Annotated in this window: 53 protein-coding genes (1 of these 53 only partly in view); 42 read left to right on the forward strand and 11 right to left on the reverse strand. The window is 49.7% G+C overall.

Features of this window, described 5'->3' with window-relative positions:
- Positions 1-844: 844 nt before the first annotated feature.
- The 3 genes from SHK35_RS05765 (at position 845) to SHK35_RS05775 (ending at position 3,031) form a co-directional block, all read left to right on the forward strand.
- Positions 845-1,564: a tocopherol cyclase family protein gene (locus SHK35_RS05765; RefSeq protein WP_318709031.1), complete on the forward strand. Its 720-nt coding sequence runs from the start codon at positions 845-847 to the stop codon at positions 1,562-1,564.
- 64 nt (positions 1,565-1,628) lie between these two features.
- Positions 1,629-2,273, forward strand: coding sequence for a TetR/AcrR family transcriptional regulator (locus SHK35_RS05770; RefSeq protein WP_318709032.1), 645 nt, complete (start codon positions 1,629-1,631; stop codon positions 2,271-2,273).
- 134 nt (positions 2,274-2,407) lie between these two features.
- The gene (locus tag SHK35_RS05775) at positions 2,408-3,031 is read left to right on the forward strand and encodes an alpha/beta fold hydrolase (protein WP_318709033.1); all 624 of its coding nucleotides are present in this window, start codon (positions 2,408-2,410) and stop codon (positions 3,029-3,031) included.
- A gap of 18 nt (positions 3,032-3,049) precedes the next feature.
- On the opposite strand, the gene SHK35_RS05780 is transcribed toward SHK35_RS05775, so the two are convergent.
- Positions 3,050-4,159 carry a GGDEF domain-containing protein gene (locus SHK35_RS05780; protein ID WP_318705225.1) on the reverse strand — a complete coding sequence of 370 codons (1,110 nt, stop codon included), beginning with the start codon at positions 4,157-4,159 and terminating at the stop codon, positions 3,050-3,052.
- 199 nt (positions 4,160-4,358) lie between these two features.
- On the opposite strand from SHK35_RS05780, the gene eno reads away from it, so the two are divergent.
- Genes eno through SHK35_RS05795 form a run of 3 tightly spaced genes read left to right on the forward strand, consistent with a single transcriptional unit; the run spans position 4,359 to position 8,123 of the window.
- On the forward strand, positions 4,359-5,654 hold the full coding sequence (gene eno / locus SHK35_RS05785) for a phosphopyruvate hydratase (RefSeq protein ID WP_318709034.1): 1,296 nt from the start codon (positions 4,359-4,361) through the stop codon (positions 5,652-5,654).
- A gap of 55 nt (positions 5,655-5,709) precedes the next feature.
- Positions 5,710-6,006, forward strand: a complete 297-nt coding sequence (locus SHK35_RS05790; RefSeq protein WP_318705634.1) for a DUF6110 family protein — start codon at positions 5,710-5,712, stop codon at positions 6,004-6,006.
- Positions 6,003-8,123: a heavy metal translocating P-type ATPase gene (locus SHK35_RS05795; protein ID WP_318709036.1), complete on the forward strand. Its 2,121-nt coding sequence runs from the start codon at positions 6,003-6,005 to the stop codon at positions 8,121-8,123. The genes SHK35_RS05790 and SHK35_RS05795 overlap by 4 nt, the downstream gene beginning before the upstream one ends.
- Here the strand turns inward: SHK35_RS05795 and SHK35_RS05800 are convergent.
- Positions 8,120-9,460 (reverse strand): glycosyltransferase, encoded by a 1,341-nt coding sequence (locus SHK35_RS05800; RefSeq protein ID WP_318709038.1) that lies wholly within the window; start codon positions 9,458-9,460, stop codon positions 8,120-8,122. The two genes, SHK35_RS05795 and SHK35_RS05800, sit on opposite strands and share 4 nt — an antisense overlap.
- A gap of 142 nt (positions 9,461-9,602) precedes the next feature.
- Between SHK35_RS05800 and SHK35_RS05805 the strand changes: the two genes are divergently transcribed.
- The 6 genes from SHK35_RS05805 (at position 9,603) to SHK35_RS05830 (ending at position 15,044) form a co-directional block, all read left to right on the forward strand.
- A complete protein-coding gene (locus tag SHK35_RS05805; RefSeq protein WP_318709039.1) occupies positions 9,603-10,724 on the forward strand; it encodes an MGDG synthase family glycosyltransferase in 1,122 nt (373 codons plus the stop codon).
- Positions 10,725-10,731: 7 nt separating this feature from the next.
- The gene (locus tag SHK35_RS05810; protein WP_318709040.1) at positions 10,732-11,343 is read left to right on the forward strand and encodes a glycerol-3-phosphate acyltransferase; all 612 of its coding nucleotides are present in this window, start codon (positions 10,732-10,734) and stop codon (positions 11,341-11,343) included.
- 171 nt (positions 11,344-11,514) lie between these two features.
- Positions 11,515-12,963 carry an LCP family protein gene (locus SHK35_RS05815; RefSeq protein WP_318709042.1) on the forward strand — a complete coding sequence of 483 codons (1,449 nt, stop codon included), beginning with the start codon at positions 11,515-11,517 and terminating at the stop codon, positions 12,961-12,963.
- 15 nt (positions 12,964-12,978) lie between these two features.
- Positions 12,979-13,287 (forward strand): hypothetical protein, encoded by a 309-nt coding sequence (locus tag SHK35_RS05820; RefSeq protein WP_318705627.1) that lies wholly within the window; start codon positions 12,979-12,981, stop codon positions 13,285-13,287.
- A 166-nt stretch (positions 13,288-13,453) separates the two neighbouring features.
- Positions 13,454-13,795 carry a PadR family transcriptional regulator gene (locus SHK35_RS05825; protein ID WP_318709044.1) on the forward strand — a complete coding sequence of 114 codons (342 nt, stop codon included), beginning with the start codon at positions 13,454-13,456 and terminating at the stop codon, positions 13,793-13,795.
- Complete coding sequence (locus tag SHK35_RS05830) at positions 13,782-15,044, forward strand: permease prefix domain 1-containing protein (protein ID WP_318709046.1); 1,263 nt, start codon at positions 13,782-13,784, stop codon at positions 15,042-15,044. The genes SHK35_RS05825 and SHK35_RS05830 overlap by 14 nt, the downstream gene beginning before the upstream one ends.
- A 62-nt stretch (positions 15,045-15,106) precedes the next feature.
- Here the strand turns inward: SHK35_RS05830 and SHK35_RS05835 are convergent, their stop codons facing one another.
- The 3 genes from SHK35_RS05835 to SHK35_RS05845 all read right to left on the reverse strand — a co-directional run bounded on the left by SHK35_RS05835 (position 15,107) and on the right by SHK35_RS05845 (position 17,270).
- Positions 15,107-15,436 (reverse strand): hypothetical protein, encoded by a 330-nt coding sequence (locus SHK35_RS05835; protein WP_318705576.1) that lies wholly within the window; start codon positions 15,434-15,436, stop codon positions 15,107-15,109.
- Between the two features lie 81 nt (positions 15,437-15,517).
- Positions 15,518-16,567 carry a sensor histidine kinase gene (locus SHK35_RS05840; protein ID WP_318709048.1) on the reverse strand — a complete coding sequence of 350 codons (1,050 nt, stop codon included), beginning with the start codon at positions 16,565-16,567 and terminating at the stop codon, positions 15,518-15,520.
- A complete protein-coding gene (locus SHK35_RS05845; protein WP_318709050.1) occupies positions 16,557-17,270 on the reverse strand; it encodes a response regulator transcription factor in 714 nt (237 codons plus the stop codon). Before SHK35_RS05845 ends, SHK35_RS05840 begins: the two co-directional genes overlap by 11 nt.
- A gap of 230 nt (positions 17,271-17,500) precedes the next feature.
- On the opposite strand from SHK35_RS05845, the gene SHK35_RS05850 reads away from it, so the two are divergent.
- The 14 genes from SHK35_RS05850 (at position 17,501) to SHK35_RS05915 (ending at position 33,532) form a co-directional block, all read left to right on the forward strand.
- A complete protein-coding gene (locus SHK35_RS05850; RefSeq protein WP_318709051.1) occupies positions 17,501-18,757 on the forward strand; it encodes a CapA family protein in 1,257 nt (418 codons plus the stop codon).
- On the forward strand, positions 18,754-19,725 hold the full coding sequence (locus SHK35_RS05855) for an MDR/zinc-dependent alcohol dehydrogenase-like family protein (protein ID WP_318709053.1): 972 nt from the start codon (positions 18,754-18,756) through the stop codon (positions 19,723-19,725). Before SHK35_RS05850 ends, SHK35_RS05855 begins: the two co-directional genes overlap by 4 nt.
- Positions 19,725-20,861, forward strand: coding sequence for an aldo/keto reductase (locus SHK35_RS05860; protein WP_318709081.1), 1,137 nt, complete (start codon positions 19,725-19,727; stop codon positions 20,859-20,861). Before SHK35_RS05855 ends, SHK35_RS05860 begins: the two co-directional genes overlap by 1 nt.
- Positions 20,861-21,751, forward strand: coding sequence for an AraC family transcriptional regulator (locus tag SHK35_RS05865; RefSeq protein WP_318705582.1), 891 nt, complete (start codon positions 20,861-20,863; stop codon positions 21,749-21,751). The genes SHK35_RS05860 and SHK35_RS05865 overlap by 1 nt, the downstream gene beginning before the upstream one ends.
- A gap of 144 nt (positions 21,752-21,895) precedes the next feature.
- Positions 21,896-23,059 (forward strand): galactokinase, encoded by a 1,164-nt coding sequence (locus tag SHK35_RS05870; protein ID WP_318705584.1) that lies wholly within the window; start codon positions 21,896-21,898, stop codon positions 23,057-23,059.
- Positions 23,060-23,124: 65 nt separating this feature from the next.
- Positions 23,125-24,630, forward strand: a complete 1,506-nt coding sequence (gene galT, locus SHK35_RS05875) for a UDP-glucose--hexose-1-phosphate uridylyltransferase (RefSeq protein ID WP_318709054.1) — start codon at positions 23,125-23,127, stop codon at positions 24,628-24,630.
- A gap of 384 nt (positions 24,631-25,014) precedes the next feature.
- Positions 25,015-25,890 (forward strand): BglG family transcription antiterminator LicT, encoded by an 876-nt coding sequence (gene licT, locus SHK35_RS05880; RefSeq protein ID WP_318709055.1) that lies wholly within the window; start codon positions 25,015-25,017, stop codon positions 25,888-25,890.
- Positions 25,877-26,359 carry a PTS sugar transporter subunit IIA gene (locus SHK35_RS05885; protein WP_318704316.1) on the forward strand — a complete coding sequence of 161 codons (483 nt, stop codon included), beginning with the start codon at positions 25,877-25,879 and terminating at the stop codon, positions 26,357-26,359. Before licT ends, SHK35_RS05885 begins: the two co-directional genes overlap by 14 nt.
- A gap of 34 nt (positions 26,360-26,393) precedes the next feature.
- Entirely contained in the window at positions 26,394-28,007 is a 1,614-nt protein-coding gene (ptsP, locus tag SHK35_RS05890) for a phosphoenolpyruvate--protein phosphotransferase (RefSeq protein ID WP_318709056.1), read from the forward strand.
- 36 nt (positions 28,008-28,043) lie between these two features.
- On the forward strand, positions 28,044-28,301 hold the full coding sequence (locus SHK35_RS05895; RefSeq protein ID WP_318709057.1) for an HPr family phosphocarrier protein: 258 nt from the start codon (positions 28,044-28,046) through the stop codon (positions 28,299-28,301).
- A gap of 104 nt (positions 28,302-28,405) precedes the next feature.
- Positions 28,406-29,875: a PTS transporter subunit EIIC gene (locus SHK35_RS05900; protein ID WP_318704379.1), complete on the forward strand. Its 1,470-nt coding sequence runs from the start codon at positions 28,406-28,408 to the stop codon at positions 29,873-29,875.
- Positions 29,876-30,177: 302 nt separating this feature from the next.
- Positions 30,178-31,074 (forward strand): metallophosphoesterase family protein, encoded by an 897-nt coding sequence (locus SHK35_RS05905; RefSeq protein WP_318709058.1) that lies wholly within the window; start codon positions 30,178-30,180, stop codon positions 31,072-31,074.
- A 3-nt stretch (positions 31,075-31,077) separates the two neighbouring features.
- On the forward strand, positions 31,078-32,856 hold the full coding sequence (locus SHK35_RS05910) for a B12-binding domain-containing radical SAM protein (protein WP_318709059.1): 1,779 nt from the start codon (positions 31,078-31,080) through the stop codon (positions 32,854-32,856).
- Positions 32,831-33,532, forward strand: a complete 702-nt coding sequence (locus SHK35_RS05915; protein WP_318704321.1) for a 3'-5' exonuclease — start codon at positions 32,831-32,833, stop codon at positions 33,530-33,532. Before SHK35_RS05910 ends, SHK35_RS05915 begins: the two co-directional genes overlap by 26 nt.
- Here SHK35_RS05915 and SHK35_RS05920 read toward each other — a convergent pair.
- A complete protein-coding gene (locus SHK35_RS05920) occupies positions 33,498-34,106 on the reverse strand; it encodes a hypothetical protein (protein WP_318704322.1) in 609 nt (202 codons plus the stop codon). The two genes, SHK35_RS05915 and SHK35_RS05920, sit on opposite strands and share 35 nt — an antisense overlap.
- A gap of 222 nt (positions 34,107-34,328) precedes the next feature.
- Here SHK35_RS05920 and SHK35_RS05925 point away from each other — a divergent pair, with 222 nt between their 5' ends.
- From SHK35_RS05925 to SHK35_RS05960, 8 genes are all read left to right on the forward strand, one after another.
- The gene (locus SHK35_RS05925) at positions 34,329-35,804 is read left to right on the forward strand and encodes a VanW family protein (protein ID WP_318709060.1); all 1,476 of its coding nucleotides are present in this window, start codon (positions 34,329-34,331) and stop codon (positions 35,802-35,804) included.
- 40 nt (positions 35,805-35,844) lie between these two features.
- A complete protein-coding gene (locus tag SHK35_RS05930) occupies positions 35,845-36,873 on the forward strand; it encodes an AIR synthase-related protein (protein WP_318709061.1) in 1,029 nt (342 codons plus the stop codon).
- 24 nt (positions 36,874-36,897) lie between these two features.
- On the forward strand, positions 36,898-37,380 hold the full coding sequence (locus tag SHK35_RS05935; RefSeq protein ID WP_318704325.1) for an Lrp/AsnC family transcriptional regulator: 483 nt from the start codon (positions 36,898-36,900) through the stop codon (positions 37,378-37,380).
- Positions 37,377-38,561, forward strand: coding sequence for an aminotransferase class I/II-fold pyridoxal phosphate-dependent enzyme (locus SHK35_RS05940; protein WP_318709062.1), 1,185 nt, complete (start codon positions 37,377-37,379; stop codon positions 38,559-38,561). The genes SHK35_RS05935 and SHK35_RS05940 overlap by 4 nt, the downstream gene beginning before the upstream one ends.
- A 16-nt stretch (positions 38,562-38,577) precedes the next feature.
- Positions 38,578-39,075, forward strand: a complete 498-nt coding sequence (locus tag SHK35_RS05945) for a tRNA (cytidine(34)-2'-O)-methyltransferase (protein WP_318704327.1) — start codon at positions 38,578-38,580, stop codon at positions 39,073-39,075.
- A 197-nt stretch (positions 39,076-39,272) separates the two neighbouring features.
- On the forward strand, positions 39,273-39,752 hold the full coding sequence (locus tag SHK35_RS05950) for a gamma carbonic anhydrase family protein (protein WP_318709063.1): 480 nt from the start codon (positions 39,273-39,275) through the stop codon (positions 39,750-39,752).
- Positions 39,753-39,779: 27 nt separating this feature from the next.
- Positions 39,780-43,112, forward strand: a complete 3,333-nt coding sequence (locus tag SHK35_RS05955; RefSeq protein WP_318709064.1) for an SNF2 helicase associated domain-containing protein — start codon at positions 39,780-39,782, stop codon at positions 43,110-43,112.
- Positions 43,113-43,145: 33 nt separating this feature from the next.
- Entirely contained in the window at positions 43,146-44,543 is a 1,398-nt protein-coding gene (locus SHK35_RS05960; RefSeq protein ID WP_318709065.1) for a glycoside hydrolase family 2 TIM barrel-domain containing protein, read from the forward strand.
- Between the two features lie 41 nt (positions 44,544-44,584).
- On the opposite strand, the gene SHK35_RS05965 is transcribed toward SHK35_RS05960, so the two are convergent.
- The gene (locus tag SHK35_RS05965) at positions 44,585-44,950 is read right to left on the reverse strand and encodes a VOC family protein (protein WP_318709066.1); all 366 of its coding nucleotides are present in this window, start codon (positions 44,948-44,950) and stop codon (positions 44,585-44,587) included.
- Complete coding sequence (locus SHK35_RS05970) at positions 44,940-45,641, reverse strand: MBL fold metallo-hydrolase (RefSeq protein WP_318709067.1); 702 nt, start codon at positions 45,639-45,641, stop codon at positions 44,940-44,942. The genes SHK35_RS05965 and SHK35_RS05970 overlap by 11 nt, the downstream gene beginning before the upstream one ends.
- Positions 45,642-45,812: 171 nt before the next feature.
- Between SHK35_RS05970 and SHK35_RS05975 the strand changes: the two genes are divergently transcribed.
- The 6 genes from SHK35_RS05975 (at position 45,813) to SHK35_RS06000 (ending at position 53,562) form a co-directional block, all read left to right on the forward strand.
- A complete protein-coding gene (locus SHK35_RS05975; RefSeq protein ID WP_318709068.1) occupies positions 45,813-47,369 on the forward strand; it encodes an HlyD family efflux transporter periplasmic adaptor subunit in 1,557 nt (518 codons plus the stop codon).
- A gap of 5 nt (positions 47,370-47,374) precedes the next feature.
- Complete coding sequence (locus tag SHK35_RS05980) at positions 47,375-49,207, forward strand: HlyD family efflux transporter periplasmic adaptor subunit (protein WP_318709069.1); 1,833 nt, start codon at positions 47,375-47,377, stop codon at positions 49,205-49,207.
- Entirely contained in the window at positions 49,204-50,907 is a 1,704-nt protein-coding gene (locus SHK35_RS05985; RefSeq protein WP_318709070.1) for an efflux RND transporter periplasmic adaptor subunit, read from the forward strand. The genes SHK35_RS05980 and SHK35_RS05985 overlap by 4 nt, the downstream gene beginning before the upstream one ends.
- Positions 50,904-52,226 carry an ABC transporter permease gene (locus SHK35_RS05990; RefSeq protein WP_318709071.1) on the forward strand — a complete coding sequence of 441 codons (1,323 nt, stop codon included), beginning with the start codon at positions 50,904-50,906 and terminating at the stop codon, positions 52,224-52,226. The genes SHK35_RS05985 and SHK35_RS05990 overlap by 4 nt, the downstream gene beginning before the upstream one ends.
- A 155-nt stretch (positions 52,227-52,381) precedes the next feature.
- Positions 52,382-52,834, forward strand: coding sequence for a hypothetical protein (locus SHK35_RS05995; protein ID WP_318704339.1), 453 nt, complete (start codon positions 52,382-52,384; stop codon positions 52,832-52,834).
- 65 nt (positions 52,835-52,899) lie between these two features.
- Positions 52,900-53,562, forward strand: a complete 663-nt coding sequence (locus SHK35_RS06000; RefSeq protein WP_318709082.1) for an ABC transporter ATP-binding protein — start codon at positions 52,900-52,902, stop codon at positions 53,560-53,562.
- Between the two features lie 5 nt (positions 53,563-53,567).
- Here SHK35_RS06000 and SHK35_RS06005 read toward each other — a convergent pair whose 3' ends face one another.
- The 3 genes from SHK35_RS06005 to SHK35_RS06015 are packed head-to-tail and all read right to left on the reverse strand — an operon-like array spanning position 53,568 to position 55,455.
- On the reverse strand, positions 53,568-54,233 hold the full coding sequence (locus tag SHK35_RS06005; RefSeq protein ID WP_318709072.1) for an ABC-2 transporter permease: 666 nt from the start codon (positions 54,231-54,233) through the stop codon (positions 53,568-53,570).
- A complete protein-coding gene (locus SHK35_RS06010; protein ID WP_318704341.1) occupies positions 54,230-55,078 on the reverse strand; it encodes an ABC transporter ATP-binding protein in 849 nt (282 codons plus the stop codon). Before SHK35_RS06010 ends, SHK35_RS06005 begins: the two co-directional genes overlap by 4 nt.
- Positions 55,075-55,455 carry a GntR family transcriptional regulator gene (locus SHK35_RS06015; protein WP_318704342.1) on the reverse strand — a complete coding sequence of 127 codons (381 nt, stop codon included), beginning with the start codon at positions 55,453-55,455 and terminating at the stop codon, positions 55,075-55,077. Before SHK35_RS06015 ends, SHK35_RS06010 begins: the two co-directional genes overlap by 4 nt.
- A gap of 148 nt (positions 55,456-55,603) precedes the next feature.
- Between SHK35_RS06015 and SHK35_RS06020 the strand changes: the two genes are divergently transcribed.
- Both SHK35_RS06020 and SHK35_RS06025 read left to right on the forward strand, forming a co-directional pair.
- On the forward strand, positions 55,604-56,998 hold the full coding sequence (locus SHK35_RS06020; RefSeq protein ID WP_318709073.1) for an MFS transporter: 1,395 nt from the start codon (positions 55,604-55,606) through the stop codon (positions 56,996-56,998).
- Between the two features lie 18 nt (positions 56,999-57,016).
- Positions 57,017-57,117 carry the 5' end (the start) of a hypothetical protein gene (locus SHK35_RS06025; RefSeq protein ID WP_318709074.1) on the forward strand. Its footprint extends 826 nt past the window's final position, so 101 of the gene's 927 nt are visible here — the first part of the coding sequence; it begins with the start codon at positions 57,017-57,019; the stop codon falls past the right edge of the window.

The raw sequence follows: 57,117 nt of genomic DNA on the forward strand, positions 1-57,117 counted from the left end.
TGGGTTGAAATTTAACTGAAAATAGCACTCTCTCGGATATGCACTGTCGCTCCCCTCGCGGGGGCGTGGGTTGAAATCTCAAAATTTGTTTTATCGGATGGTAATGTACTGTGTCGCTCCCCTGGCGGGAGCGTGGGTTGAAATATCACCCCAGTCCAGCTTCTGGCCGCAGTCACAGGTCGCTCCCCCGGCGGGAGCGTGGGTTGAAATATGATCTCTGCCTCTGGGACATTCAGGGCGCTCATTGTCGCTCCCCTCGCGGGAGCGTGGGTTGAAATACTATACTGTGGTGTATGACGTTGATTTTTCAGCGTCGCTCCCCTGGCGGGAGCGTGGATTGAAATGACAAAATGCTTGTAGATTATTCTGAGGGGTCTGGTCGCTCCCCCCGTGGGAGCGCGGATTAAAATCCCCTATAGAGGCGTGGCTTCTTGTTTCTTATTCATTATGATTAAAAATCATTTCCCTTCGAGAAGAAAAAATTAGAATTCACACCTCTTCCACAGCATAGCTTCACGTTCTTTGATTGTGTTCTCTTATATAAAAATATTCTATAATATTATTGATAACCCTTCTTATAATAAAAGCACCCCAAATCCGCAGATTCAATCTGAAAAAATAGATACAAGAGATGGATTTTGCCGTGAGAAATGAATAAATAAATGCTATCAGTGAAAAATAAAAATTATTTTTCGTGGAGGGAAAAGAATTGTACGGCTTCTTTTTTGGATGGTATTTAAAGTGTCAGTCCGACACACAGACATTGGCAGTGATACCCGCTTATCATAGAACAGGGCGAAAGCGCACCTGTTCCATTCAGATAATTACAGATCAAGAAACCTGGATGATTCCATATAAAGCAGATGAATTCCGCTGTGTGGGAAAACACATTTCTATCGGGAAAAACCAATTTAGTGAGAAGGGCATCCGGCTGTCAGCGCATACAGCACAGGTGACTGTGGAAGGGAAGCTGAAGTTTGGTTCTCTTCTTCCTTTGAAATATGATATTATGGGTCCTTTTGCGCTGGTGCCCTTTATGGAATGCCGCCACAGAGTGTGGAGCATGGGGCACTTGGTAAATGGCACCGTATCTATTAATGGAGAGAAATACTTGTTTAAAAATGCCCGGGGATATTGGGAGGGAGACAGAGGGGTGTCATTTCCGAAAAAATATATCTGGACCCAATGTTGTTTTCCCGGTGGGTCTTTAATGCTGGCAGTGGCGGATATTCCCATTATGGGCATACATTTCACCGGTATTATAGGAGTTGTGATATGGATGGAGCGGGAGTATCGGTTTGCTACCTATCTTGGAGCCAGAGCAGAAAGGATTCAAAATAAAAAGGTTTGTATTGTCCAGGGAAATCTGGAGCTGGAGGCAAGGCTCATTAAGGCCTTTTCCCATCCTTTGAAGGCGCCGTCCCAGGGGGATATGGTGAGGACAATCCATGAAAGCGCGGCCTGCCGGGCATTCTACCGCTTCCGCAAAAAAGGCCGCACAATTTTTTCTTTTCAAACAGACAAGGCCTCTTTTGAATTTGAATATCCCTCCTGCGTATCTTGACAAACAAAATTCGGGTGTATATAATAAACATACCAAATGAATGTATAAGCAGGAGAACAAGTAAGTGGCACGAAACAAATACCCGGAAGTGACCGTAGAGCGGATACTGGAGGTATCCGGGCGCCTTTTTCTGGAAAAGGGATATGAAAATACAACCATCCAGGATATCGTGGACGGGCTGAATGGCCTGACAAAGGGAGCGGTCTACCATCATTTTAAGTCCAAAGAGGATATCATCTGCGCTTTAAGTGAGAAACTTTCTTCTGACAATAATCCGTTGGTGCTTGTGAAGCAGAAAAAGGACTTGAACGCATTACAGAAAATGCGGGAAGCGGTTAAGCTGAACCAACGAAATACCCAGGAAAAGCAGCTTCATATGGAGGCGCTTCCTTTATTGAAAAACCCCCGTGTCTTTGCAGAAATGATAAAATCTGACCGTCAGAATCTCACGCCGTTATGGCTGGATTTGATAGAAGAAGGAATTGCGGATGGCTCCATTCAGACAGAATATCCCAAGGAAATCGCAGAGCTGATTCCTTTGCTGGGCGATGTGTGGCTTTATCCCAATATCTTTCCTGCAACAGAGGAAGAAATGCTCCATAAGTTTCTATTTTTTAAGGAAATGCTTGAGAAAATGGGAGTTCCCATCATTGACGAGGAGCTGGAAGGGCTTATAAAGGCAAGAATTTGCCAGATCTCAAAGCTATAGAACAAGAAGATGCCTGAATAAAAGGCTTTTTTGTTTCCTGATATACATTCATTCAGAATGTATGAATAGAGGTGCAGAATTGGAGATTCCACACGTGTTCCTCAGCACAAAAACGCTTCGGAAGGGAGGCAAAAATGAGCTATATTTTTATACACGGACTTGGGCAGACTCCGTCAAGCTGGGATCAGGTAACAGCCCAGCTTCCAACAGACGTGCAAATTTATCGGCCTTGTTTAGCAGCGATTGCAGGAGATAAACAGATGACATACGAAAATCTCTATCAGGCATTTGAAAGCGAATGTAACCGCATGGAGACGCCCTTATGCCTGTGCGGCATTTCCCTGGGCGCTGTTGTGGCATTACAGTATGCCCTGAATCATCCGGAAAAAGTAAAGTCTCTCATGCTGATTGCTCCCCAATATAAAATGCCGAAACTGCTTTTATCCGTTCAGAATATGGTATTCCGCATTCTGCCCCAAAAGATGTTTTACGAAATGGGCTTTTCAAAAAGAGATATGATTACATTGACAGCATCCATGAAGAGGATAGACTTTACGCCTCTGCTGCATGAGATAACCTGTCCTTCCTTCATTCTCTGCGGGCGGAAGGATAGAGCAAATCAAAATGCCGCAAGAATGCTGGCAGACTTGATTCCAAATGCAAAATTGTCTTTCATTGACAATGCAGGTCACGAGGTGAATATAGACGCTCCCGCAGCCTTGGCGGGTTTTATAAAAGAGGCATGGTTTCAAAGCTAGACAGCTGCACTGCCCCTCTCAATCCACCTCCGCCAGGGTCACCTGATTTTTGCCGATTCTCTTGGAATGGTATAAAGCTGCGTCGGCCTGGCCGATCAGCTCCTCCATGGTGCTGTCCATGGAAGGAAACATAACGGCTACACCTACACTTACCGTGACGCTTCCGTCTGGCCCGGGAATTGCGCGATCCCGCACACGCTCCAGCAGGCCCCAGGCCGCAGACAGAGCCTCCTTCTTGGAGCAGTCTCCCAAAAGGAAAAGAAATTCCTCGCCTCCATATCTTGCCGCGCGAATGCCCAGATCCCTGGAATAGGAGAGTATGATTTCGCCGATGATTTTCAGGCAGGTATCTCCTGCCTGATGTCCCAGGGTATCGTTGTATTTTTTGAAATCGTCAATGTCAAGCATCATGGCGGCAACGGGCAGCTGCATTTTCTGACAGCGGCGAAAGCAGGGAGGCATATTTTCGGAGGCCCAGCGTCTGTTGGGCAGACCAGTGAGAGGATCTGTCCGGTTGAGCACCTCCAGCTTCACTAACGACTCTCCGCTTCTCAGCCGCAGATCCGTAATGATATAAAGTAAAAAATAGACTAAAATCAAGGCGGTGACACCGCTAAACAGATCATAGCTGATGCTGCGCGGTGTTTTAAAAAGCAGAACGAGTACAAGAAAGACAAAAAAAGCTCCTGTAAGAAGGAACGCCATGGTATAAAAGGGCAGAATAAACAAAACACAAACCAATACCAGACTTAGGGGAAAGAAAATGGCCGGCTGGCTGGGAAAAGGGAAAACGCTGATGCTGATAGCATAGGCGAGAATCGTACATACAAACAATATACAGGCATTTCGAATCACCCCATAGGATTTATCGGCGGCTCGGCAGCAGCGTTCGGCAAAGAGTAAAAAGCCTGCGGCGGCAGCGCCGAAAATGAGATAACACCAGATCAGAATCCTATTGGGCATTAACATCCAGGTAAGGATACTGTATAACAGCAAAAAGATACAGAATGCCCAGGAGCAGTAACGCAGCAAAATGGCATTGTCATCCGCAATCTGCTTTTTTGACATGGAAAAATACTGTCGGCTGCGCGCTGCAAAAAGGGCGGGCTTAATCAAAAGTTTTCTCATCTGGAACCCCCTTTTATGTAAGAATCATTTAAAAGTTCAAAAATCTGCTAATTTAAAATTATACTGTAATACTGAGAAAAATTCAACATTTAGGGTCCCGGAAGCCCATTGATTTCCCTGAAAAATTCTTTTATCCTAAAAAGGGATATAAAGACGGGGATGTGCAGAAAGCGTTCCCTCAGAAAGGAGATTTCAGAAAATGAAGGATCTGCAGATTGTAAAGGTAATCGGAAGGGAAATCATAGACTCCAGAGGAAATCCTACCGTTGAGGCGGAGGTGACTTTGGCGGACGGAAGCACAGGGAGAGGCATGGCTCCCAGCGGCGCGTCCACAGGAGAATTCGAGGCCCTGGAGCTTCGGGACAATGACAAATCCAGATATCTTGGAAAGGGTGTGTCCAAGGCGGTGGAAAATATCAATACGGTGATTGGGGAAGCTGTGTCGGGAATGGACGCTTCCGATATTTACGCCGTAGATCAGGCCATGATCCGGGCAGACGGCACTAAGGATAAGTCGAAGCTGGGGGCAAACGCCATTCTGGCGGTTTCCATTGCAGCGGCCAGAGCAGCTGCCATTTCCCTGGACATTCCGCTGTACCGGTTTTTAGGAGGCGTTTCCGGCAACCGGCTTCCCGTACCTATGATGAATATTTTAAACGGAGGAGCCCATGCGGCAAACACTGTGGATGTGCAGGAATTTATGATCATGCCGGTGGGAGCTGCAAGCTTCCGGGAGGGACTGCGCTGGTGTACGGAAGTATTTCACGCGCTGGCGGCTCTGTTAAAGGAAAAGGGACTTGCCACCTCTGTTGGGGACGAGGGCGGCTTTGCGCCGGACCTTGCCAGTGACGAGGAGGCTCTCCAATATATTTTAAAGGCAGTGGAAAAGGCGGGATATGAGCCGGGAAAGGATTTTATGCTGGCAATGGACGCAGCTTCCAGCGAGTGGAAGGGCACAAAGAAGGGCGAATACATACTGCCTAAGTCGGGGCTTCAGTTTACCTCCAGGGAGCTGATTGCCCACTGGAAGGGCTTAGTGGAAAAATACCCTATTATCTCCATAGAGGATGCACTGGACGAAGAGGACTGGGAGGGCTGGCAGCTTCTCACAAAGGAATTGGGAGATAAGGTACAGCTGGTAGGAGACGACCTGTTTGTGACCAATACCGAAAGGCTGAAAAAGGGAATTGAATTAGGCTGCGGCAACGCTATTTTAATCAAGCTGAACCAGATCGGCTCCGTTTCAGAGACCCTTGAGGCCATTAAAATGGCGCACAAGGAAGGCTATACGGCAATTTCCTCCCACCGCTCCGGTGAAACCGAGGACACCACCATTGCGGATTTGGCGGTGGCGTTAAACACCTGCCAGATCAAAACAGGCGCTCCCAGCAGAACAGAGCGGGTGGCAAAATACAACCAGCTGCTGCGCATTGAGGAAGCCCTTGGGGTGGCGGCAGTTTATCCCGGGATGGGAGCCTTTAATGTAAAACGCTGAGGTTTAGCTTAACAGAATTTCTCAATGGAGATGTTTTAAAATGGGAGGAAACAATATGTCATTTAAGTTTGATGGAAAGAAAACTGGAATTTTTGCGGCAGGAGTTCTCTTTGGCACTGCGGGAATCAAGCTCTTGTCCAGTAAGGACGCCAAGAAATTTTATACAAGCTGTGCTGCTGCCGCCCTCAGAGCCAGAGAATGTGTGATGAACACAGTGACGAAGCTTCAGGAAAACTGTGAGGATATCTATGCGGATGCGCTGCAGATCAATGAGGAGAGGGAGGCTGCTCAAATGGAGTACGCGGATACCTCTGAGACTGTGAAGAGCAATAAAGAAGGCGCAGAAGAATGAGGTTTGTAATTAAGCATGAAGGAAGGGGACGCCTGCGCGTCCATATGGTACAGAAGCGTATGAGCTGCAGGGAGGCGGATACGCTTCTGTACTATCTTGAAAGCCTTGCCTTTGTGGAGAAGGCAAAGGTTTATGAGAGAACCCAGGATGCGGTGATCTGCTATCAAAGAGGCAAACAGCAGGTGATAGAAGCGCTGCAGCGGTTTTGCTATGAAAAAACCAGGGTTCCCGAGGAAGTTTTCCAAAATTCCGGAAGGGCCATGAACCGGTTCTATCAGGAAAAACTGGTCACTGCCATAGTGCTCCACTATGGAAAAAAGCTGTTTTTGCCTTATCCCTTAAGCTTTATTCTCACGGGCTTTCGCTCCTGCAGATATGTCTGGAGGGGCTTAAGACTGCTTTTGAAAAGACGGATTGAGGTGCCGGTGCTGGATGCAGTGGCCATCACAGCGAGCATGCTGAGAGCGGATATGAGCACAGCGGGCTCCATTATGTTTCTTCTTCACATGGGCGGAATTTTGGAGGAATGGACTCATAAGAAATCGGTGGGAGACCTGGCCAGAAGCATGGCGCTTCACACAGAAAAGGTGTGGCTTGTGAGGGAGGACGGCGGGGAAATACTGATTCCGGCGTCTGATGTGCACAAGCAGGATAAAATCCGGGTGCGCATGGGAAGTGTCATTCCCTTTGACGGAGAGGTGGTTCAGGGAGAGGCCATGGTGAATCAGGCTTCTTTGACGGGGGAATCTCTCACTGTGAGAAAAGGACCGGGCAGCTATGTATATGCAGGTACTGTGCTGGAGGAGGGAGAGCTTTCCATCTGCGTCAGAGAGACTGCCGGGGCAAGCCGGTATGAGAAGATTGTGACTATGATCGAAGAGTCGGAAAAGCTGAAATCCTCTCTGGAGAGCAAGGCGGAACACCTGGCTGATAGACTGGTGCCCTATTCTTTGCTTGGCACGGCGCTCACCTACCTGGTTACCAGAAATATGACCAAGGCTCTTTCCTTTCTCATGGTGGATTTTTCCTGCGCCTTGAAGCTTGCCATGCCCATTACGGTGCTGTCGGCCATCAGACAGGCCGGCGCTGAAAGCATTGCCGTAAAAGGCGGAAAATATCTGGAGGCCATGGCGGAGGCGGACACCATTGTATTTGACAAGACAGGCACCCTGACAAAAGCCCGTCCCCGCGTGGCGAAGGTGATTTCCTTCAACGGAATGGAGGAAAATGAGCTTTTGCGTATAGCGGCCTGCATGGAGGAGCATTTCCCCCATTCCATGGCCAGAGCCGTGGTGGAGGCTGCAAAGGAGAGAGGCCTTGTGCATGAGGAAATGCACTCCAAGGTGGATTACATAGTGGCCCATGGCATTGCCACCACCATCCAGGGAAAGCGGGCAGTGATCGGCAGCTATCATTTCATTTTGGAGGATGAGCACTGCGTGATACCGGAAAATATGCACCAGGTATTTGACAGGCTGCCAGAGGAGTATTCCCATCTTTATCTGGCCCTGGAAAATCGTCTGGCAGCAGTGATCTGCATAGAGGATCCCCTGCGTAAGGAGGCGGCGGAGGTCGTAGATGCGCTGAGAAAGGCGGGGCTAAAAAAAATCGTCATGATGACTGGGGACAGTGAGAGAACCGCCCGGGCCATTGCCGGGAAACTTAAGCTGGATGAATACTACTTTGAGGTGCTGCCGGAGGATAAAGCCCGGTATGTGGAAAAGGAAAAGGCCCTTGGCCGGAAGGTTGTGATGGTGGGAGACGGTATCAACGACTCTCTGGCGCTCTCCCATGCGGACGTGGGTATCGCTGTCAGCGACGGAGCGGAGCTTGCCAGAGAGATTGCAGATGTGACCATAGCCGGAGAAAATCTGTACGGAATTGTGAAGCTGAAACTGCTCAGCAATGCTATGGTGGGGCGTATAAAGAAGAATTACAGGCTGATTGTAGGCTTTAACGCCGGTCTCATTGCCCTTGGGACGGCCGGGGTGATACAGCCTGCGGCTTCCGCGCTTTTACACAACACCTCCACCATTGCCATCAGCTTAAAAAGCATGGAAAATCTGCCGGAGACAGAAGCAAGCCTTCCTGCAAAAGAAAGAGAGGAAGCCTCCTAGAGTATTTTGCGGATATTTTCCTTTATTTTTTCATTGAGACAGGCGTAGCGGATCAGCTCTTCCTCGGTAAAGCCCTGAAAACGAACCTGATCGTAATCATTTTGGGCAGTGGCAAATTCTTCCAGAATGCCGTCGCAGGGGGGAAGGAACTGAAAGGAGAGAATTTTGTCCGAAACCTCCTTCTTTCCCTTGCTTTCGGCCTTCTTTTCCCGAAGCTCTTCCATGCGCAGATACCCCTTGGAGACCAGCCGCTGAAGGCTTACAGAGAGGGCGCGGCGTGACAGATTTACAAAATCCGCCAGCTCCTTCCTGCTCTGAAAGCGACTGTACTGGCTTAAATAAAAAAGCACCTTTACATCGTTTAAGGTCAGATCGTTTTTAACAGCGATGGTCTCCATATAACGTTCTAAAAGCTTGCGTTCTCTGTAAGCTTCCATAATGATTCCGTCGCTGTCAACTGCCCCGGAGAAAATGCCGGTGCGCTCATCCCCCAGTTTTTTAGAGCCAGGCAGAATGGACAGGGGAACCAGACCGTCCGTGGCAGCCTTCACCAGAAAGCTGTAAACCTGCAGGCGGTTTTTTTCGTATTCCTCTTCGTCCAGAATATTTTTATAAAAATTGTTGTAGTAGTCAAACATCAAAAGCTTCATCTTTATGGTTTTAGACAGACTCATGCCCTGGCTGACCAGTGAGCCTTCCGTTTTTACATAATAGTATACAGGAGCCTGAAGGGCGTAGAAGGTTTTGGCGTGGTAAATATATTCCAGATTAAACAGGAAATCCTCGCACCAGCTTAAGGCTGCGTCCATGCGAAGCTGATGCTTCTTTACAATATCCCGGCGGTAAAGCTTGTTCCACAGTACGCCGTAGTAAAAATCTGCGGGATTTGCCATCATATGGGCGGCGTAAGCCTCTCTGCCCAAAACCCCTTCCTCCTCGATATCCCCCTTGTGGGAAATCCGTTTCCCCACCACACGGTAGAAATCGGCGATGACCATATCGCAGTGGTGCTCTGCTGCGGCCCTGACAAAAAGCTTAGTAGCGTCAGGAGTCAGCCAGTCGTCGCTGTCTACAAACTGCAGATACGTGCCCCTGGCCCGGTCCATGGCATAATTTCTGGTGTCTGAAACGCCGGTATTGGGCTTGTGAAACACCCGGACCCGGGAATCCATGGCGGCATATTCGTCACAGATTTTTCCAGAGGAATCCGTGCTTCCGTCATCTGTAAGCAAAAGCTCATAGTCTGTATACTCCTGATGAAGAATGCTGTCCACACAGCGCCTGATGTACTTTTCCCCATTATAGACCGGAACAATGATACTGACAGTAGGCTCCATTTCCCCATACTCCTTTTGAGAATTTATCACTGTTAAGCATTATAATATCAAATTTGTACACTTAGCAAGTGCATCTGGTAAAAAAAAGCGATCTGTGGTAAGATGTATGATACTTGGGAATCAGACAAACGAGGGATGAGGGATGAAGGTTTTGATTTTATCCTGCGATACCGGCGAGGGACATAACTCGGCTGGCAGGGCGGTAAAGGAATTTGTGGAAAAACAAGGCGATCAGGCTGTGATGCTTGATATGATGCTTTTAAAGGGAAAAAGAGTGTCAAGGGCGGTCAGCCAGACCTATATCAATGTGGTAAAGGGTGTTCCCGGTCTGTTTGGCTTTGTTTATAAGCTGGGGGGCCTGATTTCTTCTCCAAAGAGGAAATCTCCTGTGTATTTTGCCTGTGCGCTGGTGGCAAAAAGCCTGCGGCGCTATCTGGAGGAAAATGATTTTGATGTAATTGTGACGCCCCATCTTTATCCGGCGGAAACCCTGACTTATATGAAAAGAAAAGGCTGGCTTGCCCAGAGCGTGGTGGCGGTGTGTACTGATTACACCTGCATTCCTTTCTGGGAGGAGACGGACTGTGACTATTACGTGATTCCTCACGAGGATCTGAGGGGCGAGTTTACAGACCGGGGCATACCGCAGGAAAAACTGCTTCCCTGGGGAATCCCGGTGCGCCTGGCATTTTTAGAGCGGCCGGACAGGGTCCAGGCCAGAAAGAATCTGGGGCTTGCAATGGATCATCGCATTTATCTGGTGATGGGCGGAAGCATGGGCTTTGGCATGATACAGATTTTCGTGCTGGAGCTGGCAAGACGGCTGATGGAAAAGGAAGAAATTATTGTAATCTGCGGCAATAACCAAAAGCTCAAGGATAGACTGGCTCAGGAGCTGGGCGGCAGAGAGAGCGTAAAGATTTTAGGGTATACGGATCAGGTGGCGGATTATATGGCGGCCTGCGATGTGATCTTTACCAAGCCCGGAGGCCTAAGCAGTACTGAGGCTGCGGTGCGGCATATTCCCATCGTACATACCAAGCCCATACCGGGCTGTGAAAACCGGAATCTGGAGTTTTTCCAGTCCAGAGGCATGTCTGTGGGAAGAAGAAGCTTTTTTGGACAGGTGAAGGCCGGCAGAAAGCTGTTGGAAAAAGAAAAGCTCAGACAGGATATGATACAGGCCCAGGAGAGGAATGTGAAGCCGGATTCGGTGAACAAAATTTACGGATTGTTACGGGAGCTGGCACAGTTACAGGGGTGAGGAAGCAGTGACGACAAGAGAAATTTTATTTGTAGTGGCAGGATATCTTTCGGGAAGCGTATTGTATGGCTATCTGCTTCCCAAATATTTCAAAAAGGTGGATGTGACAAAGGAAAGCGACGATGGGAATCCGGGGACGGCCAATGTATTTAAATGCGCGGGGGTGCCTATGGGAATTCTGGTGCTTTGTCTGGAGCTTTTAAAGGGCTTTATCCCCGTGCATCTTGCCTTTGGGGCGGTAGACCCTGCAAGAAGCGCCTTTGCATTGATACTGGCGGCGCCGGTTTTGGGTCACGCCTATCCCTTCTGGAACCTGAAAAAGGGCGGAAAATCCATTGCGGTGTCCTTTGGGGTACTGCTGGGATTGCTCCCCATCTGGACGCCGGTGCTTTTGCTGGCGGCCTTTTACCTGGGATTTTCACTTATTATTATCATACAGCCCCATTTCTTCCGGTCGGTGATTACCTTTTTGCTGTTTTTTGCAGGAGTGCTGTGCACCGTGCCCATGGAGAGCATTGTGGCCGGCTGTCTGGGAATTTCGCTGATTGTGATTCACAAGCACTTTGTGCGCTATCAGGGAGAGAAGCTGAAAATCAGGATTTTGGGGAGCGCGCGGTAGAGAGCGGGATGATTTTCGGTTTTTTTAAGAAAATTTTATGGTCTGTCTGGTGACGAAGCGGAAAAGATATGTTATTCTTAAAGACGCAGAAGGCATCGCCAGAAAAGAAAACCGGCTGCAGGAGGTCTTTTTGGCTTCTGCAGCCTTTCTCAGCATAAAAAGGATGATAGGATGAGCAAGGATTTTACAAATAAGGATTCAGGCAGAGATTCCATAAACGAGATGGAGCAGATTCAAAAAGGGCTGGAAGCGTTTCTGCAGCAGGAGCTTAAGGAAATGCAGGATGAAAAGGATACAGGCGGCACAAGCAGACAGCCCCAGCTTTTTACCATAGGAGAAGAAGAAAACCAGGAAAAGGAGATTGATATTATCGGTTCGTCAGACAGAGGCAGGAGACAGGACAACAGAAGAAACACAGAGGATTATTTTGAGGATTGGGACAGCGGGGAGCCTGTAAGAGACAGAAAGACACAAACCTATTCCCGGGATACGCGCCAGAGAACTGCAGGTCAGGGGAAAAAAGGCTCCAAGACATCCGGGGGAAAGAACGCCAAAGCATCGGGAGGGAACGCCAAAGCAGCAGGAAAGAGCTCCCGCAAAAAAGAGGCGCAGACGGAGACAAAGGGCAAAGCCTCACAGCCCGCAGAGAGAAAGCAGAAAAAGAGAAAAAAGAAAAGGTCAGGTCTTAAGAAATTTCTCATCACCGTTGCGGTGCTTCTGGTTTTTCTGGCAGGAGGCTTATATCTGGCGGTGGGCGCGGTTTATGCCCAGATGAACTATGAACCTGTAGAATCGGTGTCTGCACAGCCCATGAAGGAGGAAGGGGTAGTCAATATTCTGCTGATTGGAAATGATTCCCGGGAAAACGGCGAGGACGGACGCTCGGACGCCATGATTCTGCTTTCCATCAGCAATAAAACAAAGAAAATTTATATGACCTCTCTGCTTCGTGATATGTATGTGGAAATTCCGGGACATGACAATAACCGGCTCAACGCCGCCTATTCCTTTGGAGGGGCGGAGCTTCTCATGGAGACCGTCGAGCAGAATTTTGACATTACCGTGAACCGTTATGTGCTGGTAAATTTTGAAGCCTTTGCAAATCTGGTGGACGCTGTGGGGGGTGTGGACCTGGAGCTGACCAGCGAAGAAATCGAATATGTAAACGGCTATCTGGTGGAATATAATATGCTGTTAGGCCGTCCGGAGGGAACGGATTACATGGATACCTCCCAGAGTGGGCTGGTGCATTTAAACGGGCCTCAGGCTTTGGCCTATTGCAGAAACAGATATCTGGGAACGGACTTTGGGAGAACGGAGAGACAAAGAAAGGTGCTTTCTGCTGTGATCGGGAAGCTACCCTCTGCCCTTTTGACCAATCCCGGTGAATTGATGGGCGGCCTGATGCCCAATCTCACAACCAATCTGACCCAGGGAGAATGCTTCCGCTTAAGCCTCATGGCGTATAAGCTTTTAAGCTACGATATCATACAAAACAGCATTCCCTTAGAGGGAACCTACTCCAACGCCACGATCCGCCAGATGGCAGTTTTAGAGGTAGACTTTGAAGCCAATAAGGCCTATCTTCGGGAAAATATATATGGAGAGAGCGCACAGTAAAGGAGGAAGCGGAAGATGGCTACCATTTTGTTTGTGTTTGTAGGTGTGATCTGCCTTATGCTGGGTGTCAGAACCTTTTGCGCGGAGGAACGAAATAAGGTGTTTAATAAGCGGCCCATTCAGGTGACGGACGTAAAGAAATACAATCGTCTCTGCGGGGCGTTGATTATTGGCTTTGGCATAGCTGCGGAAATCACCATTTATTTTATGGTGACCACCCAGGGAATCGTCAGCAGCCTCTGTACTCTGGGAATTGTGGCGGAGGCTGTCATTGTGATGGTTTTGTATCAGGCCATTGAGAGGAAGCTTTTGAAGAGAAGGTAATACGTACAGAGAAGGGAATTGCCTGAAGAAAGCAGCTGTAACAGCTTGTAAAAAGTGAATAGAGGCACTTGACATAGATAGGCTGCCTATATATACTGTAAGTAGTATATAGGCAGCCTATCTATGTCAAAAATGATGATTAAAAAACAGGAAAGGAAGAAGAAAAATGGCGGTTGACAAAAGTCTTGTTTCAGGAAGTATGACTATGCTGCTTTTAAAGCTGCTGGAGGAAAAGGATTTATATGGATATGAAATGATAGAGACCTTAAGAGAACGTTCTGAGAATGTTTTTGAATTAAAGGCGGGCACCCTGTATCCTCTGCTTCATGCCATGGAAAGCAAGGGACTTGTAAAATCCTACGAAAGGGAAGCTGGAGGAAAGACCAGAAAGTATTACAGCATTACCAAGGAGGGGAAAAAGCTGTCTTTGGCCAAACAAAAGGAATGGGAGGAATATTCCCGGGGAGTCAGAGGAGTCATCGGAGGTGGCGGCTATGGATTTGTCTGAATATATAGCCGTGGTCACGGCACAGATGCGCTGTAAAAGAGCCCGGGCGATGGTGGCGAAGGAGCTTGCAGACCATATTGCGGATCAAAAACAGGCCTATGTGGAGACGGGAATGGATGAGGCTTCGGCAGAGCTTGCGGCAGTAAGACAGATGGGGGACGCGGTGGAGGTGGGCAGAGAGATGGACCGCATCCACAGGCCCAGAATGGATGTAAAGGTGCTTGCGCTGGTGGGCATCTTTTCCCCGGCTGCCTGCTTTTTGCAGAATATGCTGGTTATGGCCCAGGGAAATGGGGAATGGACCTTAAGGGGCGCAGCCTTCACTGCACTTCCTGTGCTTTTGGGAGTGGTTCTTATGACGGGAATTTTGTTTGTGGATTATACCTGGCTTTGCAGAAGACCCTTGACGGTATGGATTGTGTTTCTCCTGGCTGCTATGCTTCCGGTAGAGAGGATTGCAGGAAGAGAGGGAGGGGCAGAACTCATCCAGTACCTGCTGCTTGCTCTTTTTCTTCCGGCTTATGGGGGCGTCATTTATCATTACCGGAAAAAGCGTCTGCCTGGCCTGTTATTGTGCCTTGCATGGCTGGCGGCGGGAGCGCTGGTTTTCCTTTTTTGCACCGGCCGGTTCTTTTCGGTGATGACAATGGGGCTTGCAGGTATCCTGCTGCTTTCCTTCTGTGTGGCAAAGGGATGGTTTGAAATTTCACCATTTTCCGGCTTTGGGACTTTGCTTTTGACGGCAGGCGGGGGCGTCTGTGCTTTTGCCTGGTACATTTTGAAACAGGGAAATACCTATCAGGCAGCCAGACTGGAGGCCTTATGGAATGGGGGCTGGGAGAGCTCTTATATTGTGGAGGGAATACGCCAGATTCTGCAGAATCTGCAGATGGTGGGAGGAAAGGACATGTCCTTTCCCTGGGAGGGAGCTCTGGCTTTTCTTCTGCTGTTGGAAAGATTTGGAATTGTGGCGGCGGCTTTTGCGGTGGCCGGACTGGCAGTCATGTTTGTACAGATGGCGTCCGGGGTGAAAAAACAGAAAAATGTATTTGGCGGGATATTGGGAGCAGCCTGCCTTCTGGGGCTGTTTCTGCCCACTGTGCTTCATATTTTGTGCAATCTTGGCCTGATACCCTATAGCGAGGCAGTGATTCCCTTCCTGTTTCCGGGATGGACGGCAAACGCTGTCTGCTATACTCTGCTTGGCCTGTATCTGTCTGTTTATCGAAATACGGATGTAGCAGCATAATCCGGGATGCGCTGCAGCCCCCTGAAAATCCAGGATGCCAAGGGTTTTCAGGGGGCCGTGTGCTAGAAGAAAAAGAGCTTGAGCATTCCGGCAGCCACGGAAATGGACACCAGAATATGCGCCGTCAGGCTAAGGCTCTTTTCTTTGGCGCGAAGCCGGATCAGCAGGGCCGCTATGCTCAAAAGACCAAAGGCCCAGGAAATCAGCTGCTCTGCAATATAATTGGAGGGAAGGCTCGTGGCGCCAAGCACCGCGATCGCCATGCCCCAAAAGACCAGAAAATAAAAGACAGCCTTTTTCCCTTGCTCACTCTTTAAAAGAAATAAAAGCAATATCCCTAAAATACTGATGACACTCATTGCCACAAACATTAAAAAATAAAGTCCTAACATTTTGTTTCCTCGCTTTCTCTTTTGATACCAATAGGATACCTGGAAGACTTGAAGAAATTTAAAAGAGAATTCTGAAGAATTCTAAAGCTCCTGCCGCAGTGGGATTTGTATTGTAATTTCAAAATTGTCTGCGTCCTCTTTGATTTCCATGGAACCTCCGTAAGCTTTGGCGATTCCCTGAATGCTTTTTAGCCCCAGCTTCAAGCTTTCTCCCTGATGGAGGATTTTGCTTTTTTTGTTGCGCTGAATGAGGGTGAGAAGCCCATCTTTGGTTCCTATCAGCAGGCTCACCCGGTCTGCGGGGTCCGCATACTTTTCCACATTGGAGAGAAGATTGTCGAAAATCCGCTTCATTTCATTGATATCCAAATATGCCTGAAAATTTTGGCACTGGCTTAAATCGGTCTGACATGCAAAGCCTTCTTCCAGGCCATCAGACCATTCTGCCGCAAGCTGCTCCAGGAAAAGAAGGCCATTTTCTACTTTTTCCGGTTTCCTTCTTTCTTTCCCCAAAAGCAGCTCCGAAAGGGTCTTGATCTGCTCTGCCTTTTTTCTCACCAGCCCAAGATATTCACGAAAATTTTCCTCTGTCAGTGTATCCCTGCTTTCCATATATTCAGAATAGGAAAGTATGGAAGTCAGCGGTGTGCGTATATCGTGGGAGAGACTGTGGATCAGCTCCTCCCGCTCCGCATGAAAGGCCTGCTCCTTCTCTTGGAGCTCTCTTTGGGAGCGGGAGAGGAAATTAATGCTTTCCGCCAGCTGTGTCAGCTCATCATTGCCCTCCAGCGCAATCTCAAAATCCATTTCTGCTTCCCGAAGCCGCTCAATTCCATCGATGATAGTAAGGAGATATGCAATTTTCTGCCCAAACAATACCAGGAAAATTACAATAAAAATAATGATGCAGGCAAAAAAGCAGATCGTTTTCATCCAGGCCGTCAGAACATCCCGGGTCGCCAAATCTAAGACAATTCCATTGGCGCTCAGATAGGTGTCCGCAAGGGATTCGGAGGTATAGCTTAAAAACAGGTAAAAAAAAGCGGATATCAAAAAGCTGGCACAGATCAGCTCCACCAGCTCCGTCTTTAATTTCTTTCTCTTTTTGGAGGGCTTTGCTTTATTCCACATAGTATCCCTTTCCCCAGGCAGTTTTGATATATTGGGGAGTTCTGGAATTGTCTCCCAATTTTTTCCTGATATTTTTAATATGCACCATAATGGTTTCATCTCCCACTGCCTGCTCCTGCCACACGCTTTGGTAAATATTATCAAGAGAAAAAAGCTTTCCGGGGTGAAGCGCCAAAAGCTCCAGTATTTTGAATTCCGTGTAGGTGAGAACAATAAGCTCCCCGTCCTTGGTCACAGATTGGCTCTCCTGATCGATCACAAGATCACGAAAGAAAATTTTGCCGGAATGACCCGTCCGGTTCCCCGAAGCCTCTGGGCTTGGAAGAGAGTATTGCTGAACCCTGCGCAGCAGAGATTTGATCCGTATGAGAAGCTCCGCATTGGAAAAGGGCTTTGTCACATAATCATCTGCACCGGCCGAAAACCCCAGCATTTTGTCAGATTCCTCGGAATACGCCGTCAGAAAAATGATCGGGGCCATAAAGCGCTTTCTCAGCTGTGTGCCGGCGGAGAATCCGGACATGGCAGGCATACTTACGTCCAGAAGATATAAGTCAATGGTTTCCTCCGCTTTCTCCAAAACCTCCCTGCCGTCCTTTGCCAGCACAACCTCATAGCCCTCCTGTGTCAAAAGCATAGATAAGATATCTCTGATTTCCTTGTCGTCGTCGGCCACAAGAATTTTATTTTTTCCGTGTTCCATAACAGGCTCCTTTCGCTTTTTCATTCTTCCTAACTGACCGTGTGCCCTCCGGATCATTGCTTTAAAAACACTATATAATATTTCTGCGTTTCCTTCAAGGAGCTTGAAAATTGACTTTTTCAAGGGGCAAAAAACATTCAACTTGTAGTGCGAAAGGGGGCGTGCTAAAATAAAAATAAGCAGAATTTCCGTGCCCGTTTTGGGAGCGGAGCAGGATGTGAGGAGAGTATATGAGACGCAAAAGGAAAATGCGGAGACTGCTTTTGGGGATGCTTTTCCCCACAGCTGTTATGACAGCGTTGATTGCCTGCGGGGACGACCTTTCCATCCAGGTGCCCGCCGTCAGCTATCAGGACCTGGCCCAGCCCATCGGCGGGTATGGCGCCCAGGAGGACAACGAAGAGGATAACAAAGAGGAAAACGAGGAAAAAGAGTACAACGAGGAAAACAAAGTGCCTCCCGTCCAGGAGACCACCTCTCTTAGCACAGAAGAAGGGGTGGAGCAGGGAGGAAATGCAGCCTTGGAGGAAACGGACGGCCCCGAGGTTGTGACCATCACCATTTCTGCCGCAGGAGATACGGCCCTGGGCAATCACAAGGAGCAGGATTACGGCTACTCCTTCAGACAGGCCTACGATCAGGCAGCGGACGACAGTTACTTTTTTGAAAATGTATACGATATTTTCAGCCAGGACGATATGACCATCGTGAATCTGGAGGGGCCGCTGACGGATTCGGAGAATGCCAGGGAAGGACAGGTCTACAGTATCAAGGGAGACCCTGGTTATGCGGGGATTCTCACAAGGGGCAGCGTGGAGGCTGTGAGCATGGGAAACAATCACAGACTGGACTATGGGACACAGGGAAGCGATGATACGGTGGCGGCCCTTGAGAAGGAAGGCATCGTCTACGCCTTTGAGGAAAATACAGGTATTTACGAGGTGAAGGGAATTAAGATCGGAATTGTGTCTGTAAATGAGGTCTCCCAGGGAGCTGCCGTGGAAAAAACCATACAGGAGGGGATCACAGGACTGAAAGAGCAGGGGGCGGATGTGATTCTCGTGTGCTGCCACTGGGGCGTGGAGGGAGAATACGAGCCGGAGGACTATCAGAAGAGTCTGGGGAAGAAGTGTATCGACTGGGGAGCGGATCTTGTGATAGGACACCATCCCCATGTGCTTCAGGGAATTGAGGAGTACCAGGGAAAATATATCGTGTACAGCCTGGGCAACTTCTGCTTTGGGGCCAATCGAAATCCGACGGATAAGGACTGTATGATCTTTCAGCAGACCTTTACCTTTGTAGATGGCGAAAAGCAGGAGGAATCCTCTGTGCGGGTGATTCCCTGCTCTGTCAGCTCCACAAGCAGCAGAAATGACTTTAAGCCAACCCCTGCAAAGGGACAGGAGGCCTTGCGGATATTGGAAAAAATAAACGGGTACAGCAAAGCCTTCGGGGTGGAATTTGATCAGGAGGGTTATAGATGAGAGGAATTTATTTTGACGGAAAAGAAGCGGCTTATCGGGAGGATCTGCCTATGCCGGTCCCAGAATCGGGGGAAAGCCTGGTGCGGATTTTGATGGCTGCGGTGTGCAACACGGACAAGGAAATCTTAAAGGGCTACAGGCCGGATTTTCAGGGCATCATGGGTCATGAATTTGTGGGAGTGGTGGAAAGCTCCCCCGACCCGAAGCTGGCAGGAAAGCGGGTGGTGGGAGAGCTGAACGCCTCCTGCGGACATTGTATCTATTGCCGCACGGGGAGGCCCACCCACTGCAGCAGCCGCAGAGTGCTGGGAATGCACCAAAAGGATGGCTGCTTTGGGGAATATATGACCATTGATACAAAGCTGCTTCATGTGGTGCCAGATGGGCTTGCCACCAAGGCGGCCATTTACACGGAGCCCCTTGCAGCCGCCTTTGAGATCATGACTCAGGTCACCCTCACACCGGAGAAAAACGTAGCCATTCTCGGGGACGGCAGGCTCTCCTACTGCGTGGCTCAGGCCATGAACGCGGTGGGAAAGGAGGTTGTTGTCATCGGAAAGCATCCCGAGAAGCTTAAGCTTTTTGAGCCCTTTGCCCAGGTGAGCACCAACTGGGAGAAGGAGGGCTATGAGATCGTGGTGGAGGCCACAGGCTCCCCCTCGGGAATCCGGCAGGCCCTTGAAATGGTGCGGAAAAAGGGAACCATTGTATTAAAAAGCACCTATGCCGGAGAAACCACCCTTCCCATGAGCCTGATCGCCGTAAATGAGATCAGTATTGTGGGAAGCCGCTGCGGCCCCTTTGCACCGGCCCTGGAGGCGCTGGCCTCTGGGAAGGCAGTTTTTCCTGACATTACCTTGTTTGAGCTTGCACAGTATAAAGAGGCCTTCGCCTATGAGGGCTTTAAGGCGGGATTTTTGATTACAAAGCCGCTCACGCGGCAGAATGAAAGGAAAGATGATAAATGATGGAAAAGAGAAAATTGGAAAAGCTGGGAATTGAAACCTCGCTGCTAGGCTTTGGCTGTATGCGCTTTCCGGTGACGGCAGAGGGAAGGATCGACGAAGAGGAGGCAGAGAAGCTGCTGGATACAGCCATCAAGGGGGGCGTAAATTACATTGATACGGCATATCCCTATCATAACAAAGAAAGCGAGCCCTTTGTGGGAAGGGTGCTGCAGAAATATGACAGGGATTCCTTTTATCTTGCCACTAAGCTCCCGGTGTGGCTGGTGAAGGAGACCGGGGATGTTGACAGACTTTTTGAGGAGCAGCTTTCCAGGCTTAGGACGGATCATATTGATTTTTATCTGATGCACGCTCTTGATAAAGAGCGGTGGGAGGCCATGAAAAAAATAGGCTGCATAGAGCGGCTGGAGCAGCTAAAGGCCCAGGGCAAAATCAGGTATCTGGGATTTTCCTTTCATGACAGCTATGAGGTGTTTGAGGAGATTGTGAATTACAGGGACTGGGATTTCTGCCAGATTCAGTTAAACTATATGGATGCCGGGGAACAGGCGGGACTGAAGGGCTATGAACTGACTGCGAAAAAGCAGATTCCCCTGGTGGTGATGGAGCCGGTGAAGGGAGGCTCCCTGGCTTCCTTTGGGGAGGACATCACGGAGAAATTTAAGAGCCAGAACGAAAAGGCATCCATTGCATCCTACGCCCTTCGCTGGGTGGGCAGCCTGCCCAATGTGAAGGTAATTTTAAGCGGTATGTCCACCATGGAGCAGGTGGAGGATAATCTGGGCACCTTCAGTGATTTCCATCCCCTGACGGGTGAGGAAAGACAGCTTGTGGAGGAAGTGGTGGAAATTTTAAACAGCCGGGTGCGCAACGGCTGTACCGGCTGCCGTTATTGCATGCCCTGTCCGGCAGGCGTGGATATTCCGGGATGCTTCAAGGCGTGGAACACCTACCATATCTATCAGAATTACAATATGGTAAAGCATGCCTGGGAGGTGGAAATCGGAGAAAAGGGACAGGCCAAAAACTGTGTCAAATGCGGGAAATGCGAGCAGGCCTGCCCCCAGAAGCTATCCATCCGGGCTGACTTGGAAAGGGTGCAGGCGGATCTGGAACAAAAGGAAATGGTGCGCTGATGGAGAAGGCGTTTAAGCTGGATTTTGAAAATGATAAGGTGGGAAGCCTGTATGTAAACTGCTGCGGCTGTTCTCAAACCCAGAGTCTGCACAGCTTTGGACCGGCCTCCAAGCCCCACTATCTGATTCATTATGTGCTCAGTGGGAAAGGCATTTTTAAGTTTCACGATAAGGAATACCGGCTGGAGGCAGGCTACGGCTTTCTTATACAGCCCAATGAGCTGGCCTTTTATCAGGCGGATGAAAAGGAGCCCTGGAGCTATCTGTGGGTGGGCTTTGCGGGCAGCAGGGCAGAGGAATATTTAAACGCAATGGGGCTGTCGGGACGGCATCCCATCTTTGCCTGCGATAAGTCCGAGGAGCTGTACTCCATTGTGAGGGATATGATGGAGCACAATACCTTTGGCGTGGCGGACGATCTGCGGCGCAACGGCCTGCTGGGCGTGTTTTTGTCTGTGATTGCCGAAAATGCGGGGGTGGTGGCCAGGGAGGAGGAGGACAAGGGAAATCAGTATGTGAAGAAGGCGGTGTCCTTTATTCAGAGCAATTACTGTAATCCCATAAAGGTCACGGACGTGGCGGAATATGTGTGTATTAACAGAAGCTATCTTTACACCCTGTTTCAAAGCTATCTGGGCATGTCCCCTCAGCAGTTTCTCACCACCTTCCGTATCACCAAGGCCAGGGAGCTTTTGGACTCCACGGATTATCCCATAGAAAGCATTGCGCTCTCCTGCGGCTACAGCGATGCGGTGGTCTTTTCCAAGGCCTTTCACGCCATGCGGGGCATGTCTCCCTCCAGATACCGGAAGGAAAGCCACAGAGAGAGCACAAGAGAGCAGCTTAAGGAGGTAGAGCATCTCATCGCCCAGCTTCTGGAGCAAAAATGAGGACTGGCTTCTCATAATACAACATTTTGACAGGTTCAAAAAACATAATGATGTGGTATTTCCCTTTGCCTTTTGTATAATGAAAACATAAGGAAAGACTTAGCGCCTGGCGCTTGGGCTGGGCCGGAAAGGTGTAGGTGTAGGATGAAGGAAACGATTTTGGCGAAATTTGCGGAGGTTTTTGGCGATGGAGAAGGGGCAGCGACCTACTTTGCGCCGGGAAGAGTGAATCTGATCGGAGAGCATACCGATTACAATGGGGGACATGTATTTCCCTGTGCGCTGACCATTGGCACTTATGGCGCAGCCCGCAAAAGGCAGGACAGAAAGCTGCGGTTTTTCTCCATGAATTTTGAAAAGCTGGGAGTGATAGAATCCTCTCTGGACGATCTGGTTCCCAGCAGGGAGGCAGGCTGGACCAATTACCCCAAGGGCGTGATGTGGGCCTTTGGAGAAAGGGGCATGGAGATTCCCTTTGGCATGGACCTTCTTTTGAACGGAAATATTCCAAACGGATCAGGACTTTCCTCCTCTGCTTCCCTGGAGGTGCTCACGGGATTTATTCTCCGGGACTTTTTCGGTTTTGAGGTAAGCAATCAGGATCTGGCTTTGATCGGACAGTTTTCCGAAAATAATTTTAATAAGGTAAACTGCGGCATTATGGATCAGTTTGCCATTGCAATGGGCAAAAAGGATCACGCTATTTTTCTGGACACTGCAGATTTGTCCTTTGAATATGCGCCCATCAAGCTGGAAAACGCCAAGATCGTCATTGCCTGCAGCAACAAAAAAAGAGGTCTTGGGGACTCTAAATACAACGAGCGCAGAAGCGAATGCGAAACGGCGCTGGCAGAGCTTCAAAAGGTGGTAAAGATCAATACCCTGGGAGATCTGGATGAAGAGACCTTTGAGAAATATAAGGATGCCATAGGGAGCGATGTGAGGAGAAAAAGGGCAAAGCATGCGGTTTATGAAAACCAGCGCACCATTCAGGCGGTTTCGGCCTTGAAGAATAACGATGTGAAGCGGTTTGGAGAGCTGATGAATGCTTCTCATGTGTCCCTTCGGGATGATTATGAGGTGACGGGCATAGAGCTGGACACCCTGGTGGAGGAAGCCTGGAAGGTGGAGGGCGTGATCGGCTCCCGCATGACGGGCGCAGGCTTTGGAGGCTGCACGGTGAGTATTGTGCGGGACGACGCCATCGATGCTTTCATTGAACAGGTGGGCAGAGCCTATGAAGCAAAAATCGGATATGCCGCTGACTTTTATGTGGTGGAGATTGGAGACGGCCCCTGCCGCATCTGACGGGTGCTCAGCACCATGGGCAGCCCCGTTGGCGCAGACCATAATATTCTGGGAGGAAGAGAGCAATGATTCAGACCTATATCAAAAAACTGGTGTCCTACGGCGTACAGACCGGCCTTGTTCCCCAAGAGGACGTGATTTTTACCACCAACCGGCTTTTGGAGCTGTTTGGGCTAGACGAGCTGGAGGATTCTGACACAGATGTCACAATGAGAGAGGATGAGCTGGAGGAGGTTCTTTCGGGGATGTTGGATTATGCCTTTGAAAAGGGGCTGATGACGGAAAACAGCATTGTCTACCGGGACCTGTTTGACACGAAGATCATGAGCATGCTGATGCCCCGTCCAAGCGAGGTGATCAGACGCTTTACTGAACTGTATGAGAATGTGTCTCCTCAGGCGGCTACGGATTATTATTATAAGCTGAGCAGAGATTCCGATTATATCCGCAGATACCGTATCTGCAAGGATCAGAAGTGGGTCACCTCCACAAAGTACGGCGATTTGGATATCACCATCAATCTCTCCAAGCCGGAGAAGGACCCCAAAGCCATTGCGGCGGCCAAAAATGCCAGGCAGTCCGGGTATCCAAAATGTCTTTTGTGCAAGGAAAATGAGGGCTATGCAGGCAGGATAAATCATCCTGCAAGGCAGAACCACCGCATTATTCCGGTGACCATAAACAACAGCCAGTGGGGCTTTCAGTATTCTCCTTATGTCTATTACAATGAGCACTGCATTGTGTTTAATTCTCAGCATGTGCCCATGAAGATTGATCACGCGGCTTTCTGCAAGCTCTTTGATTTTGTGAAGCAGTTTCCCCACTACTTTGTGGGCTCCAACGCAGACCTTCCCATTGTGGGGGGCTCCATCCTAAGCCACGATCATTTCCAGGGAGGACGCTATGAGTTTGCCATGGCAAAGGCCCCTGTGGAAAGAAGCTTTACCGTGGCGGGATACGAGGATGTGAAAGCCGGAATTGTCAACTGGCCCATGTCGGTGATCCGTCTCCAGGCAGCGGATACAGACAGAATCATTGCCCTGGCGGATGTGATCCTGGAAAAATGGAGAAGCTATACAGATGAGACCGCTTTCATTTTTGCAGAGACGGAGGGCGAGCCCCACAACACCATTACCCCCATCGCCAGAAAGAGAGGGGAGCTTTATGAGCTGGATCTGGTGCTTCGGAACAATATCACCACAGAGGAGCACCCTCTGGGCGTATATCATCCCCATGCAAAGCTGCATCATATCAAGAAGGAAAATATCGGCCTGATAGAGGTCATGGGACTTGCAGTGCTTCCCGCCCGCCTGAAGGAGGAAATGGCCCTGTTAAAGGAGGCCATCCTTACGGGAGCGGATCTGCGCGCAGACCAGGTTCTTGCAAAACATGCGGACTGGGTGGAGGAATTTAAGCCCAAATATGAACAGATCGACGCCTCCAATATCGACCAGATCATCCAGGAGGAGATTGGACTGGTGTTCATGGAGGTTTTGGAGGATGCAGGCGTTTACAAGAGAACGCCGGAAGGACAGGAAGCCTTCGACAGATTTGTGACAAGCTTGTCGTAAAGCTCAGGCCATCGGCTGTTTCTTTTAAAAAGAAAGGGCAGCTGGTGGCTTTTTACATGAAAAAAAGATAGTAAACAAAAATACATGGCAAATCATACAAAAACAGAAATGAAAATTGGTAAATATATGCCAAAGTTAACTAAGAATCTTGACTTTCAGTAGTACCTTTGATATGCTATATACATGATTAAAGTTTGGTTCAAATCAACGATGAATGGATTGTTACTGTGTGGCAGGCAAAACCAGATTTTATAAATTGATCGCAACGCTGCTTTTAAGCAGTTTTGCTGCCGGTCAGTTTATAAAGCCTGGTTTTTTTCTATCTATAGACAGCTTTCAGTACAAAAGACGGCAGAAGGTGATCTGCCCAGGAGTTGAGCAGGTATGGTAGTCGGAAAAGTTATCAATAATAACGTCATATCTTCATGGGATGCAGATCACAATGAGATTATTGTCATGGGAAGGGGAATCGGCTTTCAGAAAAGGCCGGGGCAGACTGTCAGTGAGGCGGATGTAGAAAAAATTTTCCGTCTGGAAAACAGTGATGTGCGCAGGCAGTTTGAAAATCTCCTGGAAAATATTCCTCTGGAGAATATTCAGGTGTCGGCGGATATCATTGCGTATGCCAAGGAGCAGTTAAATACCAGACTGAGCCAGAACGTGTATTTGACGCTCACGGATCACATCAGCTTTGCCATCACACGGTATCGGGAGGGAATGGATTTTTCCAACGCGCTTTATCTGGAGATCAAACGATTTTATCCCCAGCAGTTTGAGATCGGCATGCACGCGCTGGACCTGATTGCGGAGTATACGGGAATCCGTCTGCCGGATGATGAGGCTGCATCCATTGCCATTCACCTGGTAAATGCACAGTTTGACACAAAGGTCCGGGATACCTGGCGGGTGACAAATGTGATCCGGGATACCATAAAGATTCTGGAGGAGGAGCTGTCCCTGCCGCCGGAGGATTCCTTTCGTATGGACTGCCTGCTGTCCAATCTGAAGTTTCTATCTTACCGGATGCTGCTTATGCCCTCGGGGGAGGGGGAAGAGGATGAACAATTCTATCAATTTGTGAAAGGGTACTGCAGCAGGGAGTATCTGGCAGCCCAGAAGGTGAGAGAGCATTTGAAAAAAGAATACCAGTGTGAGATGACGGAGGAAGAACAGATTTATCTGACACTGTGGATTAAACAGACGGTCAGCTTTGAAAAACAAACTAAAAAGAAGGGAAGTATGGAGGATGGGCTTATTTGATTTTAAGAAAAAGAAGGAAATTTTACTGGGAGCGCCCGTGGAAGGAGAATGCGTTCCCCTGTCCCAGGTGAGCGATCCCACTTTCCGGGATGAGATTTTAGGAAAAGGAGTCGCCTTTCAGGCGTTGGACGGAAAGGTTTTTGCGCCTGCGGACGGGGAGGTGAGTACTGTTTTCCCCACCGGCCATGCGGTGGTTCTTACAACCAGCGAGGGAGTGGAAATCTTGATTCATATTGGTCTGGATACGGTAAAGCTGGAGGGAAAGCATTTTCAGATCAAAACGGAAGCGGGGAAACAGGTGAAGAAAGGAGAGCTTTTGATTGAGGCGGACATACAGGCCATCGAGAAAGAGGGATATGACTGTATGACGCCGATGATTATCTGCAATACGCCGGATTTTACCGCAGTGGAGGGGATCGCTCAGGGACATGTAAAGCCGGGGGACGACTGTCTGCGGATCAGGAAATAGCAGCCGGAAAACAGGACGGGGGTGATGGCAGGACATGCAGAAATATGCAGGAAAAAGTGTTTCAAAGGGGACTGCGGCAGGAAAAATACGCCTTTATGCCAGAAAAGAGACGGCAGGCCCAAAACGGACAGTGGAGGATGTGCAGGCAGAGCTTGCGCGGTTTGAAGAGGCCAGAAGGGAAGCGGAAGCCAGGATAGAGGGCCTGTATGAGAAGGCGTTGAAAGAGGCCGGGGAAGAACAGGCCATGATCTTTGAGGTGCACCGGATGATGCTGGAGGATGCGGATTACCTGGAGGCGGTGCGCAGCCTGATCCGGGAGGAGAAGGCGGATGCGGAATACGCGGTGCGCACTGCGGGGGAGCAGTTTGCCCGGATGTTTTCGGAGCTGGACAATGACTACATGAAGCAGCGCAGCGCGGATGTGCTGGACGTTTCCCGCCAGGTTGCGGGGATTCTGGCAGGCGGGGAGGAGGAAGCGTCCTGGGATGAGCCGGTGATCCTGTTAGCCCGGGATCTGTCGCCCAGCGAGACCATGCAGCTTGACAAGGATAAGATACTGGCATTTGCCCTGTGCGGGGGGTCAGCCAACTCCCATACGGCGATCCTGGCCCGGTCCCTGAACATCCCGGCCCTGGTGCAGACCCAGGTGGAGCTGAAGGAGGAGTATGACGGGAAACAGGGTGCGGTGGACGGGTTTTCGGGAGTGCTTTATGTGGAGCCGGATGAGGAGACCCTTTCAGAGCTTCATGAGAGGGAGGAAAGGCAGAAAGAGCGCCGGGAAAGGCTGGAGCAGCTCAAGGGGCTTAAGAACGAGACCCGTGACGGAAGAAGGGTGGAGATATATGCCAACATAGGCAGCGCGGAAGAGGTGGAGAAGGTGCTGGAGTCGGATGCGGGAGGCATAGGGCTTTTCCGGAGCGAGTTTCTCTACCTGGGAAGGGAGGACTATCCCACGGAGGAGGAGCAGTTTGAGATCTATAAGGAAGTGCTCTCCCGGATGGGAGGGAAAAAGGTGGTGATCAGGACCCTGGATATCGGAGCGGACAAACAGGCGGACTATTTCGGGCTGCCCAGGGAGGAAAACCCGGCGTTAGGGTACCGTGCCATCCGGATCTGCCTGACGAGAAGGGATGTGTTTACAGCCCAGCTGCGGGCCATCTACAGGGCATCAGCGTATGGAAGGGCAGCGGTGATGTTCCCCATGGTGATATCCGTGGAGGAAGTGCGGAAGATAAAGGAGATCGTGGAAGAGGTAAAGAAGGAGCTGTCAGAGGAAGGGAAGGCCGTTGGGGAAGTGGAGCTCGGGATCATGGTGGAGACCCCGGCGGCAGCCATCATCAGCGACAGGCTGGCGGAGGAGGTTGACTTTTTCAGCCTGGGGACCAATGACCTGACGCAGTACACGCTGGCCATAGACAGGCAGAACCAGAGGCTGGAGGAATTCTTTGACGCCCACCACGAGGCGGTGCTGCGCCTGATAGAGCTGACGGTAAAGAATGCCCATGCAGCGGGGATATGGGCAGGGATCTGCGGGGACCTGGCGGCGGATGAAAGCCTTACGGAGAGGTTTCTGGAGATGGGGGTGGATGAGCTTTCGGTGGCCCCGTCCAGCGTGCTGTCTGTGAGGGAGGCGGTGCGGAACATCTGACGGACTGTAATATAGGAAAAGAAAGGAAAAAGAGAAATGAAACAATTTGAGTACACCATTACCGATGAGCTGGGAATTCATGCAAGGCCCGCGGGCCTGCTGGTAAAAAAGGCCGGAGAGTTTGCCAGTACGGTGACCATTGACAACGGCCAGAAAAAGGCGGATGCAAAGAAGCTGATTTCCCTGATGATGCTGGCTGTGAAAAAGGGACAGACCGTTAAGTTTATCATTGAAGGCGCTGACGAGGATAAGGCGGCTGCGGTCCTGGAAGCGTTTATGAAGGAAAATCTTTAAAAATTTTTACTACATTTTCAAATTGTATTCGGAGGAAAAAGGTTCCTTTAGAATAAAATAATCCTGAGGCTAGGGCAGGAAGAAACGGGGGTTTATTATTTATGATGAAACATTTACAGAAGCTGGGCAAAGCCCTGATGCTTCCGGTAGCTTGTCTGCCGATCTGCGGTATCCTGATGGGTATCGGCTATCTGATGTGTCCCGCCACCATGCAGGGCGGCGAGATTGCGGGAATTATCGAGAGAATCGGATTTTTCCTGGTGAAGGCCGGAGGAGCTCTTATTGACAATCTGGCGATTTTGTTTGTAATCGGTGTGGGAGTAGGCCTGTCTGAGGATAATGACGGAACAGGAGGCCTGTCCGCGCTGGTATCCTGGCTGATGATCACATCCCTCCTCAACACATCCGTGATTACCACCATTATTCCTTCTATCGCGGCAAATGAGGATGCTGTGCTGGCCTTTGATAAAATTGTAAATCCGTTTATCGGTATTTTGGCCGGCGTTATCGGTGCTGTGTGCTACAATAAGTTTAAGGGAACCAAGCTGCCTGACTGGCTGTCCTTCTTCAGCGGCAAGCGGTGTGTGGCCATTGTGTCCGGAGTTGTATCTATTATTGTATCAGCAATCCTGATGGTTGTATGGCCTCTTTTGTTCAGCGCTCTTATCGCACTGGGCGAAGCCATCATCGGACTGGATGCAGTGGGAGCAGGTATCTATGCTTTCCTGAACCGTCTGCTGATCCCTACAGGTCTGCATCATGCCCTGAACAACGTGTTCTGGTTTGACACCATCGGAATCGGCGACCTGTCTCACTTCTGGGCAGGAGACACCTCCGCTGATGTTACCTGGAGTCTTGGTATGTATATGTCCGGCTTCTTCCCTTGTATGATGGGTGGTGTTCCCGGCGCTGCACTGGCTATGATACATACCGCAAAGAGTAACAAGAAGAAAGTGGCTATCGGCCTTGTGGCTTCTGCTGCAGTCTGTGCCTTTGTCTGCGGCGTTACCGAGCCCTTTGAGTTCGCATTCATGTTCCTGGCGCCCGGCCTGTATCTGATCTACGCTCTGCTGTATGGTATCTTTACTGTGATTACCGTGCTTTTGGGCTTCCGGGCAGGCTTCAGCTTTTCCGCAGGCGCTACGGATCTTCTGTTCTCCGCACCCCTGCCGGCAGCACAGAATACTTGGATGATTCTTCCTCTGGGCATTGCGGCCTTTATCGTGTTCTATGTGGTATTCAGGTTTGCCATTGTGAAGTTTGACTTAAAGACGCCGGGACGTGAGGACGACGATGTGGAAACCGAGAAAGCGGCTGTTTTGGCTAACGATGACTTTACCCAGGTTGCATCTATCGTTTTACAGGGACTGGGGGGAAAGGGCAATATCGCTTCCCTTGACAACTGTATTACAAGACTGCGCATTGAAGTAAAGGATTACACCCAGGTGGATGAAAAGAAGATTAAGTCTGCCGGAATTTCAGGCGTGATCCGGCCCAGCAAAACCTCGGTACAGGTAATTGTAGGTACCAAGGTACAGTTTGTGGCTGATGAAATGAAGAAAATGCTGAAATAAGAAACACAGGGAACATTAATTTTCTGGTATTCTCTGCTGTCCCCTAGCACAGCAAATAGAAAGCGCCCTCAGGCCTGTCGGTCTGAGGGCGTATAAAGTTCTATTGACTTTCTGCAATACCTTTGATATGATACGAACAAAGTCAAGAGATTAGTTTCAGTGAAGGATAAATGGACTGTCACTGCATGGCAGGCAAGACCAGATTTTATAAATTGATCGCAACACTGCTTTGGGGCAGGTTGGCTGCAGTCAGTTTATAAGGTCTGGTTTTTTATAGGAAAAGAAAAGATGGGGAAAAGTGCATGACAAGACTTGCGGTCATCAGTGACATTCATGGAAATTATATGGCGCTGGAAGCGTTTTTAGAATATCTCAGGAAGCATCCTGTGGACGGGATACTGTGTCTGGGGGATTACGTGACGGACAGTCCTTATCCGGAGCGCACAATGAGGCTTATTTATGAAATGCGGGAAAGCTGTCCTTGTGTTATGATCAGAGGCAACAGAGAGGAATATCTGCTGGAAAATGAAAAAAAGAGCCAGGGATGGAAGCCTTCCTCTGCAAACGGAGCTTTGTACTATACGGCCCTTCATTTATCCAGGGAAGATATGGCGTTTTTGGAAGAACTGCCCCGGGAAGAGATTTTTTCTAAGGAGGGCTGTCCGGACACTTATCTGTGCCATGGCACGCCGGGACAGATAAGAGGAAACGTAACCTTTGGCCGGGGAACCAGAGAGCGGGCGCTGGGGGCCATAGAGCAAAGATACCTTTTTGGAGGACACAGCCATCATCAGGAAATTTTTACACGGGGAGAAAAGACCTATTTAAACCCGGGCTCTCTGGGGCTTGCCATAGACGGAGTGGGAGGAAGGGCTCAGTTTGCCCTGGTGACAGGACAGGCTTCACAAGGCAGCGGATCGCAAGGCGGGGGAGCAAAAGGCAGCACATCAAAAGACGGCACATGGCGTATGGAACTGCTGTCCATTCCTTATGATGTGGAGGGATTTCTGCGGGACTTTCAGACCAGCGGTCTGGAGGAGAATGGAAGAATCTTGTGCCGGGCCATAAAAAAGACGCTGGTTACCGGAATCAATTATTTTTATGAGAGTATTCTGGAGGTGCAGAAGGAATCGCCCCTTCCTCTGGCACAGATTCCAGAGAGCGTGTGGGAGACCGTAGCAAGGAGATTGGAGCTTTAACTGATGAAATTTTTACTGACTGCCATTAATGCAAAATATATTCATTCCAATCCCGCCATCTACAGCCTGCGGGCCTATGCGGGGAAGGAGCTTTGGGAGCGGATTGTACTGGCGGAGTTTACCATAAACCAGGACAAGATGGATATTCTGGCTCGAATTTATGAACAGAGACCGGAGGCGGTAGGCTTTTCCTGTTACATTTGGAATTGGAAGCTGGTGGAGGATTTGCTGAAGGAGCTGCCCAAGGTGCTTCCGGACACGGACATCTGGCTGGGGGGTCCCCAGGTGAGCTTTGGCGCAGAGGACATCCTGAGGAAATATCCGCAGGTTACAGGCATTATGGTGGGAGAGGGCGAGGCTGCATTTAGAGAGCTTATTACACTTTACGAAAAAAGGGAGCAAGGAATGGACATAGATTTTGGAGCCTGTGCGGGCTTATGCCTGCCCCAGGGTTTCACCGGCCCAAGAGAGCTGTTAGATATCAACAGCGTGCCTTTTCCCTATGAGAACTTAGAGCCCTTTGCCAACAGGATTATTTATTATGAGAGCAGCAGGGGCTGTCCATACCGATGCAGCTACTGTCTTTCCTCGGTGGACAAGTGCATACGAATACGTGACATTAGTGTCGTAAAAAAGGAACTGCAATTTTTCCTGAATCACAGGGTAAAGCAGGTGAAATTTGTAGACCGAACCTTTAACTGCAATCCGGCTCATGCCATGGAAATCTGGAGGTATCTCCAGGAACATGACAATAGTGTCACCAATTTTCATTTTGAAATTTCGGCAGATCTATTGAAGGAGGAACATATCGCGCTGCTTGGAAGCCTTCGTCCTGGGCTGGTTCAGCTTGAGATCGGGGTTCAGTCGGTAAATCCACATACCCTGCAGGCGGTGTGCAGAGTGACGAATTTAGAGCGGCTTGAAAAAAATGTGGCGGCCATCCGGGCGGGAAATAATGTACACCAGCATCTGGACTTGATCGCTGGACTGCCCTATGAAGACCTTGAGAGCTTTGCGGGGTCCTTTGACAGAGTCTATGCCATGAAGCCCCAGCAGCTGCAGCTTGGCTTTTTAAAGGTGCTGAAGGGTTCAAAGCTGTACGAGGAAGCGGAGCAATTCGGCATTCGCTATCTTGAGGAGCCGCCCTATGAGGTGCTTTCTACCAACTGGCTTTCCTTTGGACAGCTCAGGCGCCTGAAAAAAATAGAGGAGCTGGTGGAGCTGTACTACAACAGCGGACAATACAGCCATACGCTCAGGCTTCTTGAAAAAGTATTTCAAAGCCCCTTTGCCATGTTTGCGTCCATGGCGGATTTCTTTGAAAAACAAAATTATTTTCTGAACAGCCCGGCCAGAGCCCACCGCTATGGGATACTGCTTCGGTTTGCGTGGGAATGGGACCCGGAAAGGCTTCCCGCCTATAAAGAGCTTCTCACCTATGACATGTATCTGCGGGAAAAGGCAAAAAGCAGGCCGGACTTTGCCCGGGATATCACTCCTTTTAAAGAGGATATTCGAGACTTTTATCAAACGGAGGAGAATCAAAGGAGCTGTCTGAAGGGCTATGAGGGATATGACTGGAAGCAGATGAGCAAAATGACCCATTTAGAGCCCTTCTTTTATCCCGTGTGGGAACCGGAGAAAATTGGGGAGGCGAAAGAAAAGCCCTGCTTTGTGCTGTTTGACTATAGAGAGCGTTCTCCTCTGACCAAAGAGGCGCGCACCACAATTTTAAGAAGCCATGGAAAGGGAACATATGATACGCTCTTACGTCAGCATTGACTTGGAAACCACAGGGTTAAACCCAAAGCTTGATAAAATAATAGAGATCGGAGCCGTGAAGGTGGTAGACGGCCAGGTTCAGGATACCTTTTGGGCCTTTGTGAATCCGGGCAGACGGCTGGGAGAAAAAATCACGGCGCTTACGGGAATCAGGGATGAAATGCTTCAGGATGCTTTGCAGATCGGTGAGGTGGCGCCTTCCCTGTTTTCCTTTCTGGAGGATTATCCTTTACTGGGGCACCGGGTTTTATTTGACTTTTCTTTCCTGAAAAAGGCGGCGGTGGATCAGAGACTGTCCTTTGAAAAAAAGGGTATTGACACCTTAAAGATTGCAAAAAAGTATCTTGGAGAATTGGAGCATAGGAATCTGGATTACCTGTGTTCCTATTATGGGATTGCCCATGAGGCTCACAGAGCCCTTGGGGACGCCCAGGCTGCATCGGCCCTCTATGAAAGGCTGGTCCGGCAGTTTTATGACCCCCAGGAAGAGGTGTTTTGTCCCTTTGTGCTGCAATACCAGGCAAAAAGAGACACACCTGCCGCTAAATCCCAAAAGGAACGGTTATACAGCCTGATTGAGCGGCATAAACTGATGGTAGACGTTGATGTGGAAAAGCTTACCCGAAGCGAGGCAAGCAGACTTACGGATAAGATTCTTGCAAGGTACGGACGATAGCCTTGCTGTTTGCGGAATGAAGGGACTGGGCGGTCTGGACTAAAAAGGAAATTTTGTCTTTCTGGCCGTTTGCGCAGTAGTATTCCGCCAGCCTGTAATAGGTGCGGCTTATGTCGGTTTTGGTGCTCACCGCAAATTCCATGATGGCGGCGGCCTGTGAGACAAAGCCGTTGTCCCATAAAAGATCCGCCCATTTCTGCAGGGTGCGCACCAGTACGGTATAGTTTTGGTCGTAATCGGACAGGGCCGTAATATTGGCGGTGCCATATTCCAGCTTTAAATCGGTGTTGGAATAGCCTGTGAGATTTACGATGGGCTGTGTGGAGAGGGTTTTCAGAATGTCCACACATTCCCTGACCTCAGGATTTTCTTCCATCAGGTTCAGGGGGAAGGTATCTAAGGGGATTTTAATATAATCCAGATGATCCAAAGGCTTTCGGCGCACGGAGTCTGCCAGGCGCTCCCTTTCCCAGAAGAGAGCCTCCGCCTTTTTGCTCTCCCTGCTCTTTTTGGAAAGGAGCATGGAAAGTATTAGTATAAACAGGATTAAACTTGCCAAAACCACTAAATTCATTTATAATATCCTTTCAGAGTTTGTTGTTTGAATCAGAAAAGAGGAGTAATTATGTTTCATTGGAATAAAAAAACGAGACAGCGCATCTCGGCAGCCATCATCGTTTTGCTGGTGCTTGCTATGGTGATTCCTACTTTATCATACTTTTTTTATTAATTCAAATTTTTTTGGACAGAGAAAGAGGATTTCAGCCAGCTTTTTAAGGAAAGAATGAGGAGCAGTATGAAAAAATATTTGTGTCGGTGGTGTATGGCGGCTTGTTTGTGCCTGTGGGCGCTTACGGCCGGCATCACAGTAAGGGCTCAGGGGGAGGAGACCATAAAAACCGGTGTTTTTGCCGGGGAGATAGATTTGTCAGGCATGAGTGCAAAAGAGGCTTCTTCGGCCGTGGAGAATTATGTGGAGGGCTTAAAAGAGGTGGAAATCACACTGCTGGCCGCACAGGACCAGGAGGTGACGGTTACCGCCGGAGAGCTGGGTATTTCCTGGGCAAATCCTGAGCTTGTACAGGAGGCCCTTACGCTGGGAACACAGGGCAACGTGATAGAGCGCTATAAGGTGCTGATGGATCTGGAGCATGAAAACAAGGTATTTGACATTGCCCTGGACTTTGACCTGCAGGCCATCAATGATGTGCTTACAGAGTGCACGGAGTATGATCAGGCTGCCGTGGATGCGTCCCTGAAAAGGACCAATGGGGCCTTTGAGGTGGTTGACGGCGTTACGGGCTATATTCTGGACGTTGAGACCTCCATTGACAGAGTTTATGACTATCTGACTACGCAGTGGGATCACCAGCCCTGCAGGATCGAGCTGGACATTGTGGTGGATGAGCCCAGGGGAAGTAAAGAGGAGCTTTCCCAGGTGCAGGATGTGCTGGGAAGCTTTACAACCTCCTACAGTACGTCAGGCTCCTCCAGAAGCGCCAATATTTCAAATGGGTGTGAACTCATAAACGGCACCGTGCTCTATCCCGGGGATGAATTTTCCACCTACGAGGCAGTGGCGCCCTTTACACAGGAAAACGGTTATTATATGGCGGGCTCCTATCTGAACGGAAAGGTGGTTGACAGCCTGGGCGGCGGAATCTGCCAGGTTTCCACTACGCTGTACAATGCGGTTTTAAATGCAGAGCTGGAGGTTACAGAGCGTCATAATCATTCCATGATTGTCTCCTATGTGGACCCTTCGGCGGATGCGGCCATTGCGGAAAGCTCGGGGAAGGATTTCTGTTTTGTAAATAATACGGATGCTCCCATTTACATAGAAGGCGTAATAGAGAATAAAAGAGTTACCTTCACTATTTACGGCAAGGAGACCAGGGCGGAGGGCCGTCAGGTCAAATACGAGAGCAAGGTGCTGGAGGTAATCAATCCCCCGGCAGACATGATTTATGCGGATGCAAGCCAGCCCATCGGATATATTGTGCAGGAGAGCGCTCACATCGGTTATAAGGCGCAGCTGTGGAAGGTGGTTACCGAGGACGGGGTGGAGGTAAGCCGTACCCAGGTCAACAGCAGCAGCTATAAGATGGTACCCAGAAGCGCTACGGTGGGTACCGCCACCAATGATCCCACGGCTTATGAGGAGATTATGGCGGCCATCGGAACCAACAGCATTGACCATGTGAAAAATGTGATCGCCCTTTTGACGGCACAGCCTGCAGACACCAACAGTGTGGAAATAGGAGAGCAGTAAGAGGGCGGCAGGCCGGATTTGGATGGGACGGGAGGCTTAGATGAAAATCGGTAAGGTATCGGAGACAATTTTAAAGCGTTCCGTGCTGCGGCACATAAAAACAGAAGGAAAAGAAATCGTAAGCGGCGCAGGCGTAGGGGGAGACTGCGCCTTTTTCGCGTCCGGGGACGGCCAATGTGTTGTGAGCTGTATGCAGGAGGCGGCGCTCACCATTGGAAGGGAAGGCGCCGGGGAAGGGATGGAAGGCGCAGAAGATGGGATGTCCATAGGGCATCTGCTGCAAAAATGCTTTAACAACCTGGGGGCGGGAGGCGCCCGTCCTACAGCAGTGATGATCACCCTTCTTCTGCCAGAGGACATTCAGGAACCGGATATCAGGGCGCTTATGGAGCAGGCGCAGGCAGCCTGCAGCGGGCTGGGGGTTGCCATAGCGGGAGGACAGACCAGAATCTGCAGGGAAGTGAAGGCTCCCTGGGGGGTGGTGACGGGCTTTGGAAAGAGCGGCCTGTTAAATGGGCCTGGAAGGGCCGAACCGGGACAGGATATTGTGGTCAGTAAATGGATTGGTCTGGAGGGAACGGCCTTCCTTGCCAGACGCTTCAAGGATAAGCTCCGGGAGAGATATCCCGCTTACTTTGTGGAGGAGGCCGCTTCCTTTGACCGGTATTACTCCATACTGCCGGAGGCTGCAGCAGCCGTGAAGTCCGGTGTCTGCGCCATGCACGACGCTTCCGAGGGAGGCATTTTTGCCGCTCTGTGGGAGCTTGCAGAGAGAGCAGGTACCGGACTTGCCATCGACTTAAGAGAGCTGCCGCTTCGGCAGGAAACTGTGGAGGTCTGTGAGTACTGTGGGGTAAACCCTTATGAGCTTTTGTCCGGGGGATGCCTTGTGATGACCAGTGGGGACGGCCAGGCCCTTGCCCGGATTCTTTCGGAGCAGGGGATTCCTGCAAGGGTAGTAGGGAAAATTACCGAAGGCAGCCGCAGAATCATTCGTAATGGGGAGGAAATCCGCTATATGGACCGGCCCCAGACGGATGAAATCTATAAAATAATACAGCGCTCATAAAACGAGTGCGGAATGGAGTGGAAAATGAGAGAAGAATTATTAGCTGTCATTGAAAAAAACAGCCGGATTGACTTAAAGGAGCTGGCGGTGATTTTGGGTGTAGAGGAGATAGACGTGGTAAACGAGATTGCCGCTTTAGAGGCGGAGGGTATCATCTGCGGATATCATACATTGATTAACTGGGAGAAAACCTCTGTGGATAAGGTGGACGCTTTGATTGAGGTGCGCGTGACTCCCCAGAGAGGCCAGGGGTTTGACGGCATTGCGGAGCGCATTTATAAATATCCCGAGGTGAGAAGCGTATATTTGATCTCAGGGGGCTATGACCTGATGGTGATTTTAGAGGGAAAGACTCTGCGGGAGGTGGCAAATTTTGTGTCCGATAAGCTTTCCACACTGGATACCGTATTGAGTACGGCAACCCACTTTATTTTAAAGAAATATAAAGACCACGGCACAGTGTTTGCACAAAAAGAAGAAGATGAAAGAGAGATGATTACCCCATGAGAAATCCGTTAGCAGACAAAATTGTGGAGATTAAGCCGTCGGGTATCCGAAAATTTTTTGATATTGTAAGTGAAATGAAGGATGCCATCTCTCTGGGAGTGGGAGAGCCGGATTTTGACACGCCCTGGCATATCCGGGACGAGGGCATTTATTCCCTGGAGAAGGGAAAAACCTTTTACACCTCCAATTCGGGCTTGAAGGAGCTGCGCATGGAGATCTGTAATTACCTGCAGAGAAAACAGGGGATTTTCTATGACTGGAGCCATGAGGTGCTGGTAACGGTAGGAGGCTCCGAAGCCATCGACATCGGTCTTCGGGCAATGATAAACCCGGGAGAAGAGGTTTTGATTCCCCAGCCAAGCTATGTGTCCTATGAGCCTTGCGCCATACTGGCGGGGGCCGTGCCTGTGATCATCAATCTGAAAGAGGAGAATGAATTCCGGCTGACGGCCAGGGAGCTGGAGGAGGCCATTACCGAAAAGACCAAGGTGTTAATTCTTCCTTTTCCCAACAATCCCACGGGAGCTATCATGGAAAAGGAGGATTTGGAGGCCATTGCGGAGGTTATCTTAAAACATGACATATTTGTCATGTCAGATGAAATCTATGGGGAACTTACCTATAAGGGAGAGCATGTTTCTATCGCAAGCCTGCCCGGCATGCAGGAGCGAACCATCCTTATCAACGGCTTTTCCAAGGCCTATGCCATGACGGGCTGGAGACTGGGTTATGCCTGCGGTCCCAGGGAGATTATTGAGCAGATGACCAAGATTCACCAGTTTGCCATCATGTGTGCGCCCACCACAAGCCAGTATGCCGCTGTGGACGCCCTGAAAAACGGTGACGGGGATATTGCCGAAATGCGAAAGGCCTATAACCAGCGCAGAAGATATCTGCTCCATGCCTTTCAGGAGATGGGACTGACCTGCTTTGAACCCTACGGAGCCTTTTATGTATTTCCCTGCATCAAGGAATTTGGCATGACCAGCGAGGAATTTGCGTCCAGATTTTTGGAGGAGGAGAAGGTGGCGGCGGTTCCGGGAACGGCATTCGGCGACTGCGGCGAGGGATATCTTAGAATTTCCTATGCCTATTCCTTGGAAAAGCTGAAGGTTGCCATGGGACGTCTGGCACACTTTGTAGCCAGGCTTCGGGCCGAGCAGGCGTCCAAAAACAACTGACAGGAGCAAAAAAGCCATGCACATTGTTCTGCATCAGCCGGAAATACCGGCGAACACGGGAAACATAGGGAGAACCTGCGCTGCCACGGGAACCAGCCTTCATTTGATCGAGCCTCTGGGCTTTCGGCTGAATGAAAAAGAAATCAAGCGCGCCGGCATGGATTACTGGCAGCAGCTTGATGTGACAAGATATCTGAATTTTGAAGAATTTAAAAATACACATCCAGGGGCGAAAATCTGGATGGCTACCACAAAGGCAAAGCGCATCTACACGGAGGCGGCCTTTGGCCCGGACGATTTTTTAATGTTTGGGAAGGAAAGCGCCGGGATTCCGGAGGAGATTCTGGTACAATACCAGGAAACGGCTATCCGGATTCCCATGCTGCCTTCCATCCGGTCTTTAAATTTGTCCAACTCAGTGGCCATTGTGCTCTATGAGGCCCTGCGCCAGAATGGGTTCCCCGAAATGCAGCTGGAGGGAAGCCTGCATAGGCTGCAGTGGGAGGAAAGCTAAGACTGCTTTCTTCCTTCTGCAGTCTTTTTTTATGGGTCGGATAGATCCATAAAATAAAAGGAAAGTCCTGAAATGTCTAATGCTTTTCTTTTATTATATGCGTTTTTGTATTGTGTTTGGGAGTGGCACTGTGTAGAATATAGGCAGAGAAAATTTGAAGCAGGAGCGGATTTATGATGCTTCGGAATGGACGGAAAATGAAAGTACATGAAACGGCGTTTATCGCCCCGGGAGCGGTGGTGAAGGGAAACGTAACTTTAGAGGAAAATGCAAGCGTCTGGTATCACGCTGTAATCAGGGGGGACAGAGACTTTGTCACGGTGGGCCGAGGAAGCAATATTCAGGATAACTGTGTAGTGCATGTGGAGGAAGGAAATCCCGTGATTCTCGGAGAGCATGTGACTGTGGGCCACGGGGCTATCCTGCATGGCTGCCGGGTGGGAGACAATTCCCTGATCGGTATGGGGGCCATTGTGATGGACGGCTGTGTTATCGGGAAAAACTGTATTGTAGGGGCGGGAGCCCTGGTGACCCCAAATACAGTGATACCGGACAATTCTCTTGCAGTGGGGTCTCCGGCCAGGGTAAAAAGGCAGGTGACGGCTAAGGAGGCAGAGTCAAACCTGCAAAATGCGGCGCTGTATGTGGAGGAGGCTTTTCTTGCAGCCCATGAGTAAAAGGACATTCGAGAGGAAAAACAGAAAATGATGATGAGCAGGCGAACGCTTAAAAAACTGGCCGGTACCGTCACCTACAGACGAGGCGAGGAAATCTACATGATGGATGAGGTGGAGGAAATCTCTGTCCGTCCTGATGAAAAAAACAGAAGGGATTACATTCTGGCAAAGGTACATGGCAGCGGCAGAAAACGTTATCAGGTAGATATGACTTACAGCTATGAGGAAGAGGATATAACAGAATACTACTGCGAATGCCCGGCGTTCAGCAGCTACCCTGGGCTCTGCAAGCATTGCGTTGCCGTCGCGCTGGAGTATATCGGAGACAGGGAGCGCCAAAGAACCATCGAGGAATATCTGATGGAGACAGAAGGGGAAAATGGGAAGGAGAGGCCGGCAGTGCGCACCGCCTCCGGCTATGCTCCGGCGGTAAAGAAGGAGCCGCGTACAACGCCTGCTATGAAAACACTTCTGGGAAACAGGATGATAAGAAGAAGTCTGCCCGTCACGCAGAGCGAGGTCTGTGGACAGGTCTGCCTGGAGCCTTGCCTTTATCTGTCCGGGGAGGATTGGAAGCTGGATTTTCGGATTGGAATCTCCAGGAAATACGTGTTAAAGGATGTTTTTGCTTTTGTGCAGCTTCTGGAAACACAGCAAACCTACGCCTATGGCCAGAAGCTGAATTTTGTACATGATATCAGCGCTTTTGCAAAGGACAGCCTTCCGCTGGTAGGCTTTCTTCAGGCATGGGTCAGAAACAACAAAGACCGGTATGTGCAGACGAAATATTACTATTACGGTTATTTTGAGCAGCTTCCCAAGCTCAGGCACATTCCACTGTCCGCAGAGGAGCTGGAGCAGTTTCTCCGTCTTATAGAGGGCAGGAAATTTATGGCGGAAATCCAGGGCCATGGCGAGAGCAGCTGGGAGGTCACAGAGGAAAAGCCCGAGCGTCAGGTTATTATTCAGGGAAGGGAAAAGGGAATTTATGTTTCCTTAAAATCTGTTCCGGGAATTTTTACGGGAACCAGCCTGCTTTCCTTTGGGGAAGGATTGATCTACCGGGAGAAAAGGCAGGAGCTGGAGCCGGTATTGGACTTTATGAAATGTTTAAGTGAGCTGCCGGAACAGAAGGCGTATATTGAGAAGGCTGACGTCCCCGCCTTTTGCAGAGAGCTTTTACCCTCTCTGGAAAAGCATTTTGACTGTAAGGCCAGCGATTTTGAAAAGGAAAGCTTTGGGGTTTTGGAGGTTTCCTTTGAAATTTATCTGGATATGCCCCAGAAGGATTTCATCACCTGTCAGGTAAAAGCGGTATATGGAGAAAAAAAATATCAGGTATACGCGCCGCAGCGGGTGCAGACGGACAGAGATCTGGTAAAGGAAATAGAAGTGTCAGACCGGATAAGCCGTTATTTCAACGCTTATGACGAAAAAAATGCAAGTATGGCTCTTTCAGGAGACGAGGGTGCGCTCTATGAGCTTTTGACCAGTGGAATCCGGGAATTTCAGGAAATCGGAGAGGTGTTTTTGTCCGACAAACTAAAGCGGCTGCGGGTAAGCCCGGCGCCCAGAGCTTCCCTGGGAATCTCTCTTTCCGGCGATCTTTTGGAGCTTACCATGACGGCTTCGGACATTCCCTTGGAGAAGCTTCAGGAAATTCTTTCCAGATATGACCCCAGAAAAAAATATTACCGGCTGGGAAACGGTGAATTCATCAATATGGAGGGAGAGGAGCTGGGAGCTTTTCTGGAGCTTAAGGAGGGGCTTGGGCTGACGGAGGCACAGCTGAAGCAGGGAAAGGTACAGCTGCCCAAGTACCGGGCTTTGTATCTGGATGAGGAATCCAGGGAGTGGGAGTCCCTTTCCGTAAAGAAAAACAGTGGCTTTAAGGCGCTGGTGCGTAATATGAAAACCGTAGAGGACAATGATTTTGAGATGCCTGAGAGCCTGGAAGGAGTGCTTCGGGAATACCAGAAAAAAGGATTTTTGTGGCTGAAAACTTTGAGGCATAACGGTTTTGGAGGGATTCTTGCGGATGACATGGGGCTTGGGAAAACGCTGCAGGTTATCGCCTTTTTCCTGTCAGAGCAGGGAGAGCGGGAAAGTCCAGAGCCCTCTCTGGTTGTGTGTCCGGCCTCCCTGGTCTATAACTGGGTCAGTGAATTTGAACGGTTTGCTCCTGGACTTTCGGTGCAGGCCATAACGGGAAGCGCTTCGGAGCGGCAAAAAAAGCTTGAGGCGGCAGCGTCTTTGGGCCAAATTTTAATTACCTCCTATGATTTACTCAGACGGGATATACAGGAATACCAAAAGATCAGGTTTTCCTGCCAGGTGATTGACGAGGCACAGTTTGTCAAAAATTACAATACCCAGGCTGCCCGTGCAGTGAAAGAAATTCAGGCAGGCTTTAAGCTGGCGCTGACGGGCACTCCTATAGAGAACCGGTTGAGCGAGCTGTGGAGCATTTTTGATTATCTCATGCCAGGCTTTCTGTATTCTTATCAGCGTTTTAAAAGTGATTTTGAGGCCCCTATCGTACAGGGAGGAGAGGAGGCTGCGGCAAAGCGGCTGCGGAAGCTGATCCGTCCCTTTATTCTCAGACGGCTGAAAAAGGATGTGCTTAAGGACCTTCCGGACAAGCTGGAGGAAAATGTATATGTGCAGCTGGAAGGGGAGCAGCAGGAGCTGTACGACGCACATGTGAAGCGTATGCTTTTGATGCTGGATCAGCACTCTGAAGAGGAATTCCGCAGAAATAAGCTTCAGGTGCTGGCGGAGCTGACAAAGCTCAGACAGCTTTGCTGCGATCCCACTCTTCTTTATGAAAATTATAAGGGAGAATCTGCCAAGGCCCAGCTGTGTGTGGATATGATAAAGAATGCGGTCAGCGGGGGACATAAGCTGCTTTTGTTTTCCCAGTTTACCACCATGCTGTCCCATTTGTGCGGACTGCTGCAAAAGGAGGGTATTTCCTACTATGTGCTCACAGGTTCTACCAATAAAGAAAAAAGAAAGGATCTGGTAGAAGCCTTTCAGAGGGATGATACCTCAGTATTTTGTATTTCCTTAAAGGCAGGAGGAACCGGGCTGAATCTGACGGCGGCAGACATGGTGATTCATTACGACCCCTGGTGGAACATAGCGGTGCAGAATCAGGCTACGGACTGGGTTCATCGTATTGGACAGACCAATGTAGTAAACGTCTACAGGCTCATTGCCAAGAATACCATTGAGGAAAGAATTCTGGCCCTGCAGGAAAAAAAGAAGGGGTTAGCAGAACAGCTTTTGGGCGGCGAGGGCATGGATCGGATAGATTTTACCAAAGAGGAGCTTGCAGAGCTTTTAAGGGGCAGATGAGACATAATAATCAAAAGCGGGAGAAAAACTAATATGAAAACAATGCTGTATCCTAGAAACACGTTTTCCAGAAGAGCGCTGGATTTAAACGGATTGTGGAAAATTTATTTTGACTTTGAGGGAGATGGGCGCAAAAGAGGCCTGCAGAATGGAATTCCGGGAAAGGAGATGATTCCGGTTCCTGCAAGCTTTGCGGATTTTTATACGGATAAGGAGCTGAGGGATTTTTGCGGGGATATCTGGTATGAAACCAGCTTTTTTGTGCCGGGAGAATTACAGGGCAGCATCGTGGAGCTGCGCTTTGGAGCAGTGGCTCACAGGGCAGAGGTTTATGTAAATGGAGAAAAAAGGGGGTTTCATGAGGGCGGCTTTGTACCCTTCTGCGTTGATGTCACGGACTGTGTCAGATATCAGGAAGAAAACCGGCTGGTAGTATTGGTAAACAATGAGCTGTCCGATACCTCGTTGCCTGCCGGGGAGACTGAAATACTGAAAAACGGCAGAAAGAAAGCAGTCCCTTATTTCGACTTCTTTAACTACAGCGGCATTATCCGGCCTGTGTGGCTTATGTCCACTCCCAGGCATAGAATTTGTGATTATTCTGTCAGACATGAGATTTCCGGAAAGGATGCCTGTACCTGGTATCAGGTGGAAATTGAAAATCCTGAGCCGGATATTAGAATGGAAGTGCGTCTTTGGGATGAAGAAGGGAAACTGGCCGCGTATTCTGAGGGAATGGAAGGAAAGCTTGTCATTGCAGACGTTCATCTTTGGGAGATCAGGAACGCTTACCTGTATCGGCTGGAGCTTCGCCTGTTTCAAAAGGATCAGCTTCTGGATGAATATTCTGAGGAGATAGGAATCCGCACAGTGAGAATCCAGGGAACGGAAATATTGCTGAATGAAAAGCCGATTTATTTGAAGGGATTTGGAAGGCATGAGGATTCCCCCGTTTTGGGCAGAGGCTTTTCCCTTGGCTTTTTAAAGAGAGACTTTGAATTGATGAAATGGATAGGGGCCAATTCCTTCCGCACTTCTCACTATCCCTATGCGGAAGAGGCTTATCAGATGGCGGACCGGGAAATTTTTCAGGCGGCCAAGGCATGGGATGTGCAAAAAAGGCCATGCTCCTTTGCCATGGCGCTGAGCAGCCAGCCCGAGGATGTGGTCTGTCATCAGTACTGTGACTTTTTGTGCATGAACCGCTATTATGGATGGTATGTAAAGGGAGGCAGCGAGATCTCGGACGCCAAAGAGGCGTTTTTGGAGGAGATGGAACGGTGGGCTGCCCTGGATCCGCAAAGACCCATGATATTTACAGAATACGGTGCGGATACCCTTTCCTACGAGCATAAACTGCCCTCCGTTATGTGGAGCCAGGAATATCAAATTTTACCAGAGACAGACAGCCAAAGGACGGTGCCTTTTTGATGAGGCACCGCTGGCTTGAAGAAAAAAAGTAAATAGAGAAACTATTTCCGCACAGGAACGATTTCCAGCCAGTAGCCGTCCGGGTCCTGGATAAAATAAATTCCCATTTTTGGATTTTCAAAGCAGATACATCCCATTTCCTGGTGTAATTTGTGGGCTGCCTCAAAATCGTCTGTGCGGAAGGCCAGGTGAAATTCGCATTCTCCCAGGTTGTATTTCTGCGGATGCTCTGCAAGCCAGGTGAGCTCCAGCTCAAAATCGCTTTGGTCGTTTCCCAGATAAACAATGATAAAGCCTTCTCCGTTGGTGCGGCGTTTTTCATGAAGGCCCAGAGCCTTTTCATAAAAGGCAATGGATTTTTCCAAATCTGCTACATTATAATTTTCATGGATCATCTTAAAGTTCATTGGCGTTTGCATCCTCCGTGTTCTGTATTATGCTCTGATACTGGGGGTATTCCCGGAGAAACCGGGAGATAACCCCAGGCTTTTCCCAATAGTGCATGGGATATACCTTCTTTACCTTGATCTTTTTCAAAAAATATAAGATTCCCTGTGCGTAATCCGCCTCCTGCCTGGGGTCAAGGGGCAGAAAGGCGGCGTCTACATACTCTTCTTTCAGCAAATCCTTCAGCAGATCTATTTCATGTCGGTAGCTTCCTGTCATCTGCCTGTTGTATTGTGCTGTTTCTCCCGCCCATACCCAGTCGTTTAAATCTCCGGCGTGATAGAGAATCCCTTCCCGGCAGCGGACCAAAAAGGCCACTCCCGCATCGGTGGAGAGTAGGGTTTCCAGCACGGTGCTTTGGGGAAGCTCATAGCGGCTGTGAAAGGTGACCCTGACTACATTCGTCTGCTCGGGGTAGCTGCGGGGAGAAATGTCCTTTGCCAGAATGGCGGTGACGCTGTTCATGCCAAGCCCTTTTAAAAGGGAAAACACCTCCCTGTTATAGTGATCCGGGTGCCTATGGCTGCAAAACACAAGGATGGGCTTGTCTGTGTTAAGGGGAGGGAGCTCTCCCCTGTAATAGTCAAAAAGATAATAGCAGTCTTTTGTTTCCGCCAGAAAACCGCTGTGGTAAAGGTAGGTGATTTTCATGGGCCGCCTCCTGGATTTCATAGTCTGTTTCCCTATTTTATCACAGGCGAAGGTACATTTCCATTGGTTTTCCCTGGGCAGAACACACTTTTTTCACATTTTAAACAATTTTTCTAAACATTTTCCCGATATACTGATGCCAGCAAGGTAGGAAAAGCGGAGGGATTTCGTGTGAAGATAAAAGATTTCTGCAGGGAAAATAAGAAAAAGGTAATCATCATTTCTGTATGCCTGGTAATGGCTCTGATACTTTTGATATGCGTGTCTGTTTATTTCCTTCAAAGAAACAATTCTGAAAATGGCGGCTTTTTACAGGGCGGCAGGGGCGGCTTTTCCATGGCATCGGGAGGAGTCAGCGCTTCCGGCGTAACCAGTGTGGGAATGACACAGGAAAGCTTTGAGGTGGAAAATCTGGAGACGCAGCTGGAGATTGAAGAGATTTACATATCCTCCGGCGACCAGGTGGAGGCCGGCGCCCAGATACTGAAGCTTTCCCAGGAGAGCGTGGAGGAGGCCAGAGAGGAGCTTGCCGAAGTTCTTGAGGATGCCCAGCTTGCCTACCGGGCGGGAGCTATAGAGTATGAACAAAGTAAAATAACGGCGGAATATGATTATAACAGCGCTGTGCTTGCGGGAGAACAGGCCGAAGAAGTGTACCAGGAGACGGTAGAGAGCCTTACCTTAAGCGTGGAGCAGGCCGAAGAGGCACTTGCCCAGGCAAAAGAGCAGATTGCCGAATATGAATCCTATGTAAATGACGGTTCCTACAGCGCTTATTTTGGAGTGGATGAATATCAAAGCCTTTACGATGAAAACCTGAAGCTTCTTACTGATAAAATGGAAGAATGGGGGATGAGCTGGTCCCAGGTCACAAGCGGCGGCGCCGGGGGCATGGGCGGTACTGGGAATAGGACAACGACTGTCTCCTCCGGAGATGCAGGCGGGGGAACATCAAGCAGCCAGTATGTGAGTGTGCTCACTTCTCTTTACAGTGTGCTGGAGCAGAATCTGCAGGATTTGGAGCAGGCCCAGAGCGAGTATGAGGAAGCGCTGGCCAACGCACAGTTTGAGCTGCAGACCCTAAAACTCAACCTCCCTTCCCTGGAACAGGCTGTCACAGAGGCAAAGCAGGCCTATGAGACCCTGACGCTGGAGACACAGCTTACCTATGAAACGGCCCTGGCCAACGCTGAGAGGGCCCAGAGTGACTATGAAACAGCCTTGGAGCAGGCCGAGTCTGATTATGAGGATTTGAAAAGCACATGGGAGGACGCCCAGGAAAATATGGATTTGTTTGAAAGCAGCGTAGGGGATGGTTATTTCTACGCTTCCGCTTCGGGGACGGTACTGCAGGTGATGGCAAGGGCAGGCCAGTATCTTACCTCCGACAGCACCGTGTTTATTTACAGCAATCCTGAAGAAATGTCTGTGACGGTTTCTGTAGATCAGTCGGATATTGCCAGCCTGTCTGTGGGAGACAGCGCCGTGGTGGTAAGTGGAACCCAGACCTATAAGGGAAGCATAACACAGATCAATCCTGTGACTGCTTCTGAAAGCCGCACCAGCGTCACCTATCATGTGACGGTTACCCTGGCAGGAGATACGCAAGGCCTGGAAACCAACCAATCCGTAACAGTTATTTTCGGAGCAGAGGAAATGGAGATGCCTGAGAATGGAGAGACGCCCCCGGAAAATCTGGAAGCGCCTGACAATAGGGAAACGGAGTAAGCAGCATGAAAATGAAAATCAATCCATGGAAGGCATGGAAATCTGTGAGCAGGAAAAAGAAAAGGTGGATTGCAGCGGGAGTGGGATTGCTTGTATTGATTCTGGCGGCAAGCTATACTGTGTTCCTTGTCCCTTTGCTGGAGCAGGAACAGTGGGTGTATAAGGAGAGCACAGTGGAGCGGGGAACGCTGACAGTGGGAGTGACGGAGAGCGGGACGCTGGAATATGGAATCACATCTCTTTTGTACGATCTGGACCTGGATGTAAGCGATGAGGATGAGGAGGACTCGGATGAGGACAGCGATGACACGGATTCTGATGAAACCGTCCAGAAATATTTAAAGATTGAAAAAATCTATGTAGCCTCCGGCCAGCGCATTGAGGAAGGGGACGCCCTGATAAAGCTCACCGAGGACAGTGTTTCGGATGTGCGAAGGCTCCTGGAAAGCGCTGTGGTGGATGCAAGGACTGCGTATAACGAAGCGGAGGCAGAGTATAACCTATCTGTGCTGGAGGCTCAGACTACCTATGACACGCAGCTGGTGGAGAGCGAATATGCCGCTTCTATTTATAGCAGTAAATCTCAGTCCGTAACCAATGATATTGAGGCAATTCAGGTGGAAATCAATCAGCGGAATGCCAATATTTCCCTCCTTGAGGAAGCGCTTGAACAAGCCAAAGAGGATTATGCGGAGGCTCTGGAGACCTATGAATCCGCCTGCCAGAGCTTAGAGGCCGCGGACATAGATCATACGGAAAACTTTATGACATATCAAAACGCCTATGTCAGCGCCCAGACCCAGTACCAGAATGCCAAGACCGCCCTGGAGCAGGCACAGCAGAATCTTGAGGACAATACAGAGGAGATTGCCTCCCTGGAGGAGCAGCTTGCCAATGCCCAGGCAAAAAGTGCCATTGACATGCTGGATGCCAAAGAGGCCTATGAAGAGGCTTTGATAGAGGGGGATAATGCGCAGACCACCTACAATGCACAGTTAGAAAGTCTGGAGGAGACATTAAACGAAGCTGAGGAAGAAAAGAATCAGGTGGAGGAAAAGCTGCAGGCTTTTGAAGACTTTGTGGGAGAGGATGGCATTCTTTATGCGGATGGCTCCGGGATCGTGACCCAGGTGGGATATGAAGCAGGTGATAATCTGGTGCAGTCCGGAGTGATTCTGTCCTATGCGGCTCCGGATGATATGACTATCTCCGTGGATGTAACCCAGGAGGATGTGGTGGACTTTGCGGTGGGGGACCTGGTAGAAATTTTGTTTACCGCCTATGAGGATACACCCTATGAGGGAACGATTCTGTCCATTGACACTACAGCCACCGCAAGAAATTCCAATACCATAAGCTATACGGTGGTGATTGGAGTGAATGGGGATACAGAGCTTTTGTACGGGGGCATGACGGCGGATATCACCTTTGTGACGGAGGAAAAGGAGGATGTGCTGTATGTTTCCAGAAGAGCCATTGTGGAGGAGAATGGAAAAAGCTATGTTTACCGACAGACCGCTTTGGGCGGCAGAGAGCTTGCAGAGGTGGAAACCGGTATCAGTAACGGAGTGAATATTGAGATTCTTTCAGGACTTTCGGAAGGAGATATCATCTATATTGCAAGCCGGGTCAGCTCAGAGACGGAGGTGGAGGCAGAGGCAGACCCTTCGGAAAGCGGCGCTGACGGCGTCTCTGGAACGGAAGCAGGATTTGGAAACCAGGAGGGAATGGAAGGAATGCAGCTGCCTGAGAACGGAGAAATGCCCGGGGATTTCGGTCAGATGGGCGGCAGAGAAATGCAGGGCGGCAGAAACCAGGAAATGGAGGCAGGGCAATGAAAGCATTAAAACCTACACAGAAGAAAATAATTGTCGCAATCGCTGCGGCGCTGTGCATCGCTTTGGCTGCAGGCATTATCTATGGAGCGGTTTCGGGAAGCGGGACGGAGGTCACCTACAGGGAGACTGTGGTGGAGTCCGGCGACCTTGTGGTGGGTATCACGGAAAGCGGCAGCGTGGATATCGGAACGGTGGAACAGGTTTTTGAGCTGGATATGAGCGCTCTGCAGAGAGTGGACACCGGCAGCACAGAGAGCTCCCAGACAGGAAACGACTTTGGAGGCGGCATGCCAGGAATGGGAGGCACAAGCTCCTCCGGCGGCGCATTAAATATGTTTGATCAGATTTTTGGCATGGCAGGCGGGGGAAATAGCGCACAGAGCGGTACGGATTCCAGCCTGACAGTGGCGGAGGTTTGTGTTTCCGTGGGACAGCAGGTTTCCCAGGGAGATGTGCTTTATGAGCTGGAGGAGGAAAGTGTCTTAGAGCTGGAGGAGCAGCTGGAATCCAATGTGGAGAAGGCTCAGGCGGATTTGGAGGCTGTCTATGCAGATCAGACCCTTTCCAGACAGACGGCCCAGTACACTTATGAATCCAGCATAGCCTACGGAGATTATGCGGACACAGAATACAATGCTGCCGTAGGGCAGCTGCAGGAAAATGTGGAGGACGCAGAACAGGCGTTTAAACAGGCCCAGGCCACACTGGAGGATTACAAACAGCAATTAGAGGAAATCACCGCTGCCTATGAGGATGCGGCCCAGGTGCTGGCAAACTGTATCTGGAGCAGGGATAATACGGATAAGTGGAGTGATACCTATAACTATGTGTATTATTTCCAGCTGGCCCAGTCCGCCCAGTCCACAGCGGATTCCCTGGAGCAGAGCAAGGAACGGCTGGAGGAGAATGTGGAGCAGGCACAAACAAATGTGGAGACCGCTGCTCAGGCATACGCGGCCGCCAAACGGGAATTGGATCAGGGACTGCTTACTGCCCAGGAAACCTTGTCTTTGCGCCAGCTCGCCTATGACACTGCCCAGGAGACCTATGACATTGCGCTGGCCTACCTGGAGGACGAGGCCAAAGAGCAGGAGGCGGTTTATGCGGAAACCCTGGAAAAATGGGAGGAGTACAGCTCCCACATCAACGGAACTGCCATCTGCGCCCAGTATGACGGCATCATTACCAGCGTGGACCTAGAGGAAGGGGATACCATTCAAACAAATGACACACTTGTCACACTTTATGATCTGGCGGATGTAACCATAACGGTGACAGTGGACGAGGAGGACATGACGGACATTGCGGTGGGGACGGCGGCAAATGTATCCCTGACGGCTTACCCGGATACTATCTTCCAGGCTGAGGTTTCAGAGATTTCCGATGCTGTGACGGATTCTGACGGAAATGTCACTTATGAAGTGACAGCTGCCATTGGGGGCGATGTGTCCGGTTTGTTCCAGGGGATGACAGGAGACATTACCTTTATTACCAAGGAAACCCGCAATGTGCTCTATGTTTCCAACCGGGCTGTGATTAGAGAGGGAACCAGATCTTATGTAAAAGTAAAAAATGAGGATGGGGAAATTGAGGAAAGGGAAATTACCACAGGCTTTTCGGACGGTGTGAATGTAGAAATAGTGGAAGGACTTTCAGAGGGCGACGTGGTACTGATTGAAAGTGTGGTGAGCGAGACATGAGGTTATCGGAAATCTTAAGACTGGTTTGGCTGAACCTGTCTCAGAATAAATTTAAGGTGATTCTCACCTCCATCGGCATTGTAGTAGGCTCTGCCACCATTATGATGGTGCTGGCCATTGGCACCGGAGGGAGGCAGGAGGTTGCGGAGCAGTTTAAGAACCTGAATGCGGGAGCCATTGACATTACCTATGAAGGCGGCTCCTCCACTCAGATGTTTTCCATGGCCCAGGGAGGGGGAGAGGTCAGCATGACCTTTTCCGCCCCTGGGGGCGGAGGCGGCCCCGACATGGGCGGTGGAGGCTTCTTTAGCTTTGGAGGCGGGGACAACAGCAGAATCAATCAGGAGGATATTACCCTTACCACAGAGGACTGTGAGGACCTTTCCGTATTTGTGCCAAGTATATCGGATGTGACCATTTCCTATTCCACCACCACCTCGGTAGGGGGAGGGGATATGGAGTCCTCTTCCTATTACACCATTGCCGGGGTGGAGGATAACTATGCACAGATCAGCAATCTGGAGATGGCCATTGGAGACTTTCTCACCGAGGAAAATAATGAGAGCAAGGAAAAGGTATGTGTCTTAGGGGCTTCTGCGGCACAGGAGATATTCGGAAGCGCTTATGAGGCCTACGACGGTGTGGTCTATATTGATGACAGACCCTATATCGTGGCAGGCGTGCTCACGGAGATGGGCACAGTGGCTTCGGGAATCAACCCGGACAGCACGATCTTTATTCCCTATGAAACGGGAATCAAATATATTACGGGGGATAACATCAGTCCTACCATCACAGTGATTGCAGAGGATGTAAATCAGGTGGAAACCGTTATCACCAACATAGAAACGGTTCTGGCGGACAGCTATCCCAATGCGGAGTTTACCATTTCCGACGCAGGAAGCAAGATGGAGGCAGCGTCCGCATCCAATGAGACCCTGACCCTTCTTTTGATTTCCATGGCGGTGATTGTCTTTGTGGTGGGCGGTATCGGCATTATGAATGTGCTTTTTGTATCCATAAAGGAAAGAACCAATGAAATCGGTATCCTGAAGGCGCTTGGCTGCTCACGAAAGGACATTCTTTTGGAGTTTCTGCTGGAGGCAAGCTGTATCAGCCTGATCGGCGCAGTGGTGGGAGTGCTGCTTTCCCTGGGAATCACGCCTCTTGTGGAGAGCTTTTCCGTGAGAGTGTCTCTTTCCTTAAGCGGAGCCGTACTGTCCTTATTGTTTGGCGTGCTCACAGGAAGTATTTTTGGGTTTTATCCGGCCTACAAGGCGTCCCGTCTGGTTCCTGTGGTGGCGCTGAATCAGGAATAAAGGGGGTATAATGTGAAAAATCACACTGATGTGCTGATTTTTCACACGGCTATTTGTGCCGAAGCGTCACAAATAAGCCTTGATGCGACAATAGAAATCGCCTGCGCGATTTCTATTGCGCGATTCCTACGCTACGCTTCGGAATGGAGATTCTTATGGACGAGAAAACCATTATCAGGGAACAGGAGCGTCTGGCCCGTGAAAAAAAGCGCCAGAAAAACCGCAGAAAAAGGAGACTGGCAGCGGTGGCCGCCGCAGCGCTTTTGATTGGGGCGGCCTGGTATATAGGCTGGGGAAGAAAGATGGAAATACAGCCTGAACAGACAGCCGTGGAGGTGACGGCCCAGACGGGGCAGGAAATCGTATATGCCATCCTTACAGGCGTGAAGGGAAATGAGATCACCTACACAGAGACCGGGGAGGAAACCGGGCAGACACAAGAACCGGCCCAGCAGGAGCAGACGGCGCTGATTCCTGTGGGCACAGAGGTGGTTACAAGATTGGGCACTGTCACAACCTTTTCCAGACTGGCTGCGGGGGATAACGTTGCCCTGATTACGCAGGAGGACGGGGAGGAAACCGTCATTGTGCGGGTTTATATTTTATAGGATATCTGTCAAAGCCATAAAAACAGAAAACAAAGGGCGGCGCAGAAGGGAGAAAGAATATGAGCATGATTGCAATGAAGGCGATCAATAAGGGATATATGCTGGGGGAGGAAAAGCTTCCCATTTTGAAGAATATCAATTTTTCGGTGGAAAAGGGGGAATATGTGGCTATTTTGGGCCCCTCCGGTTCCGGTAAGACCACGCTGATGAACATTATCGGCTGTATGGATGTGATGGACAGCGGAGAATATTATCTGGATGGAATGGCCATTCATGAGACAGACGAGGAGGACCTTACAGAGGTAAGAAACAGTAAAATCGGTTTTATTTTTCAAAACTATCAGCTGATTCCCACCTACAATGTGATGCAGAATATCATTATGCCCCTGTTGATGCGGGGAATGAATCATAAGGAGGCAGAGGAGCAGTGCGAGAACACCATAAAGCTTTTGGGACTGGATCACAGGATTGGGCACAGACCAAGCGAGCTGTCGGGAGGCCAGAAGCAGAGAGTTTCCATCGCAAGGGCCCTGGTGGGAAAGCCTGCCATTCTGCTGGCAGATGAGCCCACCGGAGCCTTGGATCAAAACAGCGGCAGGGACGTGCTTAAGCTGTTTGGGGAGCTGAATGAAATGGGCAATACCATCGTTATGATCACACATGATCTGGGGGTGGCCCAATCGGCCAAAAGAATCGTAAGGATCATCGACGGGCAGCTCTATGAATAGCCTGCTTAAAACTGCCGCCTCTTTAAAATGTGGGTGGAAATGAGACAGGAGAGAGCCATGAAAAACCCGCAGAGAACAAGCACACAGATTCCCAGAACCGGAAGCCCTGCATGAAGAACCTGCTCCAGAAGGGCCGCTGCATCCAGACCCAGCCTTCCACAGAGATATACAGCGCCATAGCCTGCCGCAAACAGGACGCCGAAGGTAAGAAGAAGGGCCACACGGCTTCTTTCCACGCCAAATTTCAAATGTACGGGAATGGACACGGATAAAACCAAAAGGGAAAGAAGCAGGCTTGCAAGGGCGTTCAGGGAAAGCTCCTCCAGCGGGATGGGGACGCCTCTTACCAGCATGGATACTATTTCCAGGGCGGAGGAAAGCAGGACTATAAGCACTGTCCCCAGCATGCCAAACAGATATTTTTCCACCACATAGGTATTGCGGCTAAAAGGCAGCGTAAAGAGAAAGGACATCCCGTTTTCATATTCGTCATAGGACAGGGTGCTTATGGCCAATATGGTAAATAAGATGGCGGCGTAGCTGATGACGAACAGGGAGTCCTGGTAAATGACCAGAAACAACACACAGAAGCAGAGTATCATCAGCAGAAATTGTTTTTGATTCTTTACTAGTTTGCAGTCCTTAATGAATAAACCCTTCAAACCCTTCATAATTTTTCACCTCGAATCATCATAGTAATCACTTCGTCAATGCCGCCCCGTTCTATCACAAGAGAGGGATACTTTTTCAGATAAAACTGCTTTTGATCCGTAAGAAGGCAGAAGCCGTAAGCCTCCCTTGATCTGCGCAGAAGATGGGACTGGTCTAAAGAAGCGTACTGCTCCGGCGTCACCTTCAAAATGGCGTAATCGCTTAACAGCACATCCGTCTCCTCATGCAGGAGAATTTTTCCCTGATCAATGAGATACACATCATCGCACAGTCCCTCCAGATCGCTGGAAATGTGTGAACTGATCAAAATGGAGCGGTCCTCCTGCTCCATATATTCTCTGAGCATTTGCAGGAGACTGTCTCTTGCCAGTACGTCCAGCCCCGCGGTGGGCTCATCTAAAACCAGAAGCTGTGGGTTGTGGGATATGGCTGCCAGGACCTTCAGCTTGGCCTTCATGCCGGAGGAAAACTCCTTTATTTTTTTGTCCAGCGGCAGACTCAGCTTCTGGCAGTTTTCCTGAAAATCCTGCACGGAAAACTCCTCATAGAAATTTTTCAGAACCGGAACCAGGTCTCTTACGGTCAGATATCCGCAAAAGCCCGAGTCGGAAAGCACCGCCCCTATTTTTTCCATGTCCCGGGCAGTCAGCTGGCCGGAGGGCTTTCCCAATACCGTCAGGGTTCCGCTGTCGATAGAAATTAAATTCAGCACAGCCTTAAAGGCAGTGGTCTTTCCGGCGCCGTTTGGCCCGATCAGTCCGGTGATACGGCCTGGCTTAACCTCCATGGTGCAGTGCATGGTAAAATTTCCGTAGGTCTTTTTTACATTTTCAAAAGAAATCATACTTCCTGATCCTCCAAAATGAGATGGAACAATTCCGTAAGCTCACTGCCGCTCATTCCATAGGCTTTTCCCTTACGGACAGCAGCCTCCAGATCCCTTTCCACTTCCTTCTTTCTTTCCTCCTCCATCAGACCCTGGCCATTGCAGGCCACAAAGCTTCCCTTTCCGTGCACGGTGATGATGAAGCCTTCCTCCTCCAGAGCATCATAGGCTTTTTTTACGGTCAGGGCACTGACCTTTAAATCCTTTGCCAGGGTACGGACGGAGGCAAGGGGCTGTTGTTCCTTCAGATCTCCCTGCAGAATCATCTGCTTTATCTGTGAAACAATCTGCTCATAGATGGGCTGCATGGAGGAATGATTAATAATTAAATTCATGGCGCCACTCCTTTGTATAAACAGTATATAACAGTGTATAACTGTTGTCAACTGTTTGATACTGTTTATTCAGAATAATTTTTGAGGGAAAGGGAACAGTAAAGCTGATGAAAAAATATTTGCTTCAGCTTTGAGAACGGAGGAAATCATGGAAAACAAGCGTCCTTTCGGACTTCGGGATAAATTGGGCTATCTTTTCGGCGATTTTGGAAACGACTTCAGCTTTATCTTTGCCAGCAGCTATCTCATGGTATTTTATACCAAGGTGCTGGGACTGAGCGGCTTTGCGGTGGGACTTTTGTTTTTGGCTGCCAGGGTGGTGGACGCCTTCACGGATGTGACCATGGGACGGATTGTGGATACCATGGAACCGGCAAAGGACGGGCGGTTCCGCCCCTGGATCCGGAGAATGTGCGTTCCCGTAGCCGTGGCCAGCACCATTATGTATGTGTATGTGGTCCGGGATTGGCCCTACGGCGCAAAAATGACATATGTGGTAATCACTTATCTTTTGTGGAGCAGCTTCTGCTATACCGCCATCAATATACCTTACGGCTCCATGGCCTCAGTGATCAGCGCGGATGCGGGGGAGAGAGCCTCTCTTTCCACCTACCGCAGTCTGGGAGCCAGCCTTGCCAGCCTTGTCATCGGGGTGCTGGTTCCTTTGTTTATCTATGAGACGGATGATGCAGGAAACCAGATTGTGATTCCCGTGAGGTTTACTCTCACTGCGGTGGTATTCGGAGTGCTTTCCGTGATCTGTTATGTGCTCTGCTACATGCTGTGCAGGGAGAGGGTGACCTTTGCCAAAAAGAAGGAAGAGAAAAAAGAGGGAATAGGAGCCCTCTTGAAAAGTCTGGCAAAAAACCGGCCCCTTTTGGCGGTGGTATGCTCCGCGTTGATTCTTTTGCTTGCCACTTTACTGGCACAGACCATGAACAATTATCTGTTTTTGGACTATTTCAAAAACGCCAGGGCAGTGTCCGTGCTGAATCTGGTCAGCATCGGAGGAATGCTTCTGCTTGCCCCCTTTATCTCCAAAATTACCACAAATTACGGGAAAAAGGAGGCAGGAGCCTTTGGCATGCTCCTGGCGGGCATCGTTTATCTGTTGATTTTCTTTTTGCGCATCAGGAGCATCCCGGTATTTACCCTGCTGGTATTTTTCGGAATGCTGGGTACGGGACTGTTTAACATGATCACCTGGGCTTTTATCACAGATATCATTGATTATCAGGAGGTAGCCACCGGAAAGCGGGAGGACGGCACTGTGTATGCGGTGTACTCCTTTGCAAGGAAGCTGGGGCAGGCTCTGGCGGGCGGTGTGGGCGGCTTTGCCCTGACGGCCATCGGCTATGTGTCCGAGGCTCCGGCCCAGACTGCGGAGGTTTCAGACAGAATCTATTCGGTGGCAACCCTGATACCGGGAATCTGCTATCTTCTGATTTTTCTGATCATGCAGTTTTGGTATCCTCTTGGGAAAAAAGAGGTGGAGGAAAACGCCGCCGCCTTGCGGGAGAAGAGAAACAGGGAATCCTTGTAAGAAAGCAGGAAAAAGAAAATGGGTTTTGACAAAAAAGCGCCTGGAGCAGGCGCAGAGGTTTATTGTACCCTGGAGCCGGGAAAGGCTATATTGGAGTGGAAGCTTTATGTGACAGAGGA

Source organism: Candidatus Acetatifactor stercoripullorum, assembly GCF_944382095.1.
Lineage (GTDB): Bacteria > Bacillota > Clostridia > Lachnospirales > Lachnospiraceae > Acetatifactor > Acetatifactor stercoripullorum.

What these genes read in the sequence shown, in the direction of transcription:
- SHK35_RS05765 (WP_318709031.1), top strand. Translation starts at nt 845, where the DNA reads ATGATTCCATATAAAGCAGATGAATTCCGCTGTGTGGGAAAACACATT.
- SHK35_RS05775 (WP_318709033.1), top strand. Translation starts at nt 2,408, where the DNA reads ATGAGCTATATTTTTATACACGGACTTGGGCAGACTCCGTCAAGCTGG.
- SHK35_RS05780 (WP_318705225.1), bottom strand. Translation starts at nt 4,159, where the DNA reads ATGAGAAAACTTTTGATTAAGCCCGCCCTTTTTGCAGCGCGCAGCCGA.
- eno (WP_318709034.1), top strand. Translation starts at nt 4,359, where the DNA reads ATGAAGGATCTGCAGATTGTAAAGGTAATCGGAAGGGAAATCATAGAC.
- SHK35_RS05790 (WP_318705634.1), top strand. Translation starts at nt 5,710, where the DNA reads ATGTCATTTAAGTTTGATGGAAAGAAAACTGGAATTTTTGCGGCAGGA.
- SHK35_RS05795 (WP_318709036.1), top strand. Translation starts at nt 6,003, where the DNA reads ATGAGGTTTGTAATTAAGCATGAAGGAAGGGGACGCCTGCGCGTCCAT.
- SHK35_RS05800 (WP_318709038.1), bottom strand. Translation starts at nt 9,460, where the DNA reads ATGGAGCCTACTGTCAGTATCATTGTTCCGGTCTATAATGGGGAAAAG.
- SHK35_RS05805 (WP_318709039.1), top strand. Translation starts at nt 9,603, where the DNA reads ATGAAGGTTTTGATTTTATCCTGCGATACCGGCGAGGGACATAACTCG.
- SHK35_RS05815 (WP_318709042.1), top strand. Translation starts at nt 11,515, where the DNA reads ATGAGCAAGGATTTTACAAATAAGGATTCAGGCAGAGATTCCATAAAC.
- SHK35_RS05820 (WP_318705627.1), top strand. Translation starts at nt 12,979, where the DNA reads ATGGCTACCATTTTGTTTGTGTTTGTAGGTGTGATCTGCCTTATGCTG.
- SHK35_RS05825 (WP_318709044.1), top strand. Translation starts at nt 13,454, where the DNA reads ATGGCGGTTGACAAAAGTCTTGTTTCAGGAAGTATGACTATGCTGCTT.
- SHK35_RS05830 (WP_318709046.1), top strand. Translation starts at nt 13,782, where the DNA reads ATGGATTTGTCTGAATATATAGCCGTGGTCACGGCACAGATGCGCTGT.
- SHK35_RS05835 (WP_318705576.1), bottom strand. Translation starts at nt 15,436, where the DNA reads ATGTTAGGACTTTATTTTTTAATGTTTGTGGCAATGAGTGTCATCAGT.
- SHK35_RS05840 (WP_318709048.1), bottom strand. Translation starts at nt 16,567, where the DNA reads ATGTGGAATAAAGCAAAGCCCTCCAAAAAGAGAAAGAAATTAAAGACG.
- SHK35_RS05845 (WP_318709050.1), bottom strand. Translation starts at nt 17,270, where the DNA reads ATGGAACACGGAAAAAATAAAATTCTTGTGGCCGACGACGACAAGGAA.
- SHK35_RS05850 (WP_318709051.1), top strand. Translation starts at nt 17,501, where the DNA reads ATGAGACGCAAAAGGAAAATGCGGAGACTGCTTTTGGGGATGCTTTTC.
- SHK35_RS05855 (WP_318709053.1), top strand. Translation starts at nt 18,754, where the DNA reads ATGAGAGGAATTTATTTTGACGGAAAAGAAGCGGCTTATCGGGAGGAT.
- SHK35_RS05860 (WP_318709081.1), top strand. Translation starts at nt 19,725, where the DNA reads ATGGAAAAGAGAAAATTGGAAAAGCTGGGAATTGAAACCTCGCTGCTA.
- SHK35_RS05865 (WP_318705582.1), top strand. Translation starts at nt 20,861, where the DNA reads ATGGAGAAGGCGTTTAAGCTGGATTTTGAAAATGATAAGGTGGGAAGC.
- SHK35_RS05870 (WP_318705584.1), top strand. Translation starts at nt 21,896, where the DNA reads ATGAAGGAAACGATTTTGGCGAAATTTGCGGAGGTTTTTGGCGATGGA.
- galT (WP_318709054.1), top strand. Translation starts at nt 23,125, where the DNA reads ATGATTCAGACCTATATCAAAAAACTGGTGTCCTACGGCGTACAGACC.
- licT (WP_318709055.1), top strand. Translation starts at nt 25,015, where the DNA reads ATGGTAGTCGGAAAAGTTATCAATAATAACGTCATATCTTCATGGGAT.
- SHK35_RS05885 (WP_318704316.1), top strand. Translation starts at nt 25,877, where the DNA reads ATGGGCTTATTTGATTTTAAGAAAAAGAAGGAAATTTTACTGGGAGCG.
- ptsP (WP_318709056.1), top strand. Translation starts at nt 26,394, where the DNA reads ATGCAGAAATATGCAGGAAAAAGTGTTTCAAAGGGGACTGCGGCAGGA.
- SHK35_RS05895 (WP_318709057.1), top strand. Translation starts at nt 28,044, where the DNA reads ATGAAACAATTTGAGTACACCATTACCGATGAGCTGGGAATTCATGCA.
- SHK35_RS05900 (WP_318704379.1), top strand. Translation starts at nt 28,406, where the DNA reads ATGAAACATTTACAGAAGCTGGGCAAAGCCCTGATGCTTCCGGTAGCT.
- SHK35_RS05905 (WP_318709058.1), top strand. Translation starts at nt 30,178, where the DNA reads ATGACAAGACTTGCGGTCATCAGTGACATTCATGGAAATTATATGGCG.
- SHK35_RS05910 (WP_318709059.1), top strand. Translation starts at nt 31,078, where the DNA reads ATGAAATTTTTACTGACTGCCATTAATGCAAAATATATTCATTCCAAT.
- SHK35_RS05915 (WP_318704321.1), top strand. Translation starts at nt 32,831, where the DNA reads ATGATACGCTCTTACGTCAGCATTGACTTGGAAACCACAGGGTTAAAC.
- SHK35_RS05920 (WP_318704322.1), bottom strand. Translation starts at nt 34,106, where the DNA reads ATGAATTTAGTGGTTTTGGCAAGTTTAATCCTGTTTATACTAATACTT.
- SHK35_RS05925 (WP_318709060.1), top strand. Translation starts at nt 34,329, where the DNA reads ATGAAAAAATATTTGTGTCGGTGGTGTATGGCGGCTTGTTTGTGCCTG.
- SHK35_RS05930 (WP_318709061.1), top strand. Translation starts at nt 35,845, where the DNA reads ATGAAAATCGGTAAGGTATCGGAGACAATTTTAAAGCGTTCCGTGCTG.
- SHK35_RS05935 (WP_318704325.1), top strand. Translation starts at nt 36,898, where the DNA reads ATGAGAGAAGAATTATTAGCTGTCATTGAAAAAAACAGCCGGATTGAC.
- SHK35_RS05940 (WP_318709062.1), top strand. Translation starts at nt 37,377, where the DNA reads ATGAGAAATCCGTTAGCAGACAAAATTGTGGAGATTAAGCCGTCGGGT.
- SHK35_RS05945 (WP_318704327.1), top strand. Translation starts at nt 38,578, where the DNA reads ATGCACATTGTTCTGCATCAGCCGGAAATACCGGCGAACACGGGAAAC.
- SHK35_RS05950 (WP_318709063.1), top strand. Translation starts at nt 39,273, where the DNA reads ATGAAAGTACATGAAACGGCGTTTATCGCCCCGGGAGCGGTGGTGAAG.
- SHK35_RS05955 (WP_318709064.1), top strand. Translation starts at nt 39,780, where the DNA reads ATGATGATGAGCAGGCGAACGCTTAAAAAACTGGCCGGTACCGTCACC.
- SHK35_RS05960 (WP_318709065.1), top strand. Translation starts at nt 43,146, where the DNA reads ATGAAAACAATGCTGTATCCTAGAAACACGTTTTCCAGAAGAGCGCTG.
- SHK35_RS05965 (WP_318709066.1), bottom strand. Translation starts at nt 44,950, where the DNA reads ATGAACTTTAAGATGATCCATGAAAATTATAATGTAGCAGATTTGGAA.
- SHK35_RS05970 (WP_318709067.1), bottom strand. Translation starts at nt 45,641, where the DNA reads ATGAAAATCACCTACCTTTACCACAGCGGTTTTCTGGCGGAAACAAAA.
- SHK35_RS05980 (WP_318709069.1), top strand. Translation starts at nt 47,375, where the DNA reads ATGAAAATGAAAATCAATCCATGGAAGGCATGGAAATCTGTGAGCAGG.
- SHK35_RS05985 (WP_318709070.1), top strand. Translation starts at nt 49,204, where the DNA reads ATGAAAGCATTAAAACCTACACAGAAGAAAATAATTGTCGCAATCGCT.
- SHK35_RS05990 (WP_318709071.1), top strand. Translation starts at nt 50,904, where the DNA reads ATGAGGTTATCGGAAATCTTAAGACTGGTTTGGCTGAACCTGTCTCAG.
- SHK35_RS05995 (WP_318704339.1), top strand. Translation starts at nt 52,382, where the DNA reads ATGGACGAGAAAACCATTATCAGGGAACAGGAGCGTCTGGCCCGTGAA.
- SHK35_RS06000 (WP_318709082.1), top strand. Translation starts at nt 52,900, where the DNA reads ATGATTGCAATGAAGGCGATCAATAAGGGATATATGCTGGGGGAGGAA.
- SHK35_RS06005 (WP_318709072.1), bottom strand. Translation starts at nt 54,233, where the DNA reads ATGAAGGGTTTGAAGGGTTTATTCATTAAGGACTGCAAACTAGTAAAG.
- SHK35_RS06010 (WP_318704341.1), bottom strand. Translation starts at nt 55,078, where the DNA reads ATGATTTCTTTTGAAAATGTAAAAAAGACCTACGGAAATTTTACCATG.
- SHK35_RS06015 (WP_318704342.1), bottom strand. Translation starts at nt 55,455, where the DNA reads ATGAATTTAATTATTAATCATTCCTCCATGCAGCCCATCTATGAGCAG.
- SHK35_RS06020 (WP_318709073.1), top strand. Translation starts at nt 55,604, where the DNA reads ATGGAAAACAAGCGTCCTTTCGGACTTCGGGATAAATTGGGCTATCTT.